The following is a 57,217-nucleotide window of genomic DNA, read 5'->3' as shown; positions in this document are numbered from 1 at the left end:
CCCTTTGGTTTGTGGTGATATATATAAACAGGAAAGATAGCTTTTGCTTTAAAATCTTGGACTATTTCTAAAGTCTGATCATTAGAAGCATCGTCACTAATAATGACTTCTATATTTCTATATGTTTGTTGATTTATAGAATCTAAAGCTTCCTGTAAAAATGGAACACCATTATATGTTGGAATGCAGATGGAAACTAAAAATTTCATTATATACTTATGCTACTAAAATTAAAAGAATTGAAGGAGTCGATAAAAATGTCACTTTATTTCAAAGAATCTTAAAAATAATAGATCTAAACTAAATTTTTAAATATTTGTTGAAAATTCAATGTTACAAGATTTATTTGTTTTACAACTTCTGCGTGAGCTGATTGAAAATCCCAATTTTTATAAATTTTTACAACTTTTGACAAATCAGTATATGGCAAACATGAATCTATATTTTTATAAGTCCAGGTTTTACAGTATTCTTCAACCTTATTCACTCTATTATCTAAAGGAATAAAAGGCACCTCGAAACTTTGAGCGGTTATGAGGCCATGTAAACTTGTTCCTAAAAACATTTTAGAATTAGCAATTAAAAACATAATATCAAATAGAGAATTAGGCATGACAAATTCAAATAAGTATGATTCTTTCGCAAGTTTTCTGAGAAAAACATCATCTTCATGTCTTGGTGCTAAACCAATAGGACATAAAATAACTTTACAATTTAATTCAGCGCATATTTTCATTAAATCTTTGGAAAACAAGACTATATCTTTGGGTATATAAGGCTTACCTATTTGAAGAAAGATATAATCATCCTTAAATTTTATTGGCGAAAATGAGATTTTATCTTTTAAAATCTCTTTGGAGAAAATTTTAGAAATAAATATTGCTGAATCTGGAGAAACAATAGAATCAATATTATGCTCTGAAAGAGATTTCTTTACCCGATTATCTCTTACTGAGATATAATCAGCTGATAAAAGACTTTCCTTAAATTTATAGGTTTGTTTCAACCTTGAGTTCAAAAAAGTGCCCCCTACGGCATTATAAAATATTTTTATTTCCTTCTTAGTAGATAATTCACTTTTATTTGGTGCGAATGGTATAAATACTTTTCCATTTGACAGAAGAAATCTGGTTAAATTATATCTTTTTTCAAATTTGCTATATCTATACCAATAGAGAAGTTTAGAATAATTAAAATTTATAAAAGCATATAAAGTTCCCCAATCTACAAAAAGAACTTCCCCACCTCCAACAATAATATTCCCTCCGTATTTTCGAACATTTTTTTGAAACATTCTGTAGGATTTGGTAGGAGCTGCACCAAAATGAGATAAATCACTTTTGACAATCCCATAATTATAAAATTTAATGTTATTATTTTTTGAATAGAATTCGAAAATTATAGGAAATAGGAGATCTCCATAATTAATGCGATCCGAGGCAGATAAAAAATGTACTATTTTTTTATTTCCAGTCATATGAACAATAAAAACCTTTATCCCAGGATGGTAATTTTCCTGTATTATAAAAATCTCCTTTTTTAGAAGTTAACCATAAACACTCTTCAATATGCTCAAGAAGTTCATCAGATTCTCTTAAATATGAATTAATGAAGAATTCTCCTTTACTCAATGGCCATTTACTAATTTCTAACCTTGCGGTGAAAATCCTATTCAAATTCTTAACATCATAATTTTTGGAAATTGTTTCAGTGGAACAATGGAACTGAGGGATATTGTTCTGATCATAAATACCTACGCCTACAACTAAATTAGCAAGAATACTCTTAATTTCAATTTCTATTTCAAGAAAAACTTTTTGTCCAGACATAATCACAGAAATAAATTCTCCTTTCTGATTCTTAAAAAACATATTTTTAATTCTAGCCTTATCGCTAGAGACATTTCTCTTATTTTTTGAAAAATTATATTCAATTTTTTTATCTGCTAAATAGTGCCTAATACTATCTTCTGTATTACCAGAGAATGAAATTAAACCATTCTCTAAAACCAAGCAATTAGTACACAAGTTTTGAACTGAAACCATATTGTGACTCACGAAAAGGACTGTTCTGCCTTCTCCCAAAGAAAGATCTTGCATCTTACCAATAGCTTTTTTTTGAAACTCGGCATCACCAACGGCCAATACCTCATCTACCACTAAAATCTCCGGTTCCAGGTGAGCAGCTACTGCAAACCCTAATCTTACGGTCATCCCACTACTGTAACGTTTTACAGGAGTGTCTATATATTTCTCACAACCCGAGAAAGCAATGATCTCATCTAGTTTAGATTTAATTTCTGCCCGGTTCATTCCTAATACTGCACCATTCATAAAAATGTTTTCCCTACCGGTAAGTTCTCCATGAAATCCCGTTCCTACTTCCAGTAAGGAGGCAATTCTACCTCTAGTTTTTATACTACCGGTTGTGGGCGCTGTTACTCTTGAAAGAATTTTCAGCAAGGTGGATTTACCGGCACCGTTTTTTCCAATAATACCGAGAACTTCTCCTGACTTTACTTCAAAATTTATATCTCGCAACGCCCATACATAATCTTCATTCGCTTTAACGCTTCTGTCATTTACGCCGCCTACTTTTAAATAAGGATCCTCTTTGCTCCTTATGTTATGCCACCACCTGTTAAGGTCATGTTGTAAACTACCAGTGCCAACTGTACCCAAACGGTATTGCTTAGAAATATTTTCCGCTTTTAGTATTATGCTCATATTCATCTAAAGTTCATCACCGTATATCCATTTTAATTTAATTTTCCCAGCCTAAAAACCAAAACATCAATTGAAGCATTTTAAAAAATTTATATAGATAAAAGCCAGAATTTTATACATCATTAAATCTTTCCAAAAATAATTTAAGTCTATTTTTTGGCACCAAGATATAATCACAGAGGTTTAAATCTGAGTGAATACCAATAAAATCAATTTTCTCTAATTCAAGTACTTTTTTGTGTTTAATTATTTTGAAAATGGTATAATTAAGATTTTTAATTAATACCTCAATTTCATCCTGTCTTTTTTTTCGTAAAGAATTCTCTTGCGAGTAAACAGGAAGTATTTCTATAAGAATGAGGGGTTGATCTTGTTGAATCCTGCTGTGAAAACTTTTTAAGACTTCCAGTTCTCCTCCTTCGACATCAATCTTTAAAATTGATACTCCTGAAAGATTTACAGCATTTTCAATAGTAGTAACATCTAGTAGTGTTATATAATTTGAAAATTTTATAGCGTTTTCTTTACGAAATCCCTGGATCGTAGATGCAGCACTATCGGTACTGGAATTAGTAGTGAAATAAAGCTTAGCTAAAGATACCTCATTCGAAATACCAACTGGTATAATACACGTGTTTTCAAACCTATTTTCTTTAATAAGCTTAGAAACATAATTAACACAATGGGAATTTGGCTCAAATCCAATATATTCGGTTTTAGAATTCACACTCTTCAGTTTCAATAGTGTTTGACCTAAATTAACTCCAACATCAACAAATTTTCCTTTTTCAAAAGACACAATAAACTCCAAAATTTCTGTCATCCAGGGTTCCGAAATCTGCAAGTTAACTATACCTGTGTTTCCCATTAAAGGAATTTTAAAGAGCTTCTTATTAACAGGTGCATAAGCATTAAAATTAAAAAATCTCAAGAGCTTAAAAGCCTGTAAAATTTTGATTAACCAGCCGCGCATTAGAAAATTTTAAAGTTTATATCCTAATTAAATTAAACCGTATCAATAAAATTCTTCTCAGTTCGATTAAAAATAATTAAACCCAGTAGAAAGAGCACAATTGACAATCCTAAAGTGTATAAAAAACCAGGCCAGGTAAAAGTTCCGGTATCTAATACCATATACCTAAAGCCTTCGATTATTTGCGTTAAGGGATTATATTTTACCAGCCAGGCCCAGTCTGGCATCTTTTCGGAAACCTCGCTTAGTGGATAAGGAACCGCCGAAATATACATTAATAACGTTGTGGCAAAACCTACTAAAACAGTTAAATCACGATATTTGGTGGTTAAAGCTGAAATCGTCATTCCAGCGCCAAGCCCTAATAAAGCCATCATTAACACATAAACCGGAAATAAAACTATATTCGCATTCGGACTAATTTCTGCACCATTAAATATAAAATAGAAATAGAAAATAATTAATATCAGCAATTGGATTCCGAATTTAAATAAATTAGAGATCACTGTTTTTAACGGCATAATCACCCGCGGAAAATAGACCTTTCCGAAAATTCCTGCGTTAGCGCTAAAGGTGTTTGAAGTTCCAGTAAGGCACTGGTTAAAATAGTTCCAGGCGGTGATCCCGGTGAGGTTGAATAAAAAAGCAGGTACATTCCCGGTGGGAATACTAGCAATATTATTAAAAACAAGGGTAAAGATAATCGAGGTAAAAAGCGGCTGGATAAAATACCATAAAGGCCCTAAAATAGTTTGTTTATAAACAGTAACAATATCCCTTTTCACAAAAAGGATCAACAAATCGCGATACCGCCAAACCTCCTTAAAATTAAGATCTATCAGCTTTCGCTTAGGGGTGATTTCGTATAGCCAGTCGTTGTTATTCGCTTCGCTCATTATCGTGAGGAGTTATTAGTGAAGAGTGAAATGAGGAGACAAAAATATCAAAAAATATATTCATTCCTTTCTATTTAAATAATTTCTGAACCCTAGTAATAACTTACGAACTTCTATGGCTGATTCAAAGACGTTGTTTCCATCGTTGATATAATCTAATCTTTCTGCGATTATTAATTGAGTTTCTATTTCGGCAACTGAACCAATTGCAATATTTATAAAATAAAGCAGTTCTTTATCGCCTTTTCGGACTGCACCTTCAGCAATATTTGAAGGAATTGAAACCGAAGCCCTTCTAAGCTGGTTTGTCAAACCATATATTTCTGAAGAAGGAAAATTAGAAGTAAGCTTATAAATCTCCTCCACCAAATCTATACTCCTTTTCCAAACATCCAGATCTTTATGATTCATCATGTTACTTATTTATTTCTCTTCACGCTTAACTCTTCACTCCTCACTTTTCATTCTTCACCCTTCCCTCTTCACTCAAAAACGAACTACTTCTCACCCTTCACTCACAACGCATTACTCAAAATTCCGCATCGCCTTTTTCCACCAGCGTTTGAATTTTCGGGTGGGATCAGATTTTTCTACGTAGCCTTTAGAATAACGGTTGTAACCGTAGCCATAACCATAGCCGTAGCCATAGCCGTAGCCGTATCCATAACCATATTTAGCACGGTGCACAAAATGGTTTAATACAAAACTGATATTCTTAATCTCGCCTTTATGATATTTCTCGTTTATAGATTCCAACATTCCGCGTTTGGTATAATCCTGGCGTATCAAATAAATCGTGGCATCTGCGTGTTTTACGAGGTTTAAAGCATCGGCTACCATCCCAATTGGCGGAGTATCCAGAATTATATAGTCGTATTTCTGTTTTAATTCCTCCATCAACTTATCCATTTGCTCGTTAATAAGCAACTCTGATGGGTTGGGGGGCACCGGCCCGGCCGTAATTACGTCTAAATAAGGAATCTTACTTTGCTGAATAATCTCATCGGTTCCTGCCTGGTCTATTAAATAATTCACTACTCCCACATCATTGTTCAGCTGAAAATCATCAAAGATCTTCGGCTTTCTTAAATCGACACCTACCAGCACTGTTTTGCGTTCACTTAAGGCGAAAACCGTTGCCAGGTTCATCGCGCAGAAAGTTTTCCCTTCCCCCGAAACAGAAGAAGTAATTAACAGTGTTTTAGAACCGGTAACGCCTTGCTTCTTATACATAAACTGGAGACTGGAACGCAGGCCCCGAAACCCTTCTGAAATTGATGATTTTGGATTGTTAAAAACCACCAGATTCGAATCGGTTTTACTTTTTCCTATCATTCCCAAAATAGGAATTGGGGATAAACGTGTTACTTCCTGGGCGTTATGAATATTCGTATTTAAGAAAACCAACAGAAAAACAAAGGTTAGCGGAATCACGCCCCCAACCAAGACCGCCATAACATAATTAAGCTGGGTATTTGGACCAATTTGTCCGCCACCGGTATCTTTAGCCGAATCGATTACCATCACATCACTTACATTCGCAGCTTTTATAAGCCCCGCCTCGCTCCTTTTTTCCAGGAACATATTGTAAGATTTCTCGTTTAGGCTGTAACGACGCTGAATTTTAAGCAAATCCTGTTCTTCCTGCGGAAGCTTACTTATTTCAGACTCCAGACGCGCGATTTGTTGATTTATATCTCTTTGTTCATCCTGTAATAAACCTTTAGAGGAACTAATATTTTCCAGTAAAATAGACTTAACCGAGTTGATTTGCCGGTCTATATCGTCAAATACAGGAGAATCCTCCTTTAAGGAATATTGGTAGTTACTTCTTTCTTCTGCAAGGGAAATAATACGGGAAACTCCACTGGCTATGCTCCCTTCTGAAATTCCTGCTACCGAAGGCGCGGGAGCGTTAGAATAATCATTCCGGGTTTCCAGGTAATTTCTTAAGGTTTCGTAGTAAGAAAGTTGCCGCCTAATATCTTCTTTTCTTAGGTCTAAGGTAGAAAGCCGGTTGGAAAGCTGAGAACTTTCAGCAGAAATATCCATGATTGCATTTTCATTCCTAAACTGGTTCAGCTCTGCTTCTACCAACTTCAATGCTTCAGATTGTACTGCCAAACTGGAATCTATAAACCGAATGGTTTTGGTAGCAAAAAGATTTTTCCGCGCCAGCATATTTTCGCTTAGCACCCGTACAGTTCCATTGAGGTAATCTACAATTCTATCTTTATTACCACCGGTTTGACTCATCCTTAAAACCGAAGAACCCTGGGATTCGGGGCTAACATTTACATTTCGGTACCTCCCCACAGCCGAGTCAAAATTCATAAAACTCACGTAGAATGGAGTCCCAACCTGCAGGGGTTGCTCTACCCTAAGAATAGTTCCGCTAAAAAATGGAAGCCGAACCTGTTCTCCTGATTTATAATTTTTACTGAATTCTTTAGGATCAACCTCCCGATAAGTTTTCTCTTTAGTTTTATAATTCTGAAGACTCAAACTTGAAGGAACATTTGCTTTTAAATTGTATGTAGACGAATCTAAAAATGTAATCGTCATCGTTACATTTAAAGCTTGCGACATCGTTGTATCGGCAACTACTTTAAAGGGTGCACTGCCATAGGCATCTATACGTTGATATTCGCCATCCTTTAAATACTGGGTATAGAATTGAAGTTCTTCTACTACCTCTTCATTATGCGAGCGCGACCTTAAAATCGTCATCGCAGTATTCACCTTATCTGAAGTCCCGCCCCAGTTAAAAGTTAAACTGGTATTACTGGTAAAAAACGGATTCTGATCGTCTTTTATAGAAATGGAGTTCCCCAGGTTATAAACCGGTAATTTCCTTACATTGTTATAATAGGCTACCGCCAGGCTTATCCCCACCGAAAGTAAAATTAACTTCCAGTAACTTATCACTTTAAGCACAAACCCTTTAAAATCGAAGGTTGAGCCTACATCTGATATGTGATCATCTTCATGCGCCATTTAAATCCTGCTAAATAATAATATTGTAGTTGTAATAAACGATAATATAGTAACTCCGGTTCTAAATATTTCCAGTCCGGTTGTTCCCAGTCCCAATGCTTTTTGCGGCAATGCATTGACTAAAATAAGGTCGTTGGGTTGAATATAGTAATACTCACTTTTAGTTGCATCAATATCGGTTAGGTCTATACGATGCACCTTTTCGCCCTCGGGATATTGCCTGATGATTTTTACATTTTCCATATCGCCATATTCGGTAATTCCACCGGCATTGGCCACGGCCTCCATAATTGTTACCTTTTCTTTATAAATTACCTGGCTACCGGTTCCTATTTCACCCAGGGTGGTATACCGTATTCCGGCCAGCTTTACGGTCACAAAAATATTAGCTTCTTCCCTAAAATAATTTTCCAGTAATAGTCCTTCAATTTTCTCCCTGATCTCCTTTTCGGTGTAGCCTAAAACATTCACCTCGCCTAAAGTTGGTACGCGAATATTCCCGTGATCATCTACTATAAATCCATCAAAATAAACGGCTTCTTCAGTAGTGGCATTCGGATTTGCTTCTCCAACCGGGTTAAACATTCCCACCAATTCCTGATCCAGGGCTTTTACCCGAATACTTAAAAGGTCTCCGGTTTGAATGCGATATGGTTTTTTAAGCTGTTGAATTTGAATAACACTATCCAGCTTTTCGTCGTTATCCTGAAGATAAGTAGTTTTTTTAGTAGAAATACAGGACGAGAAACTCAAAACTCCCGCCAGTAAGATTAGAATTAAATAGTATCTCTTCAGCATATTTTACTATTGATTCGGGACATCAGGATGAATAAAGTCGACAAATGCACTTTTGGGCCTTCCATCGGCATCCTAATTTAGATAGTTTTAACAAATATAGTTTTTGTAGGCTAATAATAAAATTAAGTCGCAATTTTCCTTTTATTTTGCACAAAACTCAAATCTGTGAATTATTTAAGTGTAGAAAATATTGCCAAAGCCTACGGTGAACATGTATTATTCGAAGATATTTCCTTCGGAATTAATGAAGGCCAAAAAGTAGGATTTATCGCCAAGAATGGAACCGGAAAAACTTCCCTCCTAAATATCCTGGCAGGATTCGATTCGCCAGATGCCGGGAAAGTGGTATACAGAAAAGATATCACTACCGCTTTTCTCCCGCAGGAACCCAATTTAGATCCTAATTTAACGGTGGAAGAAACTATATTTTCTTCAGATAATGAAATTCTGAATATTATAAATCGTTACGAAAAAGCGCTTATAAATCCCGAGGATGAAGATGCGTATCAGAAAGCTTTTGAGGAAATGGATGCGGCACAAGCCTGGGATTTTGAAACTCAGTACAAACAAATTCTTTTTAAACTGAAGTTAGACGATCTCTCTAAAGAAGTAAAATATCTTTCTGGCGGACAAAAAAAGCGCCTTGCCCTTACGGTTATGCTTCTACAAAAACCGAACTTCATCATTATGGATGAGCCCACCAACCACCTGGATCTGGATATGATCGAGTGGCTGGAAGAATATTTTAGAAAAGAAAATTTCACCATTTTTATGGTAACGCACGACAGGTATTTCCTGGAACGTGTTTGTAACGAAATCGTTGAACTAGATCACGGTAATCTTTATACTTATAAAGGAAACTACGGTTATTACCTGGATAAGAAAGATGCCCGAATGGCCCAGGAAGCCACTAATACCGAAAAAGCCAAACAACTTTATAAAAAAGAACTGGATTGGATGCGTCGTCAACCAAAGGCACGTACTACAAAATCTAAATCTAGAATAGACGATTTTCAGGATATCAAAGACCGGGCGCATAAACGCAGGCAGGATCACGAAATTCAGCTGGAGCTCAATATGGAACGTATGGGTAGCAAAATCGTAGAGCTGCATAATATTGGAAAGTCTTTTGAAGACAATGAATTACTTAAAAATTTCAGCTATAATTTTAAACGCGGCGAACGCATTGGAATTATTGGTAAAAACGGGACGGGAAAATCTACCTTCCTAAACATCCTCACCGGGGCGATTAAACCCGACGCTGGAAAAGTAGTTATTGGGGAAACCATAAAATTTGGTTATTACACACAGGCTGGGATCACTATTAAACCCGGGCAAAAAGTTATCGAGGTAATTCGGGAATTTGGCGAATATATCCCGTTGAAAAAAGGCCGGCAAATTTCGGCCCAGCAGCTGCTGGAACGCTTTTTATTCGATCGTAAAAAGCAATACGATTTTGTTGAAAAACTGAGTGGTGGCGAACGCAAAAGACTTTATCTCTGCACAGTGCTTATTCAAAATCCTAATTTCCTAATTCTTGATGAGCCTACCAACGATCTTGATATTGTTACACTAAACGTGCTGGAGAGCTTCTTACTGGACTTTCCAGGTTGCTTGGTAGTGGTTTCCCACGATAGGTATTTTATGGATAAGATCGTAGATCACCTATTCGTATTTCAGGGAAATACCGAAGTGCAGGATTTCCCAGGGAATTATTCCGATTATCGTGAATATGAAGATAGCGCTACTGCAGAAGCCAGAGAAGAAACCCAATCTACCGACCAAAAAGACAATAAAAAAGACTGGAAAAAAACGAGCTCTGGAAGTAAGTTAAGTTACAACGAACAAAAAGAATTCGGAAAGCTGGAAAAAGAGATAGCTAAACTCGAAAAGAAAAAAGAGGATATTCAGCAAAAATTCCTCCAGGACCTCAGCGGCGAAAAAGTAGCCGAAAATTCTGTTGAACTTAAAAAAATAGAAAACAAAATAGAAGAAAAAACCGAACGTTGGTTTGAACTTGGCGCCAAGGCGGAATAGTTTGGTGTTTGGTGTTTGGTGTTTGGTGTTTGGTGTTTGGTGTTTGGTGTTTAAAAATTCCTGTATTTTTAGATAGAATAAAAATGAGGGATTATGGGAAAAATTGAAAAGTTTGAGGATATTGAATCCTGGCAATTGTCCAGAATCATTTGTCAAAAAGTTGAAAAACTATTTATCGAGACTGAACTCGGGAAAAATTACGGATTACGAAATCAAATGGAGAGAAGTTCAGGTTCAATTATGGATAATATTGCTGAAGGATTTGGAAGAGGTGGCAATCAGGAATTTCATAATTTTTTAAGCTATTCAAAAGGTTCAGCTTCTGAGCTAAGATCGCAACTTTATAGGGCTCTGGATAAAAACCTAATAAGTACGGACCAGTTTGAAGATTTAAAAATTGATTGTCTGAAAGCAGAAAATAAAATAGGAGCTTTTATGCACTATCTGAGAAAAACAGACCTTAAAGGAATTAAATTCAAAAAACCATAAGAAATCTATTTTAAAGGAACAACAAACAAAAAACTATAAACCACAAACTCCTTGCCCCTAAAATCCTACATAAAATTCCTTTTAAAATCCCAAAATCAGCATGGGTTGCATTCGCCTTTTGTTTATGATTTAGTGACGAATTGTTTTTATGATAAAAAGAAATACAAGGAGTATAAGCTTATAAAGCAATACCGAAAAGACCTTTCAAAAAACCACAATACCATAAAGGTTACCGATTTTGGTGCCGGAAGCAGGGTTTTTACTTCAAACGAACGTACAATTTCGGCGATCGCAAAGAATGTAGGGATTCCGAAGAAACGCGCGAGGTTTTTATTCCGGTTGGCAAATTATTTAAGATGTAAAAACAACCTTGAATTAGGTACTTCCCTGGGAATTGGCACCGCTGCACTCGCTGCGAATAAAGAAAGCAACGTTTTAAGTATAGAAGGTTGCCCCCAAACCGCAAATGTAGCGCGACAGCAATTGAAGAAATTCGATCTTAAAAATGTAAAACTTATGGTTGGAGAGTTTGAAGAAATACTTTCAAAATTATTGGTATTTCCAAAAGAAAGCATTCAACAAAGAACAACAAAAAACAAACAACAAACCAATTTCGATTTAGTTTATTTTGACGGACACCATACCCAAGAAGCTACTTTAAAATACTTTAAACAATTATTACCCACCGCGCACAATGACTCGGTTTTTGTTTTAGACGACATCCACTGGTCGCCTGGAATGGAAGCTGCCTGGGAAGAAATTAAAGCGCATCCTGAAGTAAGGGTAACTATTGACACATTTTTTCTCGGACTCGTATTTTTTAGAAAAGAACAATCTAAACAGCATTTTAAAATCAGGTTGTAACAAAAAGCGCAAATCGGCGTCATATAAACACAAAATTATTTCTGCATGAGTAAAGTCATTGAAATCAGGCAAATTACCCGGGATTTTCCTTTGGGAAATGAAATCGTAAAAGTTTTAAAAGGGATAGATCTCGATATAGATCGTGGCGAATATGTTGCGATTATGGGACCCTCCGGTTCGGGAAAATCCACTTTAATGAATTTATTGGGCTGCCTGGATACGCCAACTTCTGGAACTTATATCCTAAACGGAAAAGATGCAAGCCAAATGGGCGACGATGAACTTGCTGAAATCAGGAATAAAGAGATCGGTTTTGTTTTTCAAACTTTTAACCTCCTCCCTAGAACCACAGCTTTAGAAAATGTTGCTTTACCAATGATCTATGCCGGTTACAGCAAAAGTGACCGGATTAAACGTGCGGAAGAAGTGCTTACCAATGTTGGTTTAGGAGACCGAATGGACCACAAACCCAATCAACTATCAGGTGGACAGCGCCAAAGGGTTGCTGTGGGACGGGCTTTGGTTAACAAGCCTTCTATAATCCTTGCCGATGAGCCTACCGGAAATCTGGATTCAAAAACTTCGTTGGAAATTATGAACCTTTTTGATGAAATCCATGCTGCGGGAAACACCGTGATTTTGGTTACTCACGAAGAAGAAGTTGCGCTCCACGCACATAGAATTATTCGACTTCGCGATGGAATAGTTGAAAGCGATGAAAGAAAAGAAGTTTTAAGTCAATAGTACTAAACCTTCTTTACAAATTTGGTTAGGATCACGATTTGCTGGCCTTCAACCTTTCCCTCAATTTGTTCGGAATTATCGTGAACCAGAGAAATACGTCTAATTGCAGTACCGCGTTTAGCGGTTAAGCTACTACCTTTTACATTAAGGTCTTTAGTTAGAACCACAGTATCCCCGGCTTCAATTACTGCACCGTTGCTGTCTTTATGAATAATTTCAGGAATGGTATTTTCTTTGGAATTTAAACCAGATTTAGCAAAAGCTTTCAACTCGTCTTCCATATACATCATATCAAGCAAATCCTGCGGCCAGCCTTCAGCCTTAAGTTTTGTCAGCATTTGGAAAGCCGTTACCTGAACAGCAGGAACCGTGCTCCACATACTATCGTTTAAACAACGCCAATGGTTCACCTCAACTTTATCAAAGTCTTCCAGTTGTTCGGTGCAAACCTGGCAAGCCATAAAACTTCCATCGGTAACTTCTCCCGGGAAATTCTCAAGGCTATAAACCTGTAAATTATCTGTAGCACTGCAAAGTTCGCAGGTACTATCGTTACGTTCTCTTAATTCCTTTTCTAAATTCATTTTTGATTTTTGAAGTCGCGAAGATAGGATATTAAAGAAGAAAGCTCTTTTTATTCTGCAATTGAAATATTAAGCTGTTTTTCCAATCCAATTTCAATCAATTTCTGGTAAGTAGAGATTTGAATATCACTTAAACCGCGTTCTATTCTTGAAATATAACTTTTTTTAGTTCCGGTGCGTTGCGCAAGTTGTTCCTGTGTAAGGTGAGCAGACTTCCTGGCTTCCTTTAACATTACACCAAGTCTGAATGAAAGAGATTCGGCATCATATTGCTCTCTTTTTACCGATCCTTTTTGACCGTATTTGTCAACTAATAAATCTTCAAATTTTTTTACATTTTTCATCTCAAGTGCCCTTTTCTTTTAAATATTCCTTTTTTAACTTTTCGGCCAATATGATTTCTTTCTTTGGAGTTTTTTGAGTCTTTTTAATAAAGCAATTAGTTAGCACAACTAAATTTCCATCATCCAGAAAACATAATATTCTGATGCTTTTAAAAGCTGTAATAACTCTAATTTCATAAATTCCATCTGTATTTATAAGCGATTTGAAGAACTTCTTAGGAATTTGTCTTTCATACCGAACCAGATCTAAAGCATATTCAATTTTTCGCTGAATTTTCTCATCTTGAGATTTATAGAAATTAGTAAAATTGTTTTTATATATAAGAATCTCCCTCACTACATTACAAAGTTAACTAATTAGTTTACATTATTCATATTAAATTCGTTTAAAAAAATTATATATTCATAAACCTCCTAATAGTAAAAGCTATTTCGCATTCTCAATATATTTCTCAACCCGTGTTTCCAAAATTGGCAGCGTAACCACACCCTGCTCTAAAATTACTTCGTGGAAATCGCGAATATCAAAATCAGAACCAAGTGCTTCTTCTACTTTTTTACGCAATTCCCTTATTTTAATCTCACCTATTTTATAGGAAACCGCCTGACCAGGCCAGGAAATATAACGATCTACTTCGGTATTGATATTATGCATAGAAAGCGCGGTATTTTTTTCAAAATATTCCACCGCTTCTTCCCTGCTCCAACCCATTGCGTGAATTCCGGTATCGATTACCAGGCGGCAGGCTCGCCATTGCTCGTAGGTGAGTTTTCCAAACATCTCGTAAGGTGTAGTATAAATTCCCATATCTTCAGCTAAAAATTCTGAATATAAACCCCAGCCTTCTCCATAAGCCGATAAATACATATTTCTTCGGAATTTAGGAATACTGTCTCCTAATTCGGCATTTAAAGCGTTTTGTAAATGATGTCCGGGTACTGCTTCGTGAGCAGTTAAAGAAGGTAATACATATAGTGGACGATTGGATAAATTATACGTATTTACCCAGTAATAACCCGGTTGGGTTTCATTTGAAGCACCAATGTAGCGACCGGTGGTATATTTTGGCGCAATAGCATCAGGCACTTTCGCCACTCCGTAAGGTTTTCTGGGCAGGGTTTTAAAATAAGCGGGAAGCTTTGCATCAATACGCTTGGCAATATCACGAGCCTCCTTAAGTAAATCTTCCCCGGTTTTTGCATAAAACTGCTCATCGGTTCTTAGAAAATGAATGAATTCTTCAAAACTTCCATCAAACTCTACCTCTGCAATTATTTTTTTCATTTCAGCATTTATCCGCGCTACTTCCTCTAAACCAATTTGATGAATTTCTTCTGCTGTCAAATCTAAAGTTGTATAATAATCCAGTCTATTTTGATAATATTCCCTTCCATTTGGAATTTCAGAAACACCTAAACTTGTTCGGGTTTTTGGCAGATATTCGGTTTCAAAAAATGTTTTAATTCTTTTAAACTGCGGAATCACATTCTTAGAAATTGCATCCTCGGCGGCATTTAAAACAGAATCTTTTTGCACTTCAGAAAGCGTTTTCGGAAGATTTTCTAAAGGTTCATAGAAATAGCTTTCTTTTGGATCTTCCACGATCTGGTCGTTATAAGTAGATTCGTATCCTTCAAAAATTATTCTGGGCTGAGTATTTCCTTTTTGCAATCCTTCACGCAATAAAGCGAAATGCTGATCTACATACGTGGGAATCGCGTTTAGTTTATTCAAATATGCTTTTACCTGGGCATAATTATTTAAATCTCTAACCTGGTAAGCAAGGCTTAAATGAAACCCGGAATCTGAAAGTAGCGGATTTAAATAGGCTTCAAATTCGTAACGGTCTACGTTTTCCTGAAGTTTAAATTTTAGCATTTCCAGCGAAATCTGTTCGGTTTCATTTAAAGAATCGGCCTTTATTTCTTCTAGTTTGTCCAACTGTTTTCCGGCAAATTCGGCTTCTTCTTTGTAATAATTCTCAGTAAAAAGTCCCAAAGGAAATTCCTCCCGATCGTAAGCTTTATGATCATCTATTTCCTGAATAATAGTTTTTAAATTTTCTGAAGCTTCCTGTGCAGATAAGAAAGAAATACATAAAAAAGCGAGCGCAATGCTGAAAAGTTTGTTCATAAAAAAGTAGAATTTTCAATAAAGATAAGGTTTCTAAAGAAATGCAATTACAGATATATTTGCCACGAATACACGAATATTTTTTATTTGGGAAGATCCTCTCTTTAAATTTAAACTCAGTTTAAAATTGTATCTTGTTATTGGATTTAAATTGATGTGAAAAATGCTTACAAAAAGTAAATTGAAGGAAGAAATTGAAAAACTGCCAGAGACATTTTCTATTGATGAGTTGGTAGAACGCTTGATCTTTATTGAAAAAGTAGAAAATGGTATAAGTCAGTCAAATAAAGGAGAGGTGATTTCTGAGACCGAATTGGATAATGAAATTGAAAAATGGTTCAAATAAATTGGACTTTTCAAGCACAATCTGACTTAAAAAGTATTGCGGAATATATCGGCAAGGATTCTAAAAAGTATGCTAGATTACAAATCATTAAACTCAGGAACCGAACAAAAATTCTTTACACTCAAATCTATTCAGGTAAATCGGTTCCCGAAATAAATCATCCTAATATTAGAGAATTAATTGAAGGGAATTACCGAATTATCTATAAAATTTTGAATAACCAAAGAGTGGATATCCTTACTGTTTATCACTCAGCCAGAAATTTAAAGGCAGAAAATCTGTAAATTCATTTCAAATTTCAAACCACTAATTCCCCATAATCCGTGTACCCAACTGCGATAATAACTCCTTTGCATCCCCGCGCGTTTTTTCGGTTTCTATGGCTTTAATTTCACCATTTTCTTTAACTAATTTATAGCTAAAAGCGAACTCAGCATCTGTCCTGGCTATTGGACTCAAAGTTCCGAATCTAAGATCATTAAAATAAAGTTCCCCTTCTCTTTCTGAAATCGTATACCAGCCTTCAGAGATTTTTATAAGTCGTTTTACGTTTCGTTTTTCACTCCAATCCCCAAGCAAATCGTGGTTCTTTGGATGCGAAACAAAGTCAATTGGTTGTGTATCAAATATGGAATAATTTCCTATCAAATAAGCGTTATCAACCTCTACATTTGCCGACCATAAAATAGCATTTAGTGGAGCCGGTTTGGTTTCAATTTTATAATAGGCAATATCCTGATCTTCCAAAGCTTCCGTAAACTTATCAAACGTGTAAAGTTTTAAGGCCGGGGTAATAACCAACAAATAAATACTACTTATTAAGAGGCCAAGATTATTTAGTTTTCTCCTTTTTTTAGTTCCTCTTTCTTGTCGCATCGCCAGGATTAAGAACACCAAAAATGGCAAAGTGTATAAAGGATCTATCACAAAAATGTTCTTATACGCCAAACGGACTTCTAAAGGCCAGAATAACTGTGTTCCCCAGGTTGTATGAGAATCCAAAAGCGGATGCGTAAAAAAGCCCCAAAACATCAACCAGGACCAGTTTTGCCAGGTTGCAATAGATTTCTTTTCAATCTTTGAAATGAGCCAACCAAAAATGGGCGCAAAAAGTATAGAAAATACGATGGAGTGTGTGAAGCCACGGTGAATTTCAATGGCGGTAATAGTATCGGTAAAAGTGCTTGCAAAAGTATCCAGATCGGGAATTGTGCCCGCAATGGCTCCATAAAGCATCGCTTTATTCCCCACTTTTTTGCCGAGAACCGCTTCGCCAACCGCTGCGCCTAGTACTATTTGAGTTAGTGAATCCATTTATGACTTTCTTTCTTTACCGATTTGTAACTTCTACTTTTCGAAAAAAAAAGTTAGATAGTAATAAAGTTTTTAATCCCGTCGTCCTGAACTTGTTTCAGGATCTAAGACGTTGATAAGATCATGTTAGAAGCTGAAACAAGTTCAGCTTGACGAAAATAAGATATTTAATCAAGTTCAACTAGCATAAGAAATAGCTATTATCCTTCAATCTATAGCAATTAATCATCTACAATTTCCATCTTCCGAAGCAGGAATGAAGCATTCATATTTTGGCAAATTCCATCTTTGAATTTATAATCAAAATGCAGTTCATCATTGATAATTTCAGCATCAAAATAATGGTTTTTTACCTGCTCTAATTCTGACGTGATCTCGCATAAACTCAAATCGTGCGTAGCAACGATTCCGGTTGAATTAGAGTTCACCAATTTCCTGATAAACTTTTTAGAACCTATAGCTTTATCGCTACTATTGGTTCCTTTTAGAATCTCATCAAGAATTATAAAATAACGGTCAGTTTTAATTTCGTCTACTATAAATTTTAGTCGCTTTAATTCTGAAAAGAAATAGGATTCATCATCACTCAGCGAATCGCTGGTGCGCATACTGGTAATAAGCTTGATTGGCCAATAATTACAGGCTTCAGCACAAACCGGAAGCCCAATATTGCTCATTAGAATTTGAAGGGAAACCGTTCTTAAAAACGTACTTTTCCCGGCCATATTCGCACCGGTAATGATAAAGAATTCTTCATTACCAATAGAAAAATCATTTGCCACTCTTTTATTCGGATCCAAAAGCGGATGCGCCAATTTTGTTGCTGAAATTCCTCTTTTTTCATTTATAATTTCAGGAAAAACATAGTTTGGATGATTAAAAACAAAATTCCCAAGTGAATTATAAGCATCGGTAAATTCAATGACTTCAAACCAACTTTCCACATTCTGGCGATAGGCTGAAATCCATTTTTCGAGCTTATAACTCTGGCGTAAATCCCAGAGTAAAAAACCATTTCCAAAAATGCCCAAAAAAATATTATTGCGTTGATCCAGGTCATCAATTGCTTTAGAAAATTCTTTAAAAATAGCAGAAGCTTTTTTCTTTTCTGAATGAATAAGTGACTGATTCTTTTTTAATATTTCTGAAGAAAATTCTTCCTTTTCTAAGAGTCCCAGTAAAAAATGATATTGATGAAAAGTATCCTGAACCTTACTCACACTACCCGACAATAAATTAATCTTTTTAAGGTAAATCCCAGTAAAAAGTATTCCTGCTAAAAACCATAAAAAAAGATGAATTCCTTTTAAATAATCAAAAGCATAACCCGCGATCACTAAAATGGAGATCACCGAAAATGCCGTGGGCAACCACTTAATATAATTCGGAACAAAATTCTTATAATTTTTAAACCATTTAATTACGGTTTTTGATGGGGTTTCAGTTTTCACCAATCTGGCCAATGCGGTAAATTCCTGTCTCCATTCAGCTTTTGCTGCCAGTTCTTGCACCGCTTCCTGTTTCTGCGTAATATTTTGTATACCATTTTCGGTAAAAATACCGGCAAGTTTTTTGGTTCCTTCATAAAGTGCGGTTCGGTTGGAATACTGAAAAAACGAGCCACGCCCGAATAAATCGATATCCTGACTGTAAGGATGTACAGGGTTTTCAAATTCGCTTCCTTCGGGTAAATCCTGGAAATTCCGGGTTTTTAAAATATCAATTTCCAGTTCGTTTAGCTTGATGATTTCCTTTTGCTTATCGCTTTTATCTTTAAGATTGCTATGCCTGGAAACCAGGAATAAAAAAAGTGCAATCCCGCCAAAAATTACTGGAACGATCACATTCATATTTCCGAAGAAAAAATAGATTGCAAAACAAATTGCCAGGAAAATCATAAGCCTGATTAAACTGGAAACCAGCAATTTTTTAGAAATTTTAGCCAGTTCTTGCTGATGTATTTCTTTCTGCTGTGTATAGAATTCTAATGGGTTATTCATCTAAATCTTTAAGTTCTTGTTGTTGCTTTTTAGTTAATCCTGCTTTCACCAAATTGTAAGAATCGTCTACTAATTGAAAAATAAAGTCCGACTTTAAGTGACCATCCAGGATTACGGTGTTCCAATGCTGTTTGTTCATATGGTAACCGGGCAAAATAAGGGCTTCATACTCTTCGCGAAGTTCCACTGCTTTCCCTGGATCGCATTTTAAGTTTACATTAACTGGCAGCGAATCCAGGCCCGCCAATGCAAAAACCTTTCCCATTACTTTAAAAACCAGGGTATCTGGACCAAAAGGAAGTTCCTCGGTTACGCCTTTTTTGCTAATGCAATAATTTCTAAGGGTTTCGATGTCCATATGCAATATTGTCATTTCCGCGCAGGCGGAAATCTTAAAAATGTTTTGGTTTGTATTAAGATGAAAAAAACAATAATCATCTTAGATTCTGACTTCTCGACTCGGCTCGAAGTGACAAGTTCAGAATGACGTACTACCACAGGCTACTTCTCAATCTTCGCCTGGTTTTTATCTTCTAAAGTCAGCGCGGTATAATCGAGTTTCCAACCTATGGTTTCCACTATTTTTTCCATCAACAAAATAGTATCCAGCGCCTCTTTTCGCGCCTGGTCTAAAAGTCCGCTTTGTGGAATTTTATCAACTATATAGTTTTTTGCGTCACGGTTAATATCGGTAAGATCTGAGGTGGTAAAAGGGTTTGCCCAGCCTTCGCGCTTATCGTAATATTTAAAATCGGTTTCTACAGTTAGCAATTCGGGCTGCGGAAAATTGGTAAGCACAATGGTTCTCTTTTCATTTTCGCTATTCATTCTCACTTTACTAAGATCAAAACCCACGTGCGCTTTAGCATTAACCAAAACAATAGCCTTCTTCTTCCCTAAAAGTAAACTCAGGTATTTTTCCTTTAAATTCTCGTAATGATAGACTTCAGAAAAATCGCCTTCAACTGTTATAAATTTACAAACACTCCTTATTTTATCCATAATCACCAACGACTGCTCGTTAGTTTTAAGCTTTGATTTCTCCTTATTAAACCTGGCGAAAATAAAATAAGCCAAGACCGCTCCCACGGCCAATCCGATAAATAAAAATTCCATATTAATTTCCTATTTCTCCCAAATGAGTGAATTTGAAGCCTTTTTCGTACTTGAGCCCATAGCCTAAAATACGATCAAAAACCGCGTGCGAAAACAAAATTACACCTATTAATTGAAATACTTCATTTTGCAGGTAAAATCCCAGAAACCAGATTGAAATAGCAAGTCCTTTATGATGAAAAAGATTATAAATAAAAGCACCAATTTTATTATTGAAGAGATATCCCAACATTCCAAAATCTGGTGTAAAAAATAAGACCAAAAACCACCACCAGGCAAAGTCTAATCGGCTAAACACAAAGATTCCCAGTAGTAACATCGCAAGTTCTTCAAGTTTGAGTGTAATTTTCATAAAAATTTATATAAAACAGGTTTTGAAGGGCTGGCATCGTTTTCAAAAGAAGCTATTTGCAGGTTTAGCAAATAATTTCCATCCTCTATAGAATTAGGAACATAAACCAATTCAGTAATTGTAGCATCAAACCGGGTGTTTTTCGGGTAATTCCAAAAGGCCTTATGCGCCAACAACTTACCACCATCCTTCTCCTTATCTACCGAAGGCAAATCTATCAGCAAATGTTTTACGCCGGAATTTCTAAGAAAAATAGCAGCCTCTTCACTAAGATAAGGCCAATTGGTATGCGAATATTTTTTCGTCTGTTTTTCCCTAAAATTGGGTAGCGTTCGTATAATTAAAGCTTCAGTTTCGTTAGGCTGGATTTTCTCCTTCAAAATCGCTTCGGAAATCACTTTATCTTCTCCTATTATTTCGGGTTCTACTGAAATCAATTTAGAAAAAAAGAAGAAGGTTTTCAGCGTTTGATTGATGCTATAAAATTCCCTGGAAATATGCCCAACACATTCGGTATGCGTCCCGTGAGCGTGTGGATTAAACTGAATATTATTAAAATTAACCGAAGCTCCTTCTGAAACTTTCCCGATAAAATCACCGTCTTTCACAGGTTTTATTTTAGGAGTATCTAAATACCATGCCACCGGGTTTTTTTCATCCCCACGCAAACCAATTGAAATATCCAGGGGTTTGGAGAGATCAATAGTATAATCTTTAGCTTTAAAATTAATTGTGGCTTGCATAAAATCTAATCGATTTTAATTTTGGAAGGATCCTGTCTGTTTGAAAAGAAAGATAAGATTTCAATAGTATCATTATGTAATCGATAATAAAGGCTGTTGAACTTTGCAACCACAGCTCTTCGAATATTTTTTCTTTTGAATGAAACCTGAAATATCTCAGGATTTTTGGAAATTAACTCAAGTGTATGATCAAGTTCCTTAGCGAATTTTTCTAATTCACTTATTGTCCAATTTTCTTCTAAATAAGCTATTGTTTCTTCAAGTTCAGAAAGTGCGTGAGTTGTCCAAAAAATCTTATAACCATTTCTCATAAAGCTTTCTAACTTCAGACTGCGGTTTTAAGTTTCCGGAATCAGCATCATTTACCCCTTGTTTAATAGATTCTTTTTCTTCTACAGTTATTTCCTCCCACCAATCAGCTTTCTCACTATCTCGTAGTTCCATTAATTTGTCAATAATGAATTCATCATCCAGGGTGGATAACCATTGAATTAATTCTATTTTCTTATTTTGAAGATCTATAGCCATAACTCAAATTTACGATTTTTGATATTAATTCCGTTACATATTATTCCAGGAAAAACAAATCTGCAGCAATACCATCACTTAAAAATTTTCCTTTAGAAGTAATATGAAAGATCCCATTTTTTTCCTGAATTAAATTTTCTTTTTGCAACGGCTTTGCAAGTTCCGCAAAGTGAGCTTTGTAATTTTCTCCAAATTTCTGAAAAACCTCAGCAATATCCACCCCGAATTTTGTTCGAAGTCTTGTCATTACATATTCGTTGTATTTGTCAGAAACCGATAAGTCTTCTGTTTCCTGCGGAATCTCACCTTTTTCAAGCGATTTTATATAAAGCGGATTGTTGGAAATGTTCCATTTACGGGAGTTTCCATCATAAGAATGCGCTGCCGGACCAATACCCAAATAAGATTTTCCAAGCCAATAAGCGGTGTTGTTTTGTGAAAAATAACCAGACTTGCCGAAGTTGGAAAACTCATAATGTTCAAAACCATTTTTAGTAAGGGTTTCAACCAGAATTTCAAAATGATGTTTGGCAGCTTCATCATCTACCGGTTTTATTTTTCCTCTTTCTATAAATTTTTGAAGTGCGGTGTTTGGTTCAACCGTCAGTGCATAACTCGAAATATGAGGTACGTCGAGTTCAAGAGAAATTTCCAGGTTTCGCTTCCATCGTTCCAAACTCATTCCCGGGATTCCGTAGATGAGATCAATAGAAATATTATCGAAAGATTGTTTGGCGAGTTTTATGCTTTTTAAAGCTTCTTCAGCATTATGGGCGCGATTCATCAACTTTAAATCTTCTTCAAAAAAAGATTGAACCCCAATACTCAACCGGTTAATTTTAGAAGCCTTGAGCATTTCCAACTTTTCTTCCGTCAAATCATCGGGATTTGCTTCCAGGGTTATTTCAGGATTTTCAGCAATCTTATAATTCGCATAAATTGTCTCAAAAATTTGCTGAAGTTCATCTGCTTCCAATAAACTTGGTGTTCCGCCACCAAAGTAGATCGTCTGGATTTCAGGAGAATTGAGTTCATCCTTCCTTAGCAATAATTCCCTACATAACATTTCCACAAGCTTCCCTTTCTTTTTTAAAGAGGTAGAAAAATGAAAATCACAATAGTGACAAGCCTGCTTACAGAAAGGAATATGAATGTACAAGCCTGCAGCCCCTCCCAGCCTCCCCGAAGGGGAAGAGTTATCAGCAATTCCGTATAACAACTTTTCGCTCAAAATTTTAATCTCTTTCATTAATTCATAAACACCCTTTTTCTGGACTGGGGATTTCATTTTTTCTTTGGGAGCCCAGAGGCTTTCCCCCTTTGGGGGTTAGGGGGCTGAACTCGTGGCTCATTTTGCTTTACAAATGCGGCCCAACCTGAATAGCTTTTTCCCACCTCAGTTCTACCAGAATTGTAAAAATGACAAACCGCGGCTGCGAGCCCATCGGTTGAGTCGAGATTCTTTGGTAATGATTTCAAACCGAGTAAACTTTGCAGCATTTTTGCTACCTGTTCTTTACTGGCATTCCCATTCCCGGTAATTGCCATTTTAATTTTCTTGGGTAAATATTCAGTAATTGGTATTTCTCTTGAAAGTCCGGCGGCCATCGCCACGCCCTGTGCCCTTCCCAGCTTAAGCATAGATTGTACGTTTTTCCCAAAAAACGGGGCTTCAATCGCAATTTCATCTGGATGATAAGTGTCTATCAACTCTATAGTACGTTCAAAAATCAATTTAAGTTTCACATAATGATCGCTGTATTTACTGAGCTGCAATTCATTCAGCTGCATAAATTTCATCTGTTTATTTTCCACTTTTATAAGTCCGAAGCCCATAATCGTGGTGCCGGGATCAATTCCTAAAATGATTCTTTCGCTCTTCAAAATAACTTTTTTCAATTTAAAACTCACCAAATTTCAGGTAGCTTCGCAAAGCTAAGCAATTTCATTTCCTTACTCGCTTAGCGAGATTTCAAATACGCCAAAGTTTAGCTATTTTCTCTTTCTACTGTTCTTGAATTTTCAGTGATTTGGTTTACTTTACAAGAAAATTAAGAATTAAAAAACCGAGTATGTTCATCTTTATTATAATTTGTATTTGTTATTCGGTTTTAATGCTAATGCTGCTTTACGGCTGGAAAAAAACCCCTGAATTCTCTTCGGAAAATTCACCTACAGAAATACGGTTTTCTATTATTGTACCGTTTAGAAATGAAGCCGAAAATTTACCTGTTTTATTGAGTTCCTTAGCCAGGATAAATTATCCTGAATCTAAGTATGAAATTATCCTGGTAAATGATGAGTCTGAAGATATTTCGGTGGAAATAATCGAGGAATTTCAGAAAACTTATCTAGGTTTCAATTTAAAAGTTCTGGAAAACCAACGCACTTCAAATTCGCCAAAAAAAGATGCGATTAGTACTGCGATTAACTCAGCTGAATTTGAATATATCCTTACCACTGATGCCGATTGCAATGTTCCTGTAAACTGGTTAAAAAGCTATAATGATTTTATCCTTAAAACCGGAAATAAACTCATTGCCGGCCCGGTTGCGCTAAGTCTTTTTTCAAGGCTAAGTTCTAATTAGCATATTGAATAGTTGTTGTTTGTACTCGTACCATGCGCTATTTGAAGCAAAGGCAATGGCTGTAACTGTTGCCATTTTACTGGTTGAGTTCTTGATTTTTTCAAGTACCAAGAACCAATTCAAGTAATTCTGTAAGTATTTTGTAGCTACCCCATTGAAAGAATCCATGAACTTTCTCAATCTCATATCCATATTGTTTACATTCTGGACATGGTACACCTTATCTACGGTTCGCTGTCCCTTTGAGGTGTTGAACTTTTTATGGGCAATTGTGTTGGCTTTTGCAAAAGCACCATAACTTCTATGGCTGTCGCTGCAGAGTACGTCAGCTTTATCAAGTTTCCCTTTAAGTATTCTATTCAGATCCTCTTTACTGATACGACCTCTTGTGGCCACTTTAAAGTCTTTGTTTCCAGATCTATCACAAGTTGCCACTACAGCTACTTTTTCATCACTTATGCCTGCTTTGCTTGCTTTTTCTCCTCGCATTTTCGGTTTTCTACCTAAATGACGTCCTCCTTTTTCTGAGTAGGCAAAGAACAGGTCATCGCTTTCGACTATGCCCTGAAACTCTTCTACCGAAACACTGGAAAATGACGTGAGCAATTTATGTCTCCAATCAAAGGACGTTTGAATTGATATCTCCGTCTCTTCTGCACTTTTCCTGATACTGTAGCCCGACAACAAACAGTATAAATACCGATTTAACTTCTCTTTCTTTTTTATATTATACCAAAACTTACCTGTGGTCTCACTGAAATTCTTCTTACAGCCATTGCAAACATAGCGTTGAACGCCTTTGAGCTTGCCATTGGCACGAACACGCTTTTCTGAGCAATGAGGACAGGTAACTGCTTTTGCCTCGTTGCTGTCCTTTACTTCACTTTCTTGCAAAGACAATGATAGCAACGAAGCCACTATCTCTTGTTGAACAGTCGCTGGACTATTAACGAAAAAATCCCTGAAATCTGAAGGTATCATATCTATATAGTTTTACACAAATATAAGACATATTCATCTTAGAACAAAGCTTTTTTCAACAGAAAATATAGAAAGCAAACAGGAAAATCTAGTCCGTAATTTTGAAGCACTGGATATTTTAAGCCTGCAGGCATCAACAGCGGGAGCTTTTGGTATCGAAAAAGCCTTTATGTGTAATGGCGCGAATTTGTGTTATGAAAAGCAAGCCTTTTTGGAGGTTTCGGGATTTGCAGGAAATGATAACATTGCCAGTGGTGACGATGTTTTTTTGCTTCAAAAATTTCAACAGGAAAATTATAAAATCGGTTTTTTTAAAAGTAAGGAGGTCATCGTTTATACCCAACCCCAACAAAATTTTGGTGATTTGGTTTCACAGCGCATTCGCTGGGCTTCTAAAGCCCCGGCATATAAAAGCTTATTTGCCAAATTCGCCGGTGCTACAGTGCTTTTAATGAATCTAAGCCTTATCGCTGCTGTTTTCTTAGTGTTATTTCAACTCCTGCCTTACCAACCTATTTTGATCATTTTTCTTGTGAAATTCAATCTTGATTTTATGCTAATCTATAGCGCAGCTAAATTTTTTAAGCGAGAACCTGTAATGCGAAGTTATTTTTGGAGCAGTATTTTTTATCCTTTCTTTAGCACTTATGTAGCTGTTAAATCTCTATTTTCGGATTTTTCCTGGAAAGGAAGACAATTTAAAAACTGAAGATGAATTATTATATTTTAGATTATACCACCTCTGAAAATTACCTGGAGGAAAGAGAAAAATACCGAAAAGAACACTTAAATCACGCCACCGAATATTTTAATGAAGGCTATCTAATACTTGGTGGAGCCATAGACGCGGCAAACGAAGCTGTATTGGTTTTTAAAGCCGACAGCGAGAAAATCGCGGAAGCTTTTGCCCAAAATGATCCCTACGTAAAAAACGGACTTATTAAAAGCTGGTCGGTAAAAAAGTGGAATGTGGTGATTGGGAATTAAATTGATACTGAAAGAAGATCTTCACCTAATTCGTGAATCGCTTTTTCTATTCTTCTTGCTCTTTCTTCTGATGCATTTGCTTTTCCACTGGCATATTGCCTCATTAGCGAAGGATTTATACCGGATTTTTCGGCGATAGCAGAAATTTTTATTGGAAGAAGTTTGAAAAATGAAGCTATATCCAGCCTATATTCAAATTCAGTTAAACCTTTAATTTCATTCAACCATCCTTCATTAAGATCTTCTGCTACTTCTTTATAATCCTCGAATGCAACTTTGAGATTTTGCTTTAATTCATCTAATGAATTTCCAAAAGCACTTACTCCGCCTGGTAGATTTTGAGTACTTCCCCAGTAAGTCCCATCCTCGGCCTTTTCAACATACACACTAATCTTTTTCATTATAATTTATTTAATTCCGGCTTGTTTTAAAATTGAATTCACCGTTCCCTTAGGAAGATCCTTTTTAGGATGCGGGATAGTGACAATTCCTTTCTTTTCGGGATGCTTGAAATGATGGTGGCTTCCTTTTGTTCTTACAAGATACCAACCATGCTTTTTTATCACTTTAATTAGGGAAACCGAATTCACACTTTAAATTTATAACAAAAATGTTATATAACAAAACTGTTATGTTGTGAATTATTACTCAGCTTTAATAACAATAGGCATTTTAAAAACGGTAGAAACCGGTACGCCGCGCTTACTGGCCGGATAAATTTTTGGAAGGGAATCTATACTTTGGTCTAACCACAATCGCAATTCAGGAAGCTGATTGTTTAATGTAGAATCTATTTTAACCGAATCTATCTCGGGGCGACCCGCACTATTTATTTCCAGATAAAGATAAAGGGTATCGTCTATAGACTCTGTAACTACCGGCTGTTGTTTAGAAAGGTAAGCATAAATGTTTTCGGCTACTTCCCGTTCAAAGCATTCCCGTGCCGCCAAAAGTTCGGTTTCGTTTTGGCAGTCTTCAAAAGCCGGATATTCGTCTACTTCTTTCCAATTAAGCGTACGGGATTCCAGCTCCAGCACTTCTTCTGAAGAAATCTTCTTGGTCTCAAAATTACAGGAGAAAACTACTAAACTAGCAATTACAAGTAAACTACGCTGGAACAAAATCGAGAGGCAATTATAAAAGAAATAAGACTTAAATCTCGAGACAGGTATCAGAGCATTTAAATCTCGATTATCGAGTAAAGCTTTTTTCATTGGCAAATGCGCTTGGACTTTAAGCAAAAGTAAGGAATTTTAAGTGAAAGTTTCGCCAGGAAAAATAGCTAGTTTGGGAGTGTTAGCTCAACTCTGTCTGCTTCTTCTCCCGGGGGTACCCCCGGGAGAAGAAAATTTTAGTTTTTCGTTTCATTGGTGGCTAAGTCCAACTCTAGCCGACCTTCAAATTTAATAGCTAATTGTTGAACTACCAAACCCCAGTTCTGCAGTGGGGCGTTCCATTTCTTTTCAATTCTTCTGGTAGCTAGGTAAACCAGCTTCAATAGTGCCATATCATTGGTAAAAGCGCCTTTGGTCTTGGTTACTTTTCTTACCTGCCGGTGAAAAGCCTCTACGGCATTTGTGGTGTATATGAGTTTTCTAATGGGTGCGGTATATTCAAAATAAGCACTCAATCGGTCCCAGTTATCATTCCAGGAACGGATCACTATGGGATATCTTTTGCCCCATTTTTCTTCCAGATCCAGTAAAGCCGATTCAGCCTGGTCTTTGGTGTCAGCCTTGTACACCAGTTTAAGGTCTTTCATAAAATCTTTTTGATCCTTACTGGCCACATACTTCATACTATTGCGGATCTGGTGGACAATACATAGCTGAATATCAGTCTTGGGATAAACAGAATGAATGGCTTCACTAAAGCCCGTAAGATTATCCGTACAGGCAATCAGAATATCTTTTAAGCCACGGTTGTTTAATTGGGTCAGCACCTGAAGCCAAAAATTGGCCCCTTCACTTTCCGAGATATACATACCCAGCACTTCCTTTCTTCCAGCTTTATTTATTCCTAAAATATTATACAAGGCCTTGTGCTTTACTTTGCCTTCTTCGCGTACCTTGAAGTGCATCGCGTCGAGCCATAGGATGCAATATACCGGCTCCAAGGGGCGATCCTGCCATTCCTTAACCTTGGGAATCACCCGGTCCGTAATATCACTTAGAACGTGTGTGGATATCTTGGAATCATACATTTCCTCTATATGAGCTGAGATATCCCGCAGGCTATTGCCCATCCCGTACATGCCTATAATCTGCTTTTCTAAATTATCGGCCAGGATACGCTGGCGTTTCGCTACGATCTCCGGCTCAAAGGTACTGTTACGATCCTGGGGCGTGTTAATGGTGACGTCCCCTTGGCTGCTCTTTAGGGTCTTTTTGCCTTTGCCATTACGCTTATTACCTGCTTTTGAGCCTTTTTCTTCATCGGAAAGGTGCGAAGACATTTCTGCTTCCAGGGCCTCTTCCATAAACTCCCTAAGCATTGGAGCAAAAGCGCCGTTTTTGCCGGTTAGGGATTCTCCTGATAAAAATTGTTTTAATGCTTTTTCCTTTAATTCCTTAATCTCTTCTTGTGTCATAATCTAGTCTAAAAATTTTAATTTAATTTTCAAAGTCTAGACAGACTTGAGATTACACCCTCGCTAGTTTTCTATTGCTTTAAGATTTAGCGACTTTATTTCCTGCTGCCAGTTTTCGCTATCCATTTCAACATCGGTATAATTCAGTAAATATTTTTTGGTGATGATTTTTCCCGAATCATAACCCGCCAACATTTCGCGGTTTATATCCATAATGAAACCGTGTTTAAGCTTTTCGTCTCCGTAAATATTGAAAATTACGCCATCATACTTTAATGCCGGTTGATTGTTCACCAGCTCTTTCACTTCAATTGAAAGTTTATCAGATTTAACCTGTTTATCTTCCAAATAAATATTTTTATCGGCGTCTACAAAAACATTGATTTCAAAAGCATCTTGCGCAACTGCCGAAATACAAACAAAAAGACTGAAGAAAAGTAGAGTGATTTTAAATTTCATAGGTGTTAAATTAAAAGTTTTCTCAAATGAAGAGATTACTTCACTTCGTTCGTAATGACGTTGAAATCAAGCAAGATATCCAAATAGAAAGATCTCAAATAAGCCTGTATTGAATATTTCCTAATGCTCGATGTGGGAAAATTAAATTAATTCTCAGCTAAATGTATTTTTTCTTTTAGATCGCTAATCCTGGTTTTGGCACGATAAAGCATTCCATCGTTTCCTATACTCTCATATTTATCAAAGTATGCCTGGTAGTAGCCAATTACGGTTTCATCATCTGCCATATAGTTATCGGCGGCTACTGCCCGCTCGTATAAAGCTCTTTCGTGATCGGGATTTTCTTCCAGGGCCTTATTAAAATATTCCAGTGCGTTTTTATGTTTTTCCTGCATTTTGTAAGTGAGGCCCAGGCTAAAAAATTCGGCATCTACCGGTTGTTTTTTAATAAGAATTGACATCAATAAATGGGTTTCAGACTTATCTAGATCCCCGGTTAAAGCATACAGTTTCCCAAGGGTATAATGCGTGGCCGAATTTCGGTCTTCAAATTCCAGTGCTTTGTTATAATTTATTATCGCTTTATCGTAATCTTTAAGCCTGTAATAAGCAAAACCTAGTTTGTTATAAATAAATTCTGAATCCTGCCCGAGTTCAATCAGCTTTTCATAAGGCTGGAGCGCTTCTTTATAAAGTTTCAAAGAAGAATAAGTCTGGGCTAAAATAGAAAGCAAAGATAGATTATTAGGATTCACCCGTAGCCCGCGTTTACTATAATGCTCTGCCATAGTATACTGCCGGTTCCTTAATTTATCTTTAGCTACTTTATAAAGCGCTGCCTGGTGCGTGGTGTCCAGCATTGTGGTGTATGTAAAAAAATGTATTGCCGTACTATCTTTTAGTTTTTCCCTGATTAAGCCTTGCTGATATTTAAAACTGGCATTTTTCGGATATTTTTTGTTCAAGACCTTAAAAAGGCTGTCGGCAGCTTCCAGTTTTTCGGTTTTTACCAGTAATTCGCCATAGTCTACAGCAGTCAAAACCCGATCGGGGCTTTGGTCTAAAACCTTTTTATAGTTCTCGAGCGCAATTTCGGGTTGGCGGTTCGCAGCGTAGTTTTTTGCCAGCTTGAGATAGGTTTTCTCTGTTTTAGAATTAATTTTCTGTAGTTTCTCAATCGCTTCGGAATATTCTCCCACGGCATACAAACTGTCTGAAATAGCCAAAGCCGAAGTTTGAGCTTCGGCTTTGAAGGCTAACATTAATATAATAATAAAACTAAACTTATTCACCTATTTGAAAAACTATTGGAAGTGAATACATCACGCTAATTTCCTTTCCGTCCTGTTTCCCGGGCTGCATTTTAGGAAGTTCCGAAATGACACGAATAGCTTCTTCTTCTAAATCGGGGTGTGGAGCTCTTGCCTTTATATTAACCACATTTCCGCTTTCATCTATTCTAAATTGGGTAATCACCCTGTTTGTTCCCTTAAGATTCAATTCCTTTCCTAAATTGGTATTAAAATTCATATTTACAAATCGGGTAATCTGGCGACTCATACAATCTTTCCGTTCTTCATTAGAATTTAAACCTTCACAACCTTCAAATACCGGAACATCTTCAATTATGGCAAAAGGAACTCCGCTTTCGCTATCATATTCTATTTCTTCAGCGTATTTATCAGAATCTTTTTCTTTCCCTTCATTTGGCAAATTAATATACATATCATATTTATCACTAACATATAGTTTAATATAACCCTCTGGCACTTCTTCGTCCCTACTATGAATCGCATAGCTTATTGATTTTTCATTAGAATCAATCGTAGCCCAACTTACATAATCAGGATTGTTCATTAGAAATTCTTCATATTTTTTATGTACTTTTCTATTTTCTTCAGTCATCCCTTCACTAACATCAATGGTGTAACTATATTGAGAAAGAGGATCATCTTCAGCAGATGCCACAGATGAATTATCGTCTGAACAGGAAACATAAGTCAGCATCATAAAAAGTAAAGGCAGTACGAATAGGTACTTGAATTTCGCTATTGTTCTTGATCTTGATTTTTGTAACATAATAATTCGTTTTTTAATTAATGAATGATTAAAAAATTGATTGATGAATGAAATATTCTGCGTGTTAAACGCGGTGTTTAGCAACTGTTCGTAATAGCTGCGTTTGGTAGTGGTTTTTACCACATTTGCATCGGCGATGAACTCGTGCAAAGTCGCAATTCTGCTTTGGTAGATATACACCAGCGGATTAAACCAAAATAAGATCTTTAAAGCTTCAAAAAACACTAAATCCAGGCTGTGTTTTTGCTTTACGTGAACCAGTTCGTGTGAGAGAATTTGTTGCTTTTCAGCTCCAGATAATTTATCTCCTAAAAAGATGGTTTTAAAGAAAGTACAGGCTATATTAGAATTTGGAACTTCAATAATTCTCAACTCGTTATTTTCTGAAATTCTTCGGAAACGAAATAAATGGTTCAGGTTTTGGTATTTTTTCAGCAATAAAATTAAACTAAGCACCACTCCTGAAATATAGGAAACCAACCACCAGTTTATTTGCAATCCCTGTTCCTGCGCTACATTTACGGCCGGTAATTGCTGAATATTTTCCGGTTGACCGCCAATATAGACCTCGGGAAGCCAAACTTGTGAAAGAGTAGAAATAGAGTCTGCCGGAACAAGCGTCGATAAACTTTCAATTTTCAATAATGGCAGTAAAAGTGAAACAAGCGGTGTTACTAATAAATACAGCCTGTTTATCGTAAAAAACGTCTCTTTTTTTAGCAGCAGTTCATACATCAGCAAAAAACCGAGTTGAAACACAACTACCTGAAGTACATAATCTAACATTACTTTTCTTTTTTATTGATTTCCTTTAAAATCGCTTCTAAATCTTTAGTATCCATATCGTTTTTCTTCATAAAAAAGGAAACCATACTTTTAAAGGAGCCGTTAAAATAATTGTTCATCAATTTATTGATGCTCTGGTTGCTATAAGTTTCACGCGCCAAAAGCGGAAAATATAAATAGCCCTTCCCTTTCTTTTCGTGATCTACAAAACCTTTGTCTTCCAGGATTCTCACAATGGTAGAAACCGTATTATAAGCCGGTTTTGGCTCGGGCATTTCCTCGATAATTGAAGCGACATTGGCTTTCTCCAGTTTCCAGAGAATTTGCATAATCTCTTCTTCGGCTTTGGTTAGTTGTTTCATAATTAATTTTTGTCATTTCCGCGAAGGCGGAAATCTCTTATTATATTCATTTGTCATTCCCACGCAGGCGGGAATCTATATCCAAACCTCTAATTCTTATTCCACGTCAAGCTGAATTTATTTCAGACTTTATCCCGAATTAACTTCGGGATTCTAAAGTTGAATTGAAACTAGATCCTGAAACAAGTTTAGGATGACGGAAGATTCAAATTCAACACTGCTAATATAAACTAACATTTTAGTTTAACCTAATAATTTAGTTAAAAACTTCTTCGGAATTAAATTATATTTGATAATCAAAACATTTAAAAGACTATGGATCTAATATTATTTGGAGTTGGAGCGGTTTTAATGATCCTTGGAATTCTGGGAAGTTTTTTACCGATCTTGCCCGGTGTACCGCTTAGTTGGGTAGGATTACTTCTACTCTATTTAGCACCATCAGTGCCAACAAATTACTGGGTTTTGGGAATAGCTTTTATTCTCGCTGCTATAATTTATGCTTTACAGCTTGTAATTCCTGCAATGGGAACAAAAAAGTATGGGGGTAGTAAAGCCGGAATGTGGGGCGCTACTATTGGATTGGTAATCGGGATTTTTGTTCCAATCCCGCTTGGAATAATAATAGGAGCTTTTGCAGGAGCCTTTATTGGAGAAATAATTAATAAATCTGATTCTAAATCGGCTTTGCGGGCTGCCTACGGATCGTTTATTGGTCTTCTTGCTTCTACATTTATGGAGTTGGTAGTAGCGGTAGGGTTTTTAATTTTCTTCAGCTATAAGGCCTGGGAATTTAGAGAATTGATATTTTAAAAAAGAGACTGTTTAAAAATGGTTTAACTAAAGTCTGGTAAATTTGGGCTAAACGAAATGAGATGTAAAACCTGTTATTTTTAAACAGCCTCTGCAAGCATCTTAATGTGCTACAAAAACAGCCTTTCTTTTCTTGAGCTGCTGGTCAAGTTCGAAGATGGTTTTTTTGATGGCTAATTCAAAACTTTCTTCTGTAGAGGAAGCAAAAATCCTGGGACCGGGCGCACTTAGCTCGATCTCACAAATTTTTGACTTTCCTGTAGGATCATTTTCTTCTTTAAAATAAACTTCGGCTCTAATAAGCCATTCATATTTTTCTAATAATTTATCTAAGTGTTCTGATACAAATTGAGTTAAATTTTGGCTTCCTTTTGTTTTTATAAATTGAATATTGATGAGCATAGTAGTAGGTTTTATTGTTAGTTCAAAGTTAGGTTTAAGGCATCTCACAAAATATGATAAAGGTCACTTTGGGGTAAATTCGACCCGATTTCGGGATTAATTTCAGGACATTTCAGGACATTTCAGGAACCCTATCGGTGTCTTTTATGTATTCGGTTATTTTGAAAAGTTCTAACCTGTTTAACCTGAAAGACTTTACAAAACCTGCAATCTCGTCTTCCAAATGTTCGTGTTCCAATCTAAAAACCCTGGAATCCTGCATTTTTTCAAGGATCATTTTTCCTATTTGCTGTCTATGTTTATCGGTTTTATCTAATAGATCCTGGCAACGTTCTTTCAATTTAAGGAGTTCATTCTTCATTTTTGAAGCCACTCTATAATTTTCATCTTTATCTATCCAAATAAAATAGCTATCTAAAAGTTTATGCAGAAAACTGAGATCGTCCCTAAAAAAATGCAAGTCTGAATTCCAGTGTTTGGTGAGCGTATAGAGCTGCTCCATATTGGCTTCGGCAATAAAATCGCCTTTTGGCCTTTTCCTTATACTTTCCATAATTAATAGTTTTAATATGAATTAAAATTAAAGCAAAGCGCACTGAAAAAGTATGATTTTCGTCACTCCCAACTAAGTTTAATTAGTGAATTTTAAATGCTTTAATATTTGGGATAACAGTAATGAAGCAAACCCAAAAACAATTATAACCACAAAGTGAATAGCCGATAGCGGTACCAGCGATAAAGCTTCTGCCATCAACGGAATATGGTAAACAAGAACCATAGTTAAAATTGAAAAAACCAATGCTCCCCAAACCCACGGGTTGGTGGTAACTTCATTTTTCAAGAAAGATATTTTTCGTCCGGGAAGGTTAAAGACATTCAGTAACTGAGCTAAAATAAGTGTGTAAAAGGCTATATTATTTACCATAATAGCACTTAATCCCATTTTAAAATGTGTGTAAGCCACTACCCCAATTACCGCTGCTGTAATACTTAAACCATATAGAACTGTGGCCGTCCAAAGCTTTTTTGTAAGAATTGGCTCCTGCGGGTCCCTTGGAGGATCTTTCATAATATTCGGATCTCCTTTACCAACTCCCAGGGCTAGCGCAGGGAAAACATCGGTAATAAGGTTTAGAAAAAGAATTTGAAGCGGAAGTAAGGGCATTGGTAAATTACTTAGGGAAGCCAGGCCTACCGAAATTATCTCTGCCAGGTTACAGGAAAGTAAAAAGATTACAAACTGCCTGATGTTCTCAAAAATTGTCCGCCCCTGCCTTATGGCTAGCTCGGTAGACGTAAATTTATCGTCCATTAAAATTACATCAGCGACTTCTTTAGCGGCCTCGGTGCCCCTAATTCCCATTGCGATGCCAATATCTGCTTTTTTAAGGGCAGGGGCATCGTTTACCCCATCGCCTAGCATTCCTACTATGGCTTTATTTCTTTGATAAAATTCTACTAAATCCAGCTTCTGGCCGGGAACCATCCTGGCAAAAATACCGGCTTGCATTAAGGTTTTTTGTCTTTCTTCAGTTAAACTGCCTATTTCTTCAAGCTCGGCGCCGTGCACCACCATTTCTGGGGGTGCATCTACAGCAATTAGCCCAATTTCTTCCCCTATTTTTCTCGCAGTATCAGGATGGTCTCCAGTGACCATCACCACTCTTATTCCCGCGTTTTTATAGGTCTCAATTGCCTGTTTAATATCCTTTCGCGGCGGATCTAAAAACCCTAAAATCCCCACAAATGTGAGATTTTCCATTAAATCTTCTTCGGCAGGCTTCTCGTTAGTTTGTTTAAATGCAAAAGCCAATACCCGCATTCCTTCGGCAGCGATTAATTTCGCCTGTTTTTGCCATTCCTTTTTATCTTGAAACTCTTTTGGCCCATCTTTGGTTAGAACCAAATCGCAGGAATCTAGCAAAGCTTCCAACGCTCCTTTTACGCAGATTAAATATTCACTTTCAAAATTATGTAAAGTGGCCATTTTTTTGATTTCAGCATCAAAAGGAACCTCCTGTATTTTTGAATATTTTTGCTGAAGTTCTTTATAATCGAATCCCATTTCTGCTGCAAATTCTACTAAAGCGATCTCCACGGCATCTCCCGTAAATTTGCCCTCTTTTAATTTTGAATTATTGCAGAGACTACCAATTTGTATCAGTTTTTCGAAAGCAGGATCTGTTTTGAAATTTGCAGCTTCAGTTGCCGGAAAATCTAAAGTTCCCAACATTAAATGGTGAACACTCATTTTATTTTCGGTAAGTGTGCCGGTTTTATCGGTGCAAATTATCCCTGTTTCACCCAAAGTTTGAACCGCTTCTAACTTTTTGATCACCACATTTTTTTTAGAAAGCCGAAGCATTCCCCTGGCAAGTGCAATGGTAGCCACAATAGGCAAGCCTTCTGGAATTGCGGCTACCGCCAAAGCAATGCCGGTTTTTATCATCAGCATTAGATCTTTGCCTTGAAAATAACCGGTGACTATAATAAAAATTGCGAGAATTAAAGTGAGCCAAATAAGCCACCTGCTTAATCTTTTCAGTTTTTTCTCTAAGGGAGTACTTTCTTTTTTAGCACTAATGGTGAGTTCGCTAATACGGCCAATTTCGGTTTTAATTCCCGTGGCAATCACAATAGCTTTCGCTTTTCCTCTAACCGCAATAGTGCCTTTGTAAAGCATGTTTTTTCGGCTTGCCAGCGGCACTTTATCTGGCAGCGCTTCTATATTTTTTTCTATTTGATTGCTTTCCCCGGTAAGAATCGCCTCTTTTACCGCAAAGCTTTCGGTTTCAAGCATTCGGCAATCTGCGGGGATAACATCACCACTTTCCAGGATTACAATGTCCCCCGGCACTAAACCGGTAGCCTTAATTTGTTCTTCTTTCCCGTCCCGTAAAACATTTGCCAGGGTTTCTACCATCTTCTGCAAAGCCTCTACCGAACGTATTGCCTGCCATTCCATAAAAAATCCTATTAAGGCGGTAATAAGAATTACTATTAGAACGGCCGTACCTTCCAGCCACTCGCCAAAGAAATAAGCAAGCGCCATTGCGGCGGCCAAAATATAAATTATAGGATCAAGAAATTGTTCTAGAAATATAAGTCCGATATTTTTAGATTTTGACTCTTTTAATCTATTTGCTCCGTGTTGTTTTAATCTGGCAGCAACCTCAGCTGCAGTTAAGCCATTATCCGGATCTACCTTCAATTCTGTAAGAATTTTTTTAACAGGAATAGCGTGCAGATCTTTCAACATTTCCTTATATTTTATTGCCCGGCTTCAGCATGATTAATATTCTCTATTCCTTTTAAAAGCGCATCAGGATTAAACGAAATACTGTCTATGTTTTCACGTACTAAGAAAGTAGCGAATTCGGGGAAATCGCTGGGCGCCTGCCCGCATAAACCTATTTTCTTACCTACTTTTCGCGCTTTCTGTATTGCAGTTGCAATCATCTCTTTCGCAGCTTCATTATTTTCATCGAACACACCGGCCATTAATTCTGAATCGCGATCAACTCCCAGGGTTAGCTGAGTAAGATCGTTGGAACCAATAGAAAATCCGTCAAAAAATTCAGCGAATTTCTCCAGGAGAATTACATTAGATGGAATTTCAACCATCATATAAATTTCGAGAGAATTTTTCCCGCGTTCCAGACCTAATTTTTTCATTAAAGCTATCACACTTTTCGCTTCATTTATTGTTCTGCAAAAAGGAATCATCACTTTTAAATTATCGAGACCCATTTCTTCCCGAACCCTTTTTATAGCTTTGCATTCCAGTTCAAATGCCTCCTTATAATTAGGATGATAATACCGCGCTGCACCTCTAAAGCCAAGCATAGGATTTTCTTCTAAAGGCTCAAACTGGCGCCCTCCTATTAAATTCGCATATTCGTTACTTTTAAAATCACTAAGCCTAACAATTACTTCTTTAGGATAGAAGGCTGCGGCCATTACGGCAATTCCGCGAGATAATTCTTCCACAAAAAAATCACGTTTATCTTTAAACTGCCAGGTTAGTTCATCAATAATCTTTTTTGCAGCCTTTTCTTTAACCTCGTCATATTTCACTAAAGCCATAGGATGAATTTTCACTTTATGCATAATAATAAATTCCATTCGCAATAAACCAACCCCATTATTTGGGTAAAATGAAAGCTGAAAAGCCCGGTCAGGGTCTGAAAGAATAAATTTAGCTTCGGTTTTTGGCAACGAATTTTTTCCAAAATCAATTTCTTTAGTGTCAAATTTCAGGGCGCCTTTATATACAAAACCGGTTTTACCTTCACAGGAAACGGTAATCATTTCCCCATCATTAATCTTTTGGCTAGCATCATTGGTTCCCACAATTGCGGGCACACCAAGCTCACGGGCCACAATTGCTGCATGGCTGGTTCGGCCTCCTCGTTCGGTTACTACTGCGGCTGCCAGTTTTAAAAGAGGATCCCAATCTGGACTGGTGTTATTTGTAATTAGAATTTCTCCCGGGTTTAATTTATGCCCTTCTTCCGGCGACTTTAAGTATCGCGCTTTTCCAGTGGCTATACTGGAGCCAATGGCGCTTCCGCTGGTTAAAATCTCACCTTTTTCTTTGAGATGATATTCTATATAAAATCGTTTATCCTCGTCTTTATGCACAGTTTCCGGCCGGGCTTGAGTGATATAAAGATCGTTGGTTAAACCGTCTTTTGCCCACTCCACATCCATTGGGCGGTTATAATGCTTTTCTATGAGTAAAATCCATTGGGAAAGTTTAATAACCTCTGCATCGCTCAAAACAAAACTATCCTGTTTCTCCATTGGGGTTTCAATGTTTACTGTTGAAGAATGGCCGCTAGATTCGGCGTAAACCATAGAAAGCTCTTTATGTCCCAGTTTCTTCTGAATAATAGGATTTGCAGCTTTCCCTATCATAGGTTTAAAAACATCAAATTCATCGGGATTTACTAATCCCTGAACAATATTTTCACCCAGGCCCCAAACTCCAGAAATATGAATAATATTCTTAAAACCAGATTCTGGTTCCAGACTAAAACCAATTCCAGAGCAACCAATATCTGACCGCACCATTTTTTGAACTCCTACAGAAAGTGCGACGTCGTGATGCAGAAAACCTTTGTCTTCCCGATATTTAATAGCCCTATTGGTGTACAGTGAGGCAAAGCAATCTTTAACCGCATTAAGCAAAGCTTCAGCACCTTTAATATTTAAGAAAGTATCGTGTTGCCCGGCAAAACTCGCGTTAGGCAAATCCTCAGCGGTGGCACTACTTCTCACAGCAACCTGAATTTTATCTCCATTTCCCAACTCCCCATAGGCGGATATTATTTCGTCAGAAAAATCTTTAGAAAAATTCCCTGATAAAATTAGCTGTCTCGCTTCAGCGCCAATGCTACTAAGGTTTTTAAAATTATCACGGTCCAGTTTTTTCAGTAGTTCTTTTATTTTTTCTTCAATATTATTCGACCTTATAAAAATCCAAAAAGCTTCAGAAGTGGTTGCGAAACCATCTGGCACCAGCACGCCTTCAGAAGATAATTCGTTATACATTTCGCCCAGGGAAGCGTTTTTTCCACCTACCTCAGCCACGTCTTTTATAGCGAGTTCCCTAAATTTTTTAATGAATTTCATAAGCTTAATTTTTAGTATAACACGAGTCCGTAACCCATATTGAGTAAGAAAACTCCCAAAAGGAATAAAAGCACATAAACAACCTGTACAAATTTGAGGTTAAGCACAGTAAGTTTTCGGGTAGTAGATGCAGGAAAAACGAAAAGTCCGAGGCCTATAAAGAGAGAAATCCAACCCAGGGCGGTTATTATAAATTTCCAGCTCAACTCCCATATATTATGAAATAAAATATTGAGTAAACCTATAATTATAGCAGCAAAGGCAGCTAATATCAAAAATTTATGATCTTTTAGATCTTTAAAGATTTGTTTTATCCTCTTGGGGTTAAAACTGAGTACAAAAAAGAAAATCAAGAGGTACCAACCCCAAAATTTAGCGAGAAATAAGGAATTGTCCATCTTTTATAAGAGTTGATTGTTCTCTCAAATTTAGCCCGAATAGAGATATTTTAATATGACATATATCAGTTGATTAGCGAATAAATTTGAAATCTTCACAACCCAAGTGTTAGACTTTTGCAAAAATTTAATAGGCTTAAAGCAAGATTAATTAAAATCAGCTATTTTTATAAATGTATGAAAGAGCATTACTGGATCTTAGCGGGAATTGGATTTACCACACTTATCATGGCCTGGCTACCTTCAATTTCAAAGAAAATAAAGGTTAGCGGTCCTATAATTTTACTACTTATTGGATTTCTATTACTGGGATTAGGATTACCTATTGGCTGGCCAGATCCCTTATGGGCCGATAAAGGACTTATGTATTTCTCTGAAATGATTGTGATTATCTCCCTTATGGGCGCCGGTTTAAAGATTGGAAATAATTATAGTTTTAAGGCCTGGAAAAGACCATTTTTATTAGTTTTCCTCACTATGCCGCTTTGTATGATTTCGGCATATTTCCTGGGACAAAATTTTCTTTTTTTTAGTGTTCCTTCTTCTTTATTACTTGCCGCAGTACTTGCCCCTACCGATCCTGTTTTAGCTGCTGAAACTCAGCTCGACGATCCTGAAAGGGAAAAAGAATATAAAGGAAAAATAAGATTTTCACTTACAGCAGAGGCCGGCTTAAACGATGGGCTGGCATTTCCCTTTACTTATATGGCTGTTTTGGTTGCACAGGCCGGAGGTTGGGCTGCTTTTGATTTTACTGACTGGATGCTGGATAAGTTCTTTTTAAAAATTATAATTGGCACAATAGCCGGCTTCGCCATTGGAAATTCTATTGGGTTTATTCTGGATAAAGTTCACAAATACACCGGCATAAAAACTTTTGATGGTTTCCTTGCGCTTTCCCTTACTCTATTTAGTTATGGTGCCACTGAACTTTTACACGGTTATGGATTTCTCGCGGTCTTCTTTGCCGGATTAAGCCTTAGGCATTTCGAAAAAGTTAGTGGAGATTATAAAACCAAAATGCACGATTTTATTCACGAAATAGAGCGCATTTTACTCGTGGTTTGGATTATCCTTTTTGGTGGTTCTATTATGAACGGGATGCTAAGTCTTACAGATTGGCGCGGAATTGTATTCGCTTTTGCTTTTGTATTAATCATAAGGCCCCTCGCCGGAATTATAAGTATGACGGGGATTAAAGACAGTTTTAAAAATAAGCTCGCCATAAGTTTCCTGGGAATTAAAGGAATTGGCTCTGTATTTTATCTTGCCTGGGCTTTTGTTGAATTTGAAGGATTTGAACATAAAAATGAAATTTATTCAATTACGGCCTATATTATTTTAATCTCTATAGTGGTTCACGGCTTTACCGCCCCTTCAATTATTGAATATTTTAAGCGGAAAACAGAACAGGACGAAAACGAATCAGGTGAGACCCCCAAGAAATAACTGAAGCAAATAAGGAGTAATAAGTGCAGTGATAATTCCATTTACACACATCGCCAATCCGCTGTAAACCCCGGCAAGTTTGCTTTCCTCAAATGCGCGGGCAGTACCAATCCCGTGGGCAGCTGTTCCTAAAGCGGTACCGATGGCAATTTTACTTTTTATTCCTAATTTCTTCAGAATAAATGGCCCAAAGGCATTTCCAAAAATCCCAACCGCGATTACAATTCCCGCGGTAATTTCAGGAATTCCACCGGTAAGTTTAGTGATTTCAATAGCAATAGGCGTAGTAACCGATTTTGCGGCGAGTGATTCAATTATAAAGTGAGGGACTTTTAAAAGTAGAAGAAAAATAATTACAGTTAGAATCCCGGTTATTCCACCCACGGCTACCGAAAGTAAGAACACTTTTAAATTCTGTTTTACTTCTTCATATTTCTCATAAAAGAACACACCAAGTGCCACTACCGATGGTCCCAGGAAGAAACTTATAAATTTCCCGCCGCGGTTATAAGCTTCAAAATCAATATTGAAAATCAATAAAAAACAAATAATAAATACAATAGCGACCAGAACCGGAGTCAGTAGCGCATAATTAAATTTCTTCTGAAGTTCACTTGCACCCGCAAAAGCGATTAAACTTATAAAAACTCCAAATATTGGTAATTGAAAAAATTCTTGCATTATTTCCCGAACTTTTCAATAATAATTGCTGAAATATAGAGCGTAATCACGCTGCTGGCTATTACTGCTACTGAAATTGGTATCCAGTAATCGGCAATAATTTCAAAATAAACCATTAAGCCTACCCCATAAGGGATAAAGAATAAAACCAGGTACTTTATGAGTTTATCTGATGCCGGTTTTACATCTTCAAGTTTTACTATTTTTAAACGTAAAGCCAGGAAAATAAGAAACATTCCCAGGATATTTCCGGCAATTGGAATCTCAAAAAAATAGGTGATTAACTCACCTAAAAGTAAAAACCCAAAAATATAAGCTAAGGCTTTAAGCATAGCATTTTTTATTGGTACATATCTTTAAGATCGGCCTCGTGCAAGTCTACAAAGAAATCTGCAATCATATCGGTTGCTTTCTCAAAGAAAATTTTACCTTTTTCGGCAGTTGCCGCTTTGGGGTTTCCTACCCCGGTATCTTCAGTAACTTGGGTCCATTCCCGTTGCGCACTGGCCCAACCTTCTTTTAAAGCTTTAATCTTAAAAGTTTTAGCGCTGCCGTCTCCCGCTTCTTCTAAAGGTAAAACTAACTCCGGTCGCAAGTGCATTACCGCCGCGGTTTCCAGTTCTCCCGCGTGGTCCCCGGGTTCATTAAAATAAGGTTTTGCATCGATAACCTGCCACCAGTTTACCGAACAGGCAAAGATATCCGGAAACTCAAGGCTTAATTCCCTAATTATTTGCTTAAAACTATTGCCGCCGTGCGCGTTTAAAATAACCAGTTTATTGATTTTATGTTTTTCTAAAACTTGAGCTACATCTTTTAAAATAGCGTATTGGGTACTGGGATTAAGGTTCATACATAATTTCACATCCATTTGACCGGTATTGACTCCAAATGGAATGGTAGGCAAAACCACTGCTTTCGCTTTCTTTTCCCAGGCTTTCCCGGCAGCACTTATCGCAGCTTCTTCAGCAAGAATATTATCGGTAGCATAAGGCAGGTGATAATTATGCGCTTCGGTAGCTCCCCAGGGCAAAATAGCTATGCTAAAATCTTCTTCTTTAATGTGCTTCCAGTTGGTATCGGCCAGAACGTAAGGCCTTATCTTTTTCTCCATAAACTTAATTTTATTTAAAATTAGCAATTCTGTGTAGTTCTGAAGGATTTATAGCGCAGAAATTAAAGCCTATCTTTGATTAAAATTAAAATTAATGCTGGATTTTGTAATTGTGGGCGGGGCACAGGCCGGACTTTCAATGGCTTACTACCTTAATAAAATGGGTGAAAATTATTTGGTGGTAGATAAGGAAAAGGAAATTGGCGCATCCTGGTTAAACCGTTGGGATTCGCTTAAACTTTTTACACCCTCAGAATTCAATAACCTGCCGGGAATGGAATTTCCTGCGGAAAAAGGTTATTATCCAACCAAAGAAGATGTAGCCGCTTATTTTAAAAATTATGTAGCTGAATTTGATATTGAAATTAGAGTAAATACACTGATAGAAGAGATTTCGAAGAAAGAAGATTATTTTATTCTGAAGCATCAAAACAGCGAAATCCATTGCAAAAATGTAGTGATTGCTACCGGACCCTTTCATATTCCTTATACGCCTTCATTTTCCCGGAAAATCTCAAAAGAAATTTTTCAGATTCATAGTAACTATTATAAAAATCCGGGGCAACTTCAGGACGGTCCTGCGATGGTTGTGGGCGCGGGAGATTCCGGTTTTCAAATCCTGGATGAGATCTCTCAAACTAAAAGAACCACCTATTTTTCCGGGGCTACCAACGTAAGGGTGCTCCCTCAGGAAATTTTAGGTAAAACATTATGGTGGTGGTTTACCAAAATAGGTTTTCTAAGTTTTAGCCGAAAAACCTGGCTTGGGAAAAAGTTAAGTCAGTCTAAACAACCCGTTATAGGAACTGATGTGAAGGGAATCCTGAAACGCGATAACGTAATTCCTGTTGGAAAAACTAAAAATGCCAAAGGTGAAATTATAATTACCAATAACCGTAAAATTGATGACTTAAAAAATATCGTTTGGGCCACCGGCTACCGACCGAATTTTAATTGGATAGAAGGTTTGGAACTTACTAAAGACGGTTACCCAAAGCATCATCGCGGCATAAGTAATATTGAAGGACTTTATTTTATAGGGCTTCCCTGGTTGCATACCCGAGGCTCAGCAACTTTAGGCGGAATCAAAAAAGATGCTCAATATCTTGCTAATTATATTGAAGCAGAAGAGAAAGCCATGGTTTGATTACACCTTAAAGGCTTTATCCACTATAGCTATCGGGAAATATGAGATTCTTTATATTTATTTGCCGTTAAAGGATTCATTAATCGTCATCCTTAATTTATTTCAGGATCTAAGCTAATATGAAGCTATAACTGAGCTACTTTTCAAATAATTTCTCAATCAAAAGTCGGCTTTTCCACTTCTTAATTTGTCGCTCTCTGCTAATTGCTCCTGTTCTCGTTTCGAACTCTTTAGAATACACCAAGCCCCAATCTTTCGTCTTCGATGTAAAGCCTTCCTTGCTTTGCAAATGCTTTTTCAGCCGTATACCAATATCCTGAGTAGAACCGATATAATATCTATTCAGCGATTCAGAAAATAATATATAAACGTAAAATTTCGGCATAAAAAAATCCCTGAAGTAGGTGAACTTTGGGATTTGGGGTAAATGTGGGCGCGAAGGGATTCGAACCCCTGACCCCTTGGGTGTAAACCAAGTGCTCTGAACCAACTGAGCTACGCGCCCTAAATAATTTTAATAAATTCTACTTCCTAATAAAAGAAAGCGCAATATTTTTTGGGATTTGAACCCCTGACCCTCCCGATGCAAAATCGGGACGCTCTGAACCAACTGAGCTACACGCCCTAAATATCAATAAAACCAGCTCCTCAAATTCATAGAGAAAAGCTAAAGTCTCTAAGCTAAAAAAAGGCTTCCTTTTATAGAAGCCTTTTGAATAGTGTGGGCGCGAAGGGATTCGAACCCCTGACCCCTTGGGTGTAAACCAAGTGCTCTGAACCAACTGAGCTACGCGCCCTATTCCTGAATGCGGATGCAAATATAGATTAGTTTTTAATCTACACCAAGAAAAATTTCAAAAAAATTAAATTATTTCTGCAACGGTAAATGTACTACCTCCTACAAACACCAGGTCCTCGTCTAAGGCCTCTACCAAAGCAGCTTCGTAGGCTTCTGAAATAGAATTATATACCCTACCTTCCAGTTCAAATTCGGATGCTTTTTCCTGTAATATTTTAGCTTCAAGTCCCCGAGGAACTTCCGGCTTTGAAAAATAATAAATTGCGGTTTTTGGAAATAATGGTAGAATTTTTTCTAAATCTTTATCGTTTACCACACCCAAAACAATATGTAAATGCTGGAATTTCTCTTTTTTTAATTGCTTAAAGACCAAAGTCAAACCTTCGGTATTATGGGCCGTATCGCAAATTACCCTGGGTTTTTCCTGCAAAATATCCCAACGTCCCTGGAGTGAGGTATGAAGTTTTACACTATTGAGACCATTTTTTAAGCATTCTTCCGGTATCTCCCAGCCTTTTTCCCTTAAAACTTTTACCGTGGCAAGTACGCTTTTAATATTCTTATTTTGGTAATCGCCTTTAAGGTCGGTGGAATATTTTTCAAATTTAAGATCTTCAGCAAAATAGATTTCTGAATTATTTTCTTTAGCTATTTCCTTAAAAATACTGGTAGTTTCTTTTTGCTTTTCGCCAATAATCGCCGGAATATTATTTTTTATAATTCCGCCTTTTTCAGAAGCTATTTCAGGTAAAGTATTACCTAGAAATGCGGTATGATCTAAGCCAATATTGGTGATAACTGAAACTTCAGGAGTTATGATATTTGTAGAATCTAAACGACCGCCCAGGCCTACTTCTATTATTGCAATATCAACTTTCACCCTTGAAAAATAATCGAAAGCCATACCTACGGTCATTTCAAAAAAGGAAAGTTCATTTTGGACTAGAAATTCTTTATGCTCATTAATAAAACCCACTACATTTTTCTTCAGAATAAATTTCCCGTTTACCTTAATTCGCTCGCGAAAATCTTTTAAATGTGGTGAAGTATATAAACCTACTTTATAACCAGCTTCCTGTAATACTGAAGCCAGCATATGACTGGTTGAACCTTTCCCGTTGGTGCCAGCAATATGAACCGACTTGAAATTTTTATGCGGATTATCTAAATGTTCAGCAAGCTTTACGGTGCGCGAAAGGTCTTTTTTAAAAGCCTGTGCTCCTACCCGCTGAAACATAGGTAACTGCTGAAACATCCAGTTAACAGTTTTAGTATATGCCTCCACTTATTCAGAAAGTTTGAAATTATAAATAATTGTCCCTACCTGTCGGGAAGGTGCATTGCTATCACTATTAAAGCGCGTTGCCATTGCAGCACGTTTCGCAGGATCTGTTAAGCATGAAGCACTGTTAGTAGTGCCTTTTACCCCGGGCGTGGCATTAATTACCTGTCCGTTTTGGTTTACTTCTATTCGCACCACCACAATCCCGGATTCATTACAATCCTGAACGAATTTTTCTTTATTTAAGGCTCTTCTTCCACCTAAGCGATAATTACCGTCTCCATCAAGGCCTGAGCCACTTCCATAGTAAGAGCTCGCATTGGGATCACCATCTGGATCACCTTTATCGCCAGCTTGATTATCATTTCCTTCTCCTCCACTTTCGGTTCCCGATCTTTCAGGACCGTTTAAAATACTACTCATAGCATCGGTAGTAGATTGGTCGGGTTTTGGTTCTGGCTTTTTAGCCGGTGGTTCTTCCACCGGTTTTTCCGGTTTCTTTTCTACTACAGGTTTTGGCTTTTCCTTTTCCTGAATTACCGGAGCTTCTTCAGTTTGCTGGGTTACCACTTCCTCTTCAATTACCGGTTCGGGCTGTGTTTGTGCTTCGGGAACGGTAGTTTGCTGAGGAGCCGATTTTACAGGCTCGGTAGGCTGCTCGTTTCCGGAGCCAACTTCAGATGTTCCAAAATTTATAGCAATTCCACTCTCTGGTGGTGGATCTAAATACTTAAAGCCTAACAGAAATAATAATACAATTAACAGCACATGTAAGATAACCGTGATGGTAAAAGATTTTTTTTCGTGTTTGGTTTCTAACATAATTAGATTTATTCGGGTTTAACCGCGAGTACGATTTTATAACTATTTCGGTTCGCGATATCCATAACATTTACCGCTTTTTCTATCGGCACACCTTCTTCTGCCCTTAAAATAATGGTTGGCTTTTCTTTACCTGCCAATTTAGTTTTCAAGGTACTTTCTAATGCTGACTGCGTAATACGCTGATCGTCTACATAGAATTGAAGGTCTTTTGTAATACTCACCGATACATTTTGAACGCTGGTAGTTTTTCCTTTCGCCTTTGGAAGTATTAGGTCTAAAGCTTCTGGAGTAATTACCGGCGAGGTGAGCATAAAAAAGATCAATAACAGGAATACAATATCTGTCATTGAGCTCATACTGAACTCGGGGCTTACTTTATTTCTTCCTCTTAAATTCATATTAAGCGGGCTCGTTTAACAAGTCAAGGAAATCTACCGCGGTAGCTTCCATTTGATGCACTACTTTATCGGTTTTTACCACTAAGTGGTTATACCCAATATAAGCGATAATACCTACAATAAGTCCGGCAACGGTTGTGGTCATCGCGGTATAAATACCTTCGGCTAACGCTCCCATTTGTGCCTGCCCACTACTGGTAGCCAGTTCATGAAAAGCAATTACCATACCGATTACAGTACCCAAAAATCCAATCATCGGGGCGGCTCCTGCGATGGTCGCCAGAACACTAACGTTCTTTTCTAATTTATAAACTTCTAAACGTCCGGCGTTTTCTATAGCAGTATTAATATCTTCTAAAGGACTTCCAATTCTGGAAATTCCCTTTTCGGTTAATCTTGCTACCGGAGAATCACTTTGTGCACAACGCATCTTTGCCGATTCTATATTTCCGTTTAAAACGTTATCCTTAATTTGAAGCATAAAATTCTTATCTACCTGGCTGGCCGATTTTATAGCAAAAAGCCTTTCGAAGTAAATATAAACTGCTGCAAACAGCAGGATAAAAAGAATGAAGATAATGATTTGGCCTCCAAGGCCTCCACTAAGCATTAAATCGAATAAAGACAGGGTTTTTTCTTCCACTACCGGTTCTGCCTCCTGGGCGGCTTCGGCAACGCCGTCCTGCTGAAAAAAGTATAGCATAGGTTTCTATTAGGGTTTTTAATGTAACGTGATAAACCAGATTTAATTGTAAATCAAATTTAGTAAAATAATCAGCAGTGCAAACTGCTTTATCCCAATTGGGAGTTTTTTATTTTTTGAACGGAAATTTCCTCCAATTTAGTCCAAAAAAAATCCCGCTCGAAAGCGGGATCTTCAGGAATAATCTCAATCAACTAAAATTAAAAGATTAATCAAAAACTTATACCAATTGTTTCAGCGCTACTTCAAAAGCTGTTTTGCTGATATTGGTTTTGCTACTATTATTATCATAGGTATTCTGAATGGCATTTTTAATGGTCATAGAAGTATCATTAAAAATAGACTCATCGGTCATTTGTACTCTTCTTTCCATAAAATAAGCGAAAACTCTCGCCATTCCGCAGTTTGCAATAAAATCGGGAATAAGGCTAACTTTTTCATCGGTAGATTCCATAATTGAGCCGAAGAAAATTTCTTTATCAGCAAAAGGCACATTGGCGCCACTGGTAATTACCTCTAATTTTCTTTTAATAAGACTGTTAATTTGATCCTGGGTAATTAAACGGGAAGCAGCACAAGGTGCAAAGATCTCGGCATCAAGTTCCCAAATTTTTTCATTAATTTCTTCAAAAGGAATTAAATTATCGTGCTTAATTGTATTCCCTTCCTTGTTAAGGAAAAGCTCCTTAATTTCTTCAAAAGTAAATCCATCTTCGTTAATTAAACCGCCAACACGGTCTATAATCCCCACTATTTTAACGCCCATTTGAGAAAGGTAATAAGCTGCTGCCGAGCCTACATTTCCAAAACCCTGAACTATTGCTTTTTTCTCTGTTACATCACCACCATAAATATCGTAGTAATGTTTAACAGATTCTGCTACGCCGTAACCGGTAATCATATCGGCAACGGTATATTTTCGGGTCACATCTGGAGAAAAACGAGTGTTTTCCAAAACCTTGATTACGCCCTGGCGCAACTGCCCAATTCTATTTATTTTATCGGCTTCAGTAGGCTTAAAATGTCCATTAAAAACACCTTCTTGCGGGTGCCATACTCCGCAATCTTCAGTAATAGGAATTACTTCATTTATTTCATCAACATTAAGATCGCCACCGGTACCGTAGTAACTTTTTAATAATGGCGAAACTGCTTTATACCAGCGTTCTAAAACCCCCTTTTTACGCGGATCATTAGGATCGAAGTTTATCCCAGACTTAGCTCCTCCAATTGGAGGCCCTGAAACGGTGAATTTTACTTCCATAGTTTTTGCCAGGGAAAGCACTTCGTTTTGATCTAATCCCACACGCATTCTTGTACCTCCACCGGCAGCACCACCACGTAAGGAATTTATCACGGTCCAACCTTCAGCTTCTGTCTCAGAATCTTTCCAGTTAAATACTATTTCTGGCTCTTTATTTTCGTATAACTTTAATAATTCCTTCATTTACACTCTAATTTTTCACAAATATATAAACTAAGTGGTATATTTTTAATTTTTCATCAAAAAGTTTAGATCTCGTAAATTACTCCGGAGGAATGATCATTTTTAGCACCAGTAACCGATTTTAATACATTTACCTCATCCCGAAGCTTTAAAACTCCCAGTAATCCAAAAATTAAAGCTTCCTTATAGTTAATAATTTCATCTGAAGGAATCGTGAAATGGCAATTAGATTCTTTTTTAAGAAGTCTAATTAAAAAATTATTAAAAGTTCCGCCGCCGGTCATTAAAACTTTCGAATTTGGGTTATCATCCAGCGTTTTAGCAATTTGCTGAGCCACATGAACCGTATAAGTATGAAGAATATCTTGAATATTATCTTCGTATTTTTCCAGAATGGGAAAAACTTCAGCTTTCACCCATTCTATTCCTAAAGATTTAGGTGGTTTCTGGGTATAGAAGGCCAGGCTATTTAGCTTTTTAAGCAAATCTTCATTTAAATTACCCGAAGCTGCCAGTTTACCGCCTTCATCAAATTCTTTTCCCAATTTTTGTGCATAATAATTCAAAACGGTGTTTGTGGCACAGATATCATAAGCTAGGCGTTTGTCATCTTTTTCGGTAGAAATATTGGCAAATCCGCCTAAATTCACGCAATATTTATAATCTGAAAAAAGCAATTGATCGCCAATTGGAACAAGCGGTGCGCCCTGCCCGCCTAATTTCACATCCTGTACTCTAAAATCGCAAATTACTGTTTGACCTGATAAGTAGGCGAGTTCAGGTAAATTCCCAATCTGCAAGGTGTAATTATTTTCAGGCTCATGTTTAATGGTGTGGCCGTGGCTACAAACCGCATCAATATCTTTTATTTGGTGGGTTTCTATAAACCGGGAAATTATTCCGGAGAGAAAATTGGTATATTTTTTATTAAGCTCTTCTAAGCGTTCTTCAGAATAGTCAATAGCGGCAGATAAAGTTTCCTGCCAATTTAAGGGATAAGGAATGGTTTCAGCCTTTAAAATCTTATAACTCCAGGAATTTTTAAAATCAAAATTAACATAGACCAGGTCGATGCCATCTAAGGATGTCCCCGACATCACTCCTATAACTTTGTAGTTAGCTTTTTTCATATTCGTAAAATTAATGAAACTAAATTGAAAATTACACACCAAAACTTTACCTTTGGTGACCAAAATTAGATTTTCCTAAATTAAAATAATAATATGGATTTCAAACTTACAGAAGAACATATCATGATTCGCGATGCCGCTCGTGATTTTGCAAAAGCAGAATTATTACCGGGTGTTATTGAGAGAGATGAAAAACAGGAATTCCCAAGAGAGCTGGTAAAAAAGATGGGAGATCTTGGTTTTCTGGGTATGATGGCTTCTCCTGAATATGGTGGAGGTGGAATGGATACCATCGCTTATATATTGGTGATGGAAGAGCTTTCTAAGATAGACGCATCTGCATCGGTTATGGTATCGGTAAATAATTCCCTGGTATGCTGGGGACTTGACACTTACGGAAACGAAGAACAAAAGAAAAAATATCTAACAAAACTTACTACCGGTGAAAAACTTGGTGCTTTTTGCCTTTCTGAACCTGAAGCAGGAAGTGATGCAACTTCACAGCGCACCACAGCCATAGATAAAGGAGATCATTACGTTCTTAACGGAACCAAGAATTGGATCACCAACGGTAGTTCTGCTGATTATTATTTAGTTATCGCCCAAACCGACCGTGAGAAAAAACACAAAGGGATTAATGCATTCATTGTTGAAAAAGGTGTGGAAGGTTTTGAAATTGGTCCCAAAGAACAAAAAATGGGAATTCGCGGAAGCGATACACATTCATTAAATTTTAATGATGTAAAAGTTCCTAAAGAAAATAGAATTGGCGAAGACGGTTTCGGCTTCAAATTCGCTATGAAAACGCTTTCTGGCGGAAGAATAGGAATCGCCGCACAGGCTCTGGGAATTGCTTCTGGTGCCTACGAGTTGGCTTTAGATTATTCAAAACAACGTAAAGCCTTTGGTACCGAAATTTGCAACCACCAGGCAATTGCTTTTAAACTTGCCGATATGTACACCTCTATTGAAGCTTCCAGGCATTTGGTTATGAAAGCTGCCTGGGAAAAAGACCAGGGTGCAAATTACGACCTTACCGGAGCGATGGCAAAAGTGTACGCTTCAAAAACTGCTATGGATGTTACTACTGAAGCTGTACAGGTTCACGGCGGTAATGGATATGTAAAAGAATACCACGTAGAGCGCTTAATGCGTGATGCCAAAATTACCCAGATATACGAAGGAACTTCAGAAATTCAAAAAATTGTAATTTCCAGGGCTATCCTTAAAGATTAATTTTCTTGTTAATTATTGTATTAAGTCCGGTTTTTCTAAAATCGGACTTTTTTTATGGGCTAAAACCACATCCTTTATTTATAGAATCAATAATAGAAAAGGGATGAAATTACATAATTATCATTTATAATAAATTTAATTGTTTTTACTGAATTTCTTCTTACTTTAAGCTGTAAACGCTTCATAATATTTATCTAATTAGGTAATTTTGAGACGATAACTTAAGGACGAAAAGGACATGAAATTAAAAAAACAGGGGCTCTATTCACCCGAATTTGAGCACGATAATTGTGGCGCAGGATTTATATGTAATCTAAAAGGCAAACGAACTAATGATATAATTCATAAAGCCTTAGATATTCTTATTCGCCTAGAACACAGAGGTGCGGTAAGTGCCGATGGTAAAACAGGTGATGGTGCCGGTATTTTAATAGAAATTCCTCACGATTTTTTTAAGAAAACCTGTGAATTCAAACTCCCCGATTTCAAAGAATATGCGGTAGGAATGGTTTTTCTTCCGCAGTCTGAAAATCAAGGTAAAATTTGTCGGGAGATTTTTGAAGAAGAGATTATTGGCCAGGGCCTTAATCTTATAGGCTGGCGCGAAGTGCCCGTAAACAGAGCTTGCCTGGGTAGTATTGCTTCACTTTCTGAACCAAATGTACAGCAGGTTTTTATAGGAAAAGGAGATGATGTTTCAGAAGAAAGTTTTAATGCCAAGCTTTTTGCCGCTAGAAAAATCGCAGAACATCGCATTGAAAAATCAGAACTTTCTGAATCAGAATATTTTTACCTGGCAAGTTTATCAACCAACACCATTATCTACAAAGGTTTGTTGATGCCGCAGGATATAAACGTTTACTACCGCGATCTTAACGAGCCAGATGTAGTTACCAAACTTGCTTTGGTTCACCAGCGGTTCTCTACAAACACGTTCCCAACTTGGGATTTGGCACAACCTTTCCGATATATGTGTCACAATGGGGAAATAAATACGCTACGTGGAAATTTAAGTCGAATGAAAGCCAGGGAAGAGCTTTTTGAAAGCGAAAAATTTGGCGAAGATCTAAAAGAGGTTATTCCTATTGTTCCTGAAGGCAAATCAGATTCAGCTTCTATGGATATGGTACTGGAATTATTATTACAAACCGGAAGATCTCTTCCAGAAGCAATAATGATGATGGTCCCTGAAGCCTGGGAGAAAAATCCGTCTATGCTTGATGAGAAAAAAGCATTTTACGAATACAACGCTTGCATTATGGAACCCTGGGATGGCCCGGCTTCCATTCCGTTTACCGATGGAAAATATATAGGTGCGTTATTAGACAGAAACGGATTACGTCCATCCAGGTATACACTTACCAAAGATGGCTACGTAATAATGTCTTCAGAAACAGGTGTTTTAGAAATTAAACCCGAAAACGTTGAATTACACGGTAGGCTCGAACCCGGAAGGATGTTCCTCGTAGATATGCAGGAAGGCCGAATTATAGGCGATGAAGAAGTAAAGCAAAAAATTATTTCTGAAAGACCTTATAGAAAATGGTTAGATGAAAATTTACTTAATCTTTCTGAAGTTCCTTATACCGGTAACAAAACCCCGGTAGAGAAAATAGACATTAATACCCGGCAAAAGTTATTTGGTTATACCCAGGAAGACATCAAAACAATTATTAGCCCAATGGCGCTCCAGGGAAAAGAAGCAATTGGCTCTATGGGTGCCGATATCCCTCTGGCGGTACTTTCAGATAAATCACAGCTTTTATTCAATTATTTTAAGCAATTATTCGCACAGGTAACCAACCCTCCTTTAGATGGAATAAGGGAAGAGATTGTTACCGATATTAGTTTAGCTATTGGGGAAGACCGTAATTTATTTGATATCATTCCTGAACAATCAAAAAAATTACGAATTCAAAACCCGGTAATTTCCAACGAAGATTTAGATAAAATAAAATACATAGAACATCCAGATTTTAAAACCGCTTCAATTTCTATTTTATATGAAGCCAATAAAGGCCTTAACGGACTTGAAACAAGACTGGATGAAATTATTTACGAAATAAATGATGCCGTAGATAAAGGTTGTAATGTAATTATACTTACTGATAGGAACGCCGATCCAAAATTAGCGCCTATTCCTTCACTTTTGGCTTGTTCTTTTGTGCATCACGGTGTTAAAAAACATAACCGAAGATCTTCCTTCGGAATTGTAATAGAATCTGCCGAACCACGGGAACCACATCATTTCGCATTGTTATTTGGTTATGGTGCCAGCGCCATTAATCCGTATATGGTGAATGAAATTATCTACAGCCTGGTGGAAGAAAAAGAGATTGAAGTTGATGATCCTGAAGTTGCCGTAGAGAATTTTAATGTAGCCATTGGAAAAGGTATTGTGAAGATTATGAATAAGATTGGTATTTCTACCCTTCACTCCTACCGCGGCGCCCAAATTTTCGAGATTCTTGGCTTAAACCAAAAATTTGTAGATAAATATTTCACAAATACACCAACCCGAATTGAGGGAATTGGACTGTATGAAGTGGAAAAAGAAATTCAAAAACGTTTTGAGAACGCCTTTACGCCCAAGAAAACAGATACCGATCTGGACCTTGAAATTGGAGGTGATTATCGCTGGAGAAGAACCGGCGAAAGACATATGTTTAACCCCGCAAGTGTGGCTAAACTGCAACAAGCGGTAAAGCAAAACAGCACTAAAGCTTACGAAGAATATTCAAAATTAATTAACGACCAAAGCGAACGCCTAATGACGCTTCGCGGAATGTTCAAATTCCGTGACCTGAATCCTGTTTCCATTGAAGAAGTAGAACCCTGGACAGAGATCGTTAAACGTTTTAAAACCGGCGCGATGTCTTTTGGTTCTATAAGTAAAGAAGCACACGAAAATCTGGCAGTTGCGATGAACCGTATGCAGGGAAAAAGTAACTCTGGTGAAGGAGGCGAAGATCCACAGCGTTTTCATAAAGATCTTGATGGCAACTGGAGAAATTCAGCTATTAAGCAGGTTGCTTCAGGTAGATTTGGAGTTTCAATTAATTATTTGAGTAACGCTAAAGAAATTCAAATTAAAATGGCCCAGGGTGCAAAACCCGGGGAAGGCGGGCAGTTACCGGGACCAAAAGTAAACCCCGATATTGCAAAAACCAGAAATTCAACACCTTATGTAGGATTAATTTCTCCACCACCTCACCACGATATTTATTCCATAGAGGATTTGGCGCAGTTAATTTTCGACCTTAAAAATGCGAACCGCGAAGCCAGGATTAATGTAAAGCTGGTTTCTAAAGTTGGCGTGGGAACAATTGCTGCCGGTGTTGCAAAAGCAAAAGCCGATGTAGTGCTTATTTCCGGTTTTGATGGTGGTACGGGAGCTTCTCCCCTCACCTCGCTGAGACACGCAGGTTTACCCTGGGAACTTGGAATAGCCGAAGCCCAACAAACGCTACTCATCAACAACCTTAGAAACAGGATTGTTGTAGAGTGTGACGGCCAGTTAAAAACCGGTCGTGATGTGGCTATTGCCGCATTGCTTGGTGCAGAAGAATTTGGTTTTTCCACCGCTCCACTTGTAGCTTCAGGCTGCATTATGATGCGTGCCTGCCACTTAAACACCTGCCCTGTGGGAATCGCTACGCAAGATCCTGAACTTCGTAAGAAGTTTAAAGGAACTCCTGAAGATGTGATCAACTTTATGTATTTCATCGCACAGGAATTAAGACAAATTATGGCCGATCTTGGTTTTAGAACTATAAATGAAATGGTTGGACAAAGCCAAAAACTGGATATGAACCGTGCGATAGAGCATTATAAAGCACAGGGATTAGACCTTTCTAATATTCTCTATAAACCGAAAATAGATGAAGATATGCCGCTTTACAATACAGAAACCCAGGATCACAACCTGGAGAATGTATTGGATTTTGAGATACTAAATCAGGCGCATCCGGCTATTTACCGAAAGGAAAAAATGAGTCTGGATTTCCCGATTAGCAATATAAACCGAACCACAGGTGCAATTTTAAGTAATGAAATTTCCAAAATTCACGGAGCAAAAGGATTACCCGATGGCACGCTTACATTGAATTTTACCGGTTCTGGAGGACAAAGTTTTGGGGCTTTTGCTACCAAAGGCTTAACGATGAATATCGACGGGAATTCTAACGATTACTTAGGAAAAGGACTCTCGGGAGCAACTTTAAGTGTAAGAAAACCTAAAGAAGCAACCTTTAAATCTAATGAAAACGTCATTATTGGGAATGTTGCACTTTACGGCGCTACAGATGGGGAAGCCTATATCAACGGAATGGGCGGTGAACGTTTTTGTGTAAGAAACTCAGGTGCCAAAGCGGTAATTGAAGGAATTGGTGATCACGGTTGTGAATATATGACTGGAGGAATTGCCGTTATTTTAGGAAAAATAGGAAGAAATTTCGCTGCCGGAATGAGCGGAGGAATCGCTTATATCTATAATGGCGATAATACTTTAGACAATCATAATTTCAATATGGAAATGATTGGTTTAGAAGAGCCTTCAGAAGAAAATAAAAAAGAATTAAAAGAACTTATTGAAAATCACTACCGTTACACCGAGAGCGATGTAGCCAAAGATATCCTGGAAAACTGGGAAGAAAATGCAGGTAAGTTCATAAAAGTAATGCCGGTAGAATATAAAAAGGCTTTACAAAAAATGGAAGAAGAGAAAATGTTAAAAGAACAAGTAGAACTCAAAACAGCATAATTATGGGTAAGATAAGAGGTTTTATGGAATACGACCGCAAGGTGGAAGAGACAGAAGCTGTTGAAAATCGAGTTAAAGATTATAAAGAATTTACAAAAGAAATGTCTCCAGAAGAGCTGGGAGACCAGGGAGCAAGGTGTATGGATTGCGGAATTCCGTTTTGTCACAGCGGCTGCC

The 57,217-nt window shown here is 37.1% G+C and carries 61 protein-coding genes and 3 tRNA genes (2 of these 64 cut by a window edge); 15 read left to right on the top strand and 49 right to left on the bottom strand.

The features are described from left to right. From B5488_RS15070 to B5488_RS15035, 8 genes are all read right to left on the bottom strand, one after another. Positions 1–209, bottom strand: partial view of a glycosyltransferase family 2 protein gene (locus tag B5488_RS15070; protein WP_079736014.1) — the 5' portion only. 652 nt of this gene lie to the left of the window's left edge; only the first 209 of its 861 coding nucleotides appear in the window; the start codon lies at positions 207–209; its stop codon lies off the left edge, out of view. Positions 210–295: 86 nt separating this feature from the next. Next, complete coding sequence (locus B5488_RS15065; protein WP_079736013.1) at positions 296–1,477, bottom strand: polysaccharide pyruvyl transferase family protein; 1,182 nt, start codon at positions 1,475–1,477, stop codon at positions 296–298. After that, complete coding sequence (locus B5488_RS15060; RefSeq protein ID WP_079736640.1) at positions 1,464–2,726, bottom strand: ABC transporter ATP-binding protein; 1,263 nt, start codon at positions 2,724–2,726, stop codon at positions 1,464–1,466. The genes B5488_RS15065 and B5488_RS15060 overlap by 14 nt, the downstream gene beginning before the upstream one ends. 112 nt (positions 2,727–2,838) lie before the next feature. Next, on the bottom strand, positions 2,839–3,699 hold the full coding sequence (locus B5488_RS15055) for an FkbM family methyltransferase (protein WP_079736012.1): 861 nt from the start codon (positions 3,697–3,699) through the stop codon (positions 2,839–2,841). A 32-nt stretch (positions 3,700–3,731) separates the two neighbouring features. Further along, positions 3,732–4,595 carry an ABC transporter permease gene (locus tag B5488_RS15050; protein WP_079736011.1) on the bottom strand — a complete coding sequence of 288 codons (864 nt, stop codon included), beginning with the start codon at positions 4,593–4,595 and terminating at the stop codon, positions 3,732–3,734. Positions 4,596–4,655: 60 nt separating this feature from the next. Next, on the bottom strand, positions 4,656–5,009 hold the full coding sequence (locus tag B5488_RS15045; protein WP_079736010.1) for a four helix bundle protein: 354 nt from the start codon (positions 5,007–5,009) through the stop codon (positions 4,656–4,658). A gap of 111 nt (positions 5,010–5,120) precedes the next feature. Then, on the bottom strand, positions 5,121–7,592 hold the full coding sequence (locus tag B5488_RS15040; RefSeq protein ID WP_079736009.1) for a polysaccharide biosynthesis tyrosine autokinase: 2,472 nt from the start codon (positions 7,590–7,592) through the stop codon (positions 5,121–5,123). Further along, a complete protein-coding gene (locus B5488_RS15035) occupies positions 7,593–8,390 on the bottom strand; it encodes a polysaccharide biosynthesis/export family protein (protein ID WP_079736008.1) in 798 nt (265 codons plus the stop codon). 165 nt (positions 8,391–8,555) lie between these two features. On the opposite strand from B5488_RS15035, the gene B5488_RS15030 reads away from it, so the two are divergent. The 4 genes from B5488_RS15030 (at position 8,556) to B5488_RS15015 (ending at position 12,524) form a co-directional block, all read left to right on the top strand. Further along, positions 8,556–10,427, top strand: coding sequence for an ABC-F family ATP-binding cassette domain-containing protein (locus B5488_RS15030; RefSeq protein WP_079736007.1), 1,872 nt, complete (start codon positions 8,556–8,558; stop codon positions 10,425–10,427). Between the two features lie 93 nt (positions 10,428–10,520). Further along, positions 10,521–10,916: a four helix bundle protein gene (locus B5488_RS15025; RefSeq protein ID WP_079736006.1), complete on the top strand. Its 396-nt coding sequence runs from the start codon at positions 10,521–10,523 to the stop codon at positions 10,914–10,916. A gap of 105 nt (positions 10,917–11,021) precedes the next feature. Beyond that, positions 11,022–11,780: an O-methyltransferase gene (locus B5488_RS15020; protein WP_231919749.1), complete on the top strand. Its 759-nt coding sequence runs from the start codon at positions 11,022–11,024 to the stop codon at positions 11,778–11,780. 45 nt (positions 11,781–11,825) lie between these two features. Continuing rightward, the gene (locus tag B5488_RS15015) at positions 11,826–12,524 is read left to right on the top strand and encodes an ABC transporter ATP-binding protein (RefSeq protein WP_079736004.1); all 699 of its coding nucleotides are present in this window, start codon (positions 11,826–11,828) and stop codon (positions 12,522–12,524) included. Positions 12,525–12,526: 2 nt separating this feature from the next. Here the strand turns inward: B5488_RS15015 and B5488_RS15010 are convergent, their stop codons facing one another. From B5488_RS15010 to B5488_RS14995, 4 genes are all read right to left on the bottom strand, one after another. Further along, a complete protein-coding gene (locus tag B5488_RS15010) occupies positions 12,527–13,108 on the bottom strand; it encodes a PhnA domain-containing protein (protein ID WP_079736003.1) in 582 nt (193 codons plus the stop codon). A 50-nt stretch (positions 13,109–13,158) separates the two neighbouring features. Further along, on the bottom strand, positions 13,159–13,452 hold the full coding sequence (locus tag B5488_RS15005) for a helix-turn-helix domain-containing protein (protein WP_079736002.1): 294 nt from the start codon (positions 13,450–13,452) through the stop codon (positions 13,159–13,161). 1 nt (position 13,453) lies between these two features. After that, positions 13,454–13,789, bottom strand: a complete 336-nt coding sequence (locus B5488_RS15000; protein ID WP_079736001.1) for a type II toxin-antitoxin system RelE/ParE family toxin — start codon at positions 13,787–13,789, stop codon at positions 13,454–13,456. Between the two features lie 90 nt (positions 13,790–13,879). Continuing rightward, positions 13,880–15,586 carry a DUF885 domain-containing protein gene (locus tag B5488_RS14995; protein WP_079736000.1) on the bottom strand — a complete coding sequence of 569 codons (1,707 nt, stop codon included), beginning with the start codon at positions 15,584–15,586 and terminating at the stop codon, positions 13,880–13,882. Positions 15,587–15,749: 163 nt separating this feature from the next. Here B5488_RS14995 and B5488_RS14990 point away from each other — a divergent pair, with 163 nt between their 5' ends. Further along, positions 15,750–15,932 (top strand): hypothetical protein, encoded by a 183-nt coding sequence (locus tag B5488_RS14990; protein ID WP_079735999.1) that lies wholly within the window; start codon positions 15,750–15,752, stop codon positions 15,930–15,932. Beyond that, positions 15,920–16,216, top strand: a complete 297-nt coding sequence (locus tag B5488_RS14985) for a type II toxin-antitoxin system RelE/ParE family toxin (RefSeq protein ID WP_079735998.1) — start codon at positions 15,920–15,922, stop codon at positions 16,214–16,216. Before B5488_RS14990 ends, B5488_RS14985 begins: the two co-directional genes overlap by 13 nt. Before the next feature lie 22 nt (positions 16,217–16,238). On the opposite strand, the gene B5488_RS14980 is transcribed toward B5488_RS14985, so the two are convergent. The 10 genes from B5488_RS14980 to ruvC form a co-directional block, all read right to left on the bottom strand. Continuing rightward, positions 16,239–17,246: a metal-dependent hydrolase gene (locus B5488_RS14980; RefSeq protein ID WP_079735997.1), complete on the bottom strand. Its 1,008-nt coding sequence runs from the start codon at positions 17,244–17,246 to the stop codon at positions 16,239–16,241. 221 nt (positions 17,247–17,467) lie between these two features. Then, positions 17,468–19,246 carry a MutS-related protein gene (locus B5488_RS14975; protein ID WP_079735996.1) on the bottom strand — a complete coding sequence of 593 codons (1,779 nt, stop codon included), beginning with the start codon at positions 19,244–19,246 and terminating at the stop codon, positions 17,468–17,470. Continuing rightward, a complete protein-coding gene (locus tag B5488_RS14970; protein ID WP_079735995.1) occupies positions 19,239–19,604 on the bottom strand; it encodes an MmcQ/YjbR family DNA-binding protein in 366 nt (121 codons plus the stop codon). The genes B5488_RS14975 and B5488_RS14970 overlap by 8 nt, the downstream gene beginning before the upstream one ends. Before the next feature lie 143 nt (positions 19,605–19,747). Next, positions 19,748–20,362 (bottom strand): DUF4230 domain-containing protein, encoded by a 615-nt coding sequence (locus tag B5488_RS14965; protein ID WP_079735994.1) that lies wholly within the window; start codon positions 20,360–20,362, stop codon positions 19,748–19,750. A gap of 1 nt (position 20,363) precedes the next feature. Further along, positions 20,364–20,714, bottom strand: a complete 351-nt coding sequence (locus B5488_RS14960; RefSeq protein ID WP_079735993.1) for a DUF4260 domain-containing protein — start codon at positions 20,712–20,714, stop codon at positions 20,364–20,366. Then, a complete protein-coding gene (locus B5488_RS14955) occupies positions 20,711–21,457 on the bottom strand; it encodes a cyclase family protein (protein ID WP_079735992.1) in 747 nt (248 codons plus the stop codon). Before B5488_RS14955 ends, B5488_RS14960 begins: the two co-directional genes overlap by 4 nt. Positions 21,458–21,462: 5 nt before the next feature. Next, positions 21,463–21,768 (bottom strand): type II toxin-antitoxin system RelE/ParE family toxin, encoded by a 306-nt coding sequence (locus B5488_RS14950; RefSeq protein WP_079735991.1) that lies wholly within the window; start codon positions 21,766–21,768, stop codon positions 21,463–21,465. After that, positions 21,752–21,985, bottom strand: coding sequence for a hypothetical protein (locus B5488_RS14945; protein WP_079735990.1), 234 nt, complete (start codon positions 21,983–21,985; stop codon positions 21,752–21,754). The genes B5488_RS14950 and B5488_RS14945 overlap by 17 nt, the downstream gene beginning before the upstream one ends. A 40-nt stretch (positions 21,986–22,025) precedes the next feature. Beyond that, complete coding sequence (gene hemW, locus B5488_RS14940) at positions 22,026–23,273, bottom strand: radical SAM family heme chaperone HemW (RefSeq protein WP_231919748.1); 1,248 nt, start codon at positions 23,271–23,273, stop codon at positions 22,026–22,028. Next, positions 23,270–23,869: a crossover junction endodeoxyribonuclease RuvC gene (ruvC, locus tag B5488_RS14935; protein WP_079736638.1), complete on the bottom strand. Its 600-nt coding sequence runs from the start codon at positions 23,867–23,869 to the stop codon at positions 23,270–23,272. Before ruvC ends, hemW begins: the two co-directional genes overlap by 4 nt. Positions 23,870–24,057: 188 nt before the next feature. Between ruvC and B5488_RS14930 the strand changes: the two genes are divergently transcribed. After that, complete coding sequence (locus B5488_RS14930) at positions 24,058–24,573, top strand: glycosyltransferase (RefSeq protein WP_079735989.1); 516 nt, start codon at positions 24,058–24,060, stop codon at positions 24,571–24,573. Here the strand turns inward: B5488_RS14930 and B5488_RS14925 are convergent. After that, complete coding sequence (locus B5488_RS14925; RefSeq protein ID WP_079733415.1) at positions 24,559–25,554, bottom strand: IS1595 family transposase; 996 nt, start codon at positions 25,552–25,554, stop codon at positions 24,559–24,561. The two genes, B5488_RS14930 and B5488_RS14925, sit on opposite strands and share 15 nt — an antisense overlap. Positions 25,555–25,576: 22 nt before the next feature. On the opposite strand from B5488_RS14925, the gene B5488_RS14920 reads away from it, so the two are divergent. Beyond that, positions 25,577–26,263 carry a glycosyltransferase family 2 protein gene (locus tag B5488_RS14920; protein ID WP_106197185.1) on the top strand — a complete coding sequence of 229 codons (687 nt, stop codon included), beginning with the start codon at positions 25,577–25,579 and terminating at the stop codon, positions 26,261–26,263. A 2-nt stretch (positions 26,264–26,265) separates the two neighbouring features. Continuing rightward, a complete protein-coding gene (locus tag B5488_RS14915) occupies positions 26,266–26,541 on the top strand; it encodes a YciI-like protein (RefSeq protein WP_079735987.1) in 276 nt (91 codons plus the stop codon). On the opposite strand, the gene B5488_RS14910 is transcribed toward B5488_RS14915, so the two are convergent. The 8 genes from B5488_RS14910 to B5488_RS14875 all read right to left on the bottom strand — a co-directional run bounded on the left by B5488_RS14910 (position 26,538) and on the right by B5488_RS14875 (position 32,817). Continuing rightward, entirely contained in the window at positions 26,538–26,942 is a 405-nt protein-coding gene (locus B5488_RS14910; RefSeq protein WP_079735986.1) for a type II toxin-antitoxin system HicB family antitoxin, read from the bottom strand. The genes B5488_RS14915 and B5488_RS14910 overlap by 4 nt on opposite strands. A gap of 6 nt (positions 26,943–26,948) precedes the next feature. Then, positions 26,949–27,131: a type II toxin-antitoxin system HicA family toxin gene (locus B5488_RS14905; protein WP_079735985.1), complete on the bottom strand. Its 183-nt coding sequence runs from the start codon at positions 27,129–27,131 to the stop codon at positions 26,949–26,951. A gap of 54 nt (positions 27,132–27,185) precedes the next feature. Beyond that, positions 27,186–27,782: a hypothetical protein gene (locus B5488_RS14900; RefSeq protein ID WP_231919746.1), complete on the bottom strand. Its 597-nt coding sequence runs from the start codon at positions 27,780–27,782 to the stop codon at positions 27,186–27,188. 110 nt (positions 27,783–27,892) lie between these two features. Further along, a complete protein-coding gene (locus B5488_RS14895; protein WP_079733433.1) occupies positions 27,893–29,131 on the bottom strand; it encodes an IS256 family transposase in 1,239 nt (412 codons plus the stop codon). A gap of 63 nt (positions 29,132–29,194) precedes the next feature. Then, the gene (locus tag B5488_RS14890; protein WP_079735984.1) at positions 29,195–29,590 is read right to left on the bottom strand and encodes an ExbD/TolR family protein; all 396 of its coding nucleotides are present in this window, start codon (positions 29,588–29,590) and stop codon (positions 29,195–29,197) included. A gap of 146 nt (positions 29,591–29,736) precedes the next feature. After that, positions 29,737–30,852, bottom strand: coding sequence for a tetratricopeptide repeat protein (locus B5488_RS14885; RefSeq protein ID WP_079735983.1), 1,116 nt, complete (start codon positions 30,850–30,852; stop codon positions 29,737–29,739). 22 nt (positions 30,853–30,874) lie between these two features. Next, positions 30,875–32,455, bottom strand: coding sequence for a M56 family metallopeptidase (locus tag B5488_RS14880; protein WP_079735982.1), 1,581 nt, complete (start codon positions 32,453–32,455; stop codon positions 30,875–30,877). Next, positions 32,455–32,817, bottom strand: a complete 363-nt coding sequence (locus B5488_RS14875) for a BlaI/MecI/CopY family transcriptional regulator (RefSeq protein WP_057482135.1) — start codon at positions 32,815–32,817, stop codon at positions 32,455–32,457. Before B5488_RS14875 ends, B5488_RS14880 begins: the two co-directional genes overlap by 1 nt. A 315-nt stretch (positions 32,818–33,132) precedes the next feature. Between B5488_RS14875 and B5488_RS14870 the strand changes: the two genes are divergently transcribed. Further along, positions 33,133–33,630: a DUF456 domain-containing protein gene (locus tag B5488_RS14870; RefSeq protein ID WP_079735981.1), complete on the top strand. Its 498-nt coding sequence runs from the start codon at positions 33,133–33,135 to the stop codon at positions 33,628–33,630. Between the two features lie 102 nt (positions 33,631–33,732). Here B5488_RS14870 and B5488_RS14865 read toward each other — a convergent pair whose 3' ends face one another. The 5 genes from B5488_RS14865 to B5488_RS14845 all read right to left on the bottom strand — a co-directional run bounded on the left by B5488_RS14865 (position 33,733) and on the right by B5488_RS14845 (position 40,067). After that, positions 33,733–34,032 carry an HPF/RaiA family ribosome-associated protein gene (locus B5488_RS14865; RefSeq protein ID WP_079735980.1) on the bottom strand — a complete coding sequence of 100 codons (300 nt, stop codon included), beginning with the start codon at positions 34,030–34,032 and terminating at the stop codon, positions 33,733–33,735. A 112-nt stretch (positions 34,033–34,144) separates the two neighbouring features. Next, entirely contained in the window at positions 34,145–34,585 is a 441-nt protein-coding gene (locus B5488_RS14860; protein WP_079735979.1) for a hypothetical protein, read from the bottom strand. 78 nt (positions 34,586–34,663) lie between these two features. After that, positions 34,664–37,291 (bottom strand): cation-translocating P-type ATPase, encoded by a 2,628-nt coding sequence (locus tag B5488_RS14855; RefSeq protein WP_079735978.1) that lies wholly within the window; start codon positions 37,289–37,291, stop codon positions 34,664–34,666. Between the two features lie 11 nt (positions 37,292–37,302). Continuing rightward, on the bottom strand, positions 37,303–39,669 hold the full coding sequence (gene ppsA, locus B5488_RS14850; RefSeq protein WP_079735977.1) for a phosphoenolpyruvate synthase: 2,367 nt from the start codon (positions 39,667–39,669) through the stop codon (positions 37,303–37,305). An 11-nt stretch (positions 39,670–39,680) separates the two neighbouring features. After that, the gene (locus tag B5488_RS14845) at positions 39,681–40,067 is read right to left on the bottom strand and encodes a hypothetical protein (protein ID WP_079735976.1); all 387 of its coding nucleotides are present in this window, start codon (positions 40,065–40,067) and stop codon (positions 39,681–39,683) included. A gap of 177 nt (positions 40,068–40,244) precedes the next feature. Here B5488_RS14845 and B5488_RS14840 point away from each other — a divergent pair, with 177 nt between their 5' ends. Further along, on the top strand, positions 40,245–41,516 hold the full coding sequence (locus tag B5488_RS14840; protein ID WP_079735975.1) for a cation:proton antiporter: 1,272 nt from the start codon (positions 40,245–40,247) through the stop codon (positions 41,514–41,516). On the opposite strand, the gene B5488_RS14835 is transcribed toward B5488_RS14840, so the two are convergent. Genes B5488_RS14835 through B5488_RS14825 form a run of 3 tightly spaced genes read right to left on the bottom strand, consistent with a single transcriptional unit; the run spans position 41,493 to position 43,311 of the window. Continuing rightward, on the bottom strand, positions 41,493–42,197 hold the full coding sequence (locus B5488_RS14835; RefSeq protein WP_079735974.1) for an LrgB family protein: 705 nt from the start codon (positions 42,195–42,197) through the stop codon (positions 41,493–41,495). The genes B5488_RS14840 and B5488_RS14835 overlap by 24 nt on opposite strands. Further along, positions 42,197–42,529 (bottom strand): CidA/LrgA family protein, encoded by a 333-nt coding sequence (locus B5488_RS14830; RefSeq protein WP_079735973.1) that lies wholly within the window; start codon positions 42,527–42,529, stop codon positions 42,197–42,199. Before B5488_RS14830 ends, B5488_RS14835 begins: the two co-directional genes overlap by 1 nt. An 8-nt stretch (positions 42,530–42,537) precedes the next feature. Then, positions 42,538–43,311: a creatininase family protein gene (locus B5488_RS14825; protein WP_170065313.1), complete on the bottom strand. Its 774-nt coding sequence runs from the start codon at positions 43,309–43,311 to the stop codon at positions 42,538–42,540. A 94-nt stretch (positions 43,312–43,405) separates the two neighbouring features. On the opposite strand from B5488_RS14825, the gene B5488_RS14820 reads away from it, so the two are divergent. Continuing rightward, complete coding sequence (locus B5488_RS14820; protein ID WP_079735972.1) at positions 43,406–44,458, top strand: flavin-containing monooxygenase; 1,053 nt, start codon at positions 43,406–43,408, stop codon at positions 44,456–44,458. Between the two features lie 136 nt (positions 44,459–44,594). Here B5488_RS14820 and B5488_RS14815 read toward each other — a convergent pair whose 3' ends face one another. From B5488_RS14815 to B5488_RS14775, 10 genes are all read right to left on the bottom strand, one after another. Further along, a complete protein-coding gene (locus B5488_RS14815; RefSeq protein WP_079735971.1) occupies positions 44,595–44,843 on the bottom strand; it encodes a GIY-YIG nuclease family protein in 249 nt (82 codons plus the stop codon). Between the two features lie 45 nt (positions 44,844–44,888). Continuing rightward, positions 44,889–44,963, bottom strand: a tRNA-Val gene (locus B5488_RS14810). A gap of 38 nt (positions 44,964–45,001) precedes the next feature. After that, a tRNA-Gln gene (locus tag B5488_RS17895) sits at positions 45,002–45,081 on the bottom strand. Between the two features lie 99 nt (positions 45,082–45,180). After that, positions 45,181–45,255, bottom strand: a tRNA-Val gene (locus B5488_RS14805). Between the two features lie 66 nt (positions 45,256–45,321). Then, on the bottom strand, positions 45,322–46,512 hold the full coding sequence (locus B5488_RS14800) for a bifunctional folylpolyglutamate synthase/dihydrofolate synthase (protein ID WP_079735970.1): 1,191 nt from the start codon (positions 46,510–46,512) through the stop codon (positions 45,322–45,324). 30 nt (positions 46,513–46,542) lie between these two features. After that, positions 46,543–47,361 carry an energy transducer TonB gene (locus B5488_RS14795; protein ID WP_079735969.1) on the bottom strand — a complete coding sequence of 273 codons (819 nt, stop codon included), beginning with the start codon at positions 47,359–47,361 and terminating at the stop codon, positions 46,543–46,545. An 8-nt stretch (positions 47,362–47,369) separates the two neighbouring features. Next, positions 47,370–47,762, bottom strand: coding sequence for an ExbD/TolR family protein (locus B5488_RS14790; RefSeq protein ID WP_079720829.1), 393 nt, complete (start codon positions 47,760–47,762; stop codon positions 47,370–47,372). 1 nt (position 47,763) lies between these two features. Beyond that, a complete protein-coding gene (locus tag B5488_RS14785; RefSeq protein WP_079735968.1) occupies positions 47,764–48,465 on the bottom strand; it encodes a MotA/TolQ/ExbB proton channel family protein in 702 nt (233 codons plus the stop codon). A gap of 220 nt (positions 48,466–48,685) precedes the next feature. Then, complete coding sequence (locus B5488_RS14780) at positions 48,686–49,912, bottom strand: Glu/Leu/Phe/Val dehydrogenase dimerization domain-containing protein (protein WP_079735967.1); 1,227 nt, start codon at positions 49,910–49,912, stop codon at positions 48,686–48,688. A gap of 65 nt (positions 49,913–49,977) precedes the next feature. Further along, the gene (locus tag B5488_RS14775; RefSeq protein ID WP_079735966.1) at positions 49,978–51,042 is read right to left on the bottom strand and encodes an anhydro-N-acetylmuramic acid kinase; all 1,065 of its coding nucleotides are present in this window, start codon (positions 51,040–51,042) and stop codon (positions 49,978–49,980) included. A gap of 93 nt (positions 51,043–51,135) precedes the next feature. Here B5488_RS14775 and B5488_RS14770 point away from each other — a divergent pair, with 93 nt between their 5' ends. The 3 genes from B5488_RS14770 to B5488_RS14760 all read left to right on the top strand — a co-directional run. Further along, the gene (locus B5488_RS14770) at positions 51,136–52,278 is read left to right on the top strand and encodes an acyl-CoA dehydrogenase (RefSeq protein ID WP_079735965.1); all 1,143 of its coding nucleotides are present in this window, start codon (positions 51,136–51,138) and stop codon (positions 52,276–52,278) included. Positions 52,279–52,516: 238 nt separating this feature from the next. Then, a complete protein-coding gene (gene gltB, locus B5488_RS14765; RefSeq protein WP_079735964.1) occupies positions 52,517–57,040 on the top strand; it encodes a glutamate synthase large subunit in 4,524 nt (1,507 codons plus the stop codon). A gap of 2 nt (positions 57,041–57,042) precedes the next feature. Continuing rightward, positions 57,043–57,217, top strand: partial view of a glutamate synthase subunit beta gene (locus tag B5488_RS14760; protein WP_079735963.1) — the 5' end (the start) only. The gene runs 1,286 nt beyond the window's last position; the window shows 175 of its 1,461 coding nt (coding positions 1–175); its start codon is at positions 57,043–57,045; its stop codon lies off the right edge, out of view.

It is taken from the genome of Salegentibacter salegens, assembly GCF_900142975.1.
GTDB lineage: Bacteria > Bacteroidota > Bacteroidia > Flavobacteriales > Flavobacteriaceae > Salegentibacter > Salegentibacter salegens.
This window is presented reverse-complemented; position numbering and strand designations above follow the sequence as displayed.

Bases quoted from the DNA above. Each gene is read 5' to 3' on its own strand.
- B5488_RS15065 (WP_079736013.1), bottom strand. From the start codon at position 1,477: ATGACTGGAAATAAAAAAATAGTACATTTTTTATCTGCCTCGGATCGC.
- B5488_RS15060 (WP_079736640.1), bottom strand. From the start codon at position 2,726: ATGAGCATAATACTAAAAGCGGAAAATATTTCTAAGCAATACCGTTTG.
- B5488_RS15055 (WP_079736012.1), bottom strand. From the start codon at position 3,699: ATGCGCGGCTGGTTAATCAAAATTTTACAGGCTTTTAAGCTCTTGAGA.
- B5488_RS15050 (WP_079736011.1), bottom strand. From the start codon at position 4,595: ATGAGCGAAGCGAATAACAACGACTGGCTATACGAAATCACCCCTAAG.
- B5488_RS15045 (WP_079736010.1), bottom strand. From the start codon at position 5,009: ATGATGAATCATAAAGATCTGGATGTTTGGAAAAGGAGTATAGATTTG.
- B5488_RS15040 (WP_079736009.1), bottom strand. From the start codon at position 7,592: ATGGCGCATGAAGATGATCACATATCAGATGTAGGCTCAACCTTCGAT.
- B5488_RS15035 (WP_079736008.1), bottom strand. From the start codon at position 8,390: ATGCTGAAGAGATACTATTTAATTCTAATCTTACTGGCGGGAGTTTTG.
- B5488_RS15025 (WP_079736006.1), top strand. From the start codon at position 10,521: ATGGGAAAAATTGAAAAGTTTGAGGATATTGAATCCTGGCAATTGTCC.
- B5488_RS15015 (WP_079736004.1), top strand. From the start codon at position 11,826: ATGAGTAAAGTCATTGAAATCAGGCAAATTACCCGGGATTTTCCTTTG.
- B5488_RS15010 (WP_079736003.1), bottom strand. From the start codon at position 13,108: ATGAATTTAGAAAAGGAATTAAGAGAACGTAACGATAGTACCTGCGAA.
- B5488_RS15005 (WP_079736002.1), bottom strand. From the start codon at position 13,452: ATGAAAAATGTAAAAAAATTTGAAGATTTATTAGTTGACAAATACGGT.
- B5488_RS14995 (WP_079736000.1), bottom strand. From the start codon at position 15,586: ATGAACAAACTTTTCAGCATTGCGCTCGCTTTTTTATGTATTTCTTTC.
- B5488_RS14990 (WP_079735999.1), top strand. From the start codon at position 15,750: ATGCTTACAAAAAGTAAATTGAAGGAAGAAATTGAAAAACTGCCAGAG.
- B5488_RS14985 (WP_079735998.1), top strand. From the start codon at position 15,920: ATGGTTCAAATAAATTGGACTTTTCAAGCACAATCTGACTTAAAAAGT.
- B5488_RS14980 (WP_079735997.1), bottom strand. From the start codon at position 17,246: ATGGATTCACTAACTCAAATAGTACTAGGCGCAGCGGTTGGCGAAGCG.
- B5488_RS14975 (WP_079735996.1), bottom strand. From the start codon at position 19,246: ATGAATAACCCATTAGAATTCTATACACAGCAGAAAGAAATACATCAG.
- B5488_RS14970 (WP_079735995.1), bottom strand. From the start codon at position 19,604: ATGGACATCGAAACCCTTAGAAATTATTGCATTAGCAAAAAAGGCGTA.
- B5488_RS14965 (WP_079735994.1), bottom strand. From the start codon at position 20,362: ATGGAATTTTTATTTATCGGATTGGCCGTGGGAGCGGTCTTGGCTTAT.
- B5488_RS14960 (WP_079735993.1), bottom strand. From the start codon at position 20,714: ATGAAAATTACACTCAAACTTGAAGAACTTGCGATGTTACTACTGGGA.
- B5488_RS14955 (WP_079735992.1), bottom strand. From the start codon at position 21,457: ATGCAAGCCACAATTAATTTTAAAGCTAAAGATTATACTATTGATCTC.
- B5488_RS14950 (WP_079735991.1), bottom strand. From the start codon at position 21,768: ATGAGAAATGGTTATAAGATTTTTTGGACAACTCACGCACTTTCTGAA.
- B5488_RS14945 (WP_079735990.1), bottom strand. From the start codon at position 21,985: ATGGCTATAGATCTTCAAAATAAGAAAATAGAATTAATTCAATGGTTA.
- hemW (WP_231919748.1), bottom strand. From the start codon at position 23,273: ATGAAATCCCCAGTCCAGAAAAAGGGTGTTTATGAATTAATGAAAGAG.
- B5488_RS14930 (WP_079735989.1), top strand. From the start codon at position 24,058: ATGTTCATCTTTATTATAATTTGTATTTGTTATTCGGTTTTAATGCTA.
- B5488_RS14925 (WP_079733415.1), bottom strand. From the start codon at position 25,554: ATGATACCTTCAGATTTCAGGGATTTTTTCGTTAATAGTCCAGCGACT.
- B5488_RS14915 (WP_079735987.1), top strand. From the start codon at position 26,266: ATGAATTATTATATTTTAGATTATACCACCTCTGAAAATTACCTGGAG.
- B5488_RS14910 (WP_079735986.1), bottom strand. From the start codon at position 26,942: ATGAAAAAGATTAGTGTGTATGTTGAAAAGGCCGAGGATGGGACTTAC.
- B5488_RS14895 (WP_079733433.1), bottom strand. From the start codon at position 29,131: ATGACACAAGAAGAGATTAAGGAATTAAAGGAAAAAGCATTAAAACAA.
- B5488_RS14890 (WP_079735984.1), bottom strand. From the start codon at position 29,590: ATGAAATTTAAAATCACTCTACTTTTCTTCAGTCTTTTTGTTTGTATT.
- B5488_RS14885 (WP_079735983.1), bottom strand. From the start codon at position 30,852: ATGTTAGCCTTCAAAGCCGAAGCTCAAACTTCGGCTTTGGCTATTTCA.
- B5488_RS14880 (WP_079735982.1), bottom strand. From the start codon at position 32,455: ATGTTAGATTATGTACTTCAGGTAGTTGTGTTTCAACTCGGTTTTTTG.
- B5488_RS14875 (WP_057482135.1), bottom strand. From the start codon at position 32,817: ATGAAACAACTAACCAAAGCCGAAGAAGAGATTATGCAAATTCTCTGG.
- B5488_RS14870 (WP_079735981.1), top strand. From the start codon at position 33,133: ATGGATCTAATATTATTTGGAGTTGGAGCGGTTTTAATGATCCTTGGA.
- B5488_RS14865 (WP_079735980.1), bottom strand. From the start codon at position 34,032: ATGCTCATCAATATTCAATTTATAAAAACAAAAGGAAGCCAAAATTTA.
- B5488_RS14860 (WP_079735979.1), bottom strand. From the start codon at position 34,585: ATGGAAAGTATAAGGAAAAGGCCAAAAGGCGATTTTATTGCCGAAGCC.
- B5488_RS14855 (WP_079735978.1), bottom strand. From the start codon at position 37,291: ATGTTGAAAGATCTGCACGCTATTCCTGTTAAAAAAATTCTTACAGAA.
- ppsA (WP_079735977.1), bottom strand. From the start codon at position 39,669: ATGAAATTCATTAAAAAATTTAGGGAACTCGCTATAAAAGACGTGGCT.
- B5488_RS14845 (WP_079735976.1), bottom strand. From the start codon at position 40,067: ATGGACAATTCCTTATTTCTCGCTAAATTTTGGGGTTGGTACCTCTTG.
- B5488_RS14840 (WP_079735975.1), top strand. From the start codon at position 40,245: ATGAAAGAGCATTACTGGATCTTAGCGGGAATTGGATTTACCACACTT.
- B5488_RS14835 (WP_079735974.1), bottom strand. From the start codon at position 42,197: ATGCAAGAATTTTTTCAATTACCAATATTTGGAGTTTTTATAAGTTTA.
- B5488_RS14830 (WP_079735973.1), bottom strand. From the start codon at position 42,529: ATGCTTAAAGCCTTAGCTTATATTTTTGGGTTTTTACTTTTAGGTGAG.
- B5488_RS14825 (WP_170065313.1), bottom strand. From the start codon at position 43,311: ATGGAGAAAAAGATAAGGCCTTACGTTCTGGCCGATACCAACTGGAAG.
- B5488_RS14820 (WP_079735972.1), top strand. From the start codon at position 43,406: ATGCTGGATTTTGTAATTGTGGGCGGGGCACAGGCCGGACTTTCAATG.
- B5488_RS14815 (WP_079735971.1), bottom strand. From the start codon at position 44,843: ATGCCGAAATTTTACGTTTATATATTATTTTCTGAATCGCTGAATAGA.
- B5488_RS14800 (WP_079735970.1), bottom strand. From the start codon at position 46,512: ATGTTTCAGCAGTTACCTATGTTTCAGCGGGTAGGAGCACAGGCTTTT.
- B5488_RS14795 (WP_079735969.1), bottom strand. From the start codon at position 47,361: ATGTTAGAAACCAAACACGAAAAAAAATCTTTTACCATCACGGTTATC.
- B5488_RS14790 (WP_079720829.1), bottom strand. From the start codon at position 47,762: ATGAATTTAAGAGGAAGAAATAAAGTAAGCCCCGAGTTCAGTATGAGC.
- B5488_RS14785 (WP_079735968.1), bottom strand. From the start codon at position 48,465: ATGCTATACTTTTTTCAGCAGGACGGCGTTGCCGAAGCCGCCCAGGAG.
- B5488_RS14780 (WP_079735967.1), bottom strand. From the start codon at position 49,912: ATGAAGGAATTATTAAAGTTATACGAAAATAAAGAGCCAGAAATAGTA.
- B5488_RS14775 (WP_079735966.1), bottom strand. From the start codon at position 51,042: ATGAAAAAAGCTAACTACAAAGTTATAGGAGTGATGTCGGGGACATCC.
- B5488_RS14770 (WP_079735965.1), top strand. From the start codon at position 51,136: ATGGATTTCAAACTTACAGAAGAACATATCATGATTCGCGATGCCGCT.
- gltB (WP_079735964.1), top strand. From the start codon at position 52,517: ATGAAATTAAAAAAACAGGGGCTCTATTCACCCGAATTTGAGCACGAT.